Here is a 53,846-nt window from a genome sequence, read left to right as displayed (position 1 = left end):
TGTCTCTCCGGAGGTTGGAGCGAGCGCCAACTTCCACGCACGAACATATAATCTCACCATATAGGGATGTATGCCGCCTCGACGTGGACGGCCGCATATGAATCCGCCCGATGAGCTTGTGCGGCCCGTCTGGGGCACAGCGGCGGCCGGGATGCGCGTCACGTGCGATCCCGCTTCTTTCAATCACGGGCTGAATCAATCACAGGCTGAATAGGGAGCGTTGGCCCGAATACGGGCCTGCTCACCTGCCCTTTTCGAAGGGAACCGGTTCATGAATAACACGACCAAGATCGGCCTCGCCGCCGCGGTCGCGGGCGGCTACGTACTTGGACGCGCGAAGAAAGGTCGTCTTGCCTTCGCGGTGGCAACCTATCTCGCCGGCCGCCGCTTCGAGCTCAACCCTCAGCAGTTGCTGACGGAGGGTCTGCGCAAACTCGGGGATATCCCTGGGGTCGCCGAGTTGAACGAGCAGGTGCGCGGTGAACTGCTGGGTGCCGGACGCAAAGCCCTGGCCGCTACTGCCGATCGGCGCCTCGCCGATCTCGCCGAATCACTTCATGAGCGCACACTTCGCATGGGCGAGAAGGAGGAGGGCGAGTACGAGGAGGGCGAGGAGGAGCTGGAGGAGGGCGAGGAGGAGGAGCAATACCAAGACGAGGAGGAGGAAGAGCCGGAGGAGGAAGAAGAACCCGAGGAGGAGCCCCAGCAAGAGGCGGAGGAAGAGCCTTCACGGCGCCGTCGCCGCGCAGCGGGAACCGCTGCGAAGCAGCAGGCGCCCAAAACCTCCACCAGTAAGTCCGCCGCCAAGAAGGCTGCTCCCGCCAGGAAGAGGGCCCCAGCAAAGGAGACCACACTGCATAGGCCTGCAGCCAAAAAGGCTTCCGAGAGGGCGGAACCGGCAAGGAAGACTGCGGAGAAACGAGCTGCGAAGAAGGCCCCGGCAAAGAAGACGACCGCCAAGAAGACTGCCACGCGGCGGAGGTAGGCCATGGCCGGCAAAGGTCGTGACACCAACCACGGAGAAGGCTCAGGTCTGGAACTGCTGCGCGATGAGCTTGCCGACTACCTCGGTGCTCAGATGGAGCATCTGGTGGAGAGGGCCGGGGATAAGCTGGCGCGGATGTCACCGACCAACTCCTTGACGTAGCCGAGAACGGCGGACCACTTCTCGGTGTCGGCGGACGTATCCTCCGAGGAGATTCCCCCTTGAAGGCACTCGTCGGCGAGAAGGCCAAGGGCATCAAGGACAGCGTGCTGGGCAAAGTTCAGAACGTGTTCGGTGGGGGAGGCGGACACAAGGCCGGAAGCACCAAGGTGAACCTCGTTGAAGTCCTCGACGTGGGTGTGCCAGTTCGCACGGCTTGCAACCACTGGACCCAGTATCAGGAGTTCAGCAGCTTTACCAAAGGGGTGCGCAGTGTCTCGCAGCACGACGAGACCAGCAGCGACTGGAAGCTTAAGGTCGGTCCCTCGACTCGCGTCTGGAAGGCATCAGTTCAGGAACAAGTTCCGGACGACCGGATCGTATGGACCTCCCAAGGCGCGAAGGGAAGCACCCGCGGCTGTGTGAGTTTCCACGAACTCACGCCCGACCTGACTCGCATCGTGCTCGTCGTTGAGTACTACCCCTCGGGTTTCTTCGAGAAGACCGGCAACCTGTGGCGTGCCCAAGGGCGCCGCTTGCGGATGGACTTCAAGAACTTCCAGCGGTATGTCACGTTCGCGGATGAGGAAGTCGAGGGCTGGCGGGGCGAAATCCGCGACGGTGAGGTGGTCCAGAGCCACGAGGAGGCTCTGGAAGAGGAGGAAGCGGCAGATGATGAAGTGGAAGAGGAGGAAGAAGGCTACGACGACGAAGAGGAGCACGACGGGGAGGATGAGGAGGAGTACGACGAGGAAGAAGAATGACGGGGCGCAGCGGGCTTCCGCGGATGCCCGTACCCAGATGCGTCAGGAGGCCGTCTAGGTGAGTATTAGGACAGGTCGCATAAGTGACAGCGAATTCGACGGATGATGGCCGCTTGGGCAGGCGAAGGTGGGTCGGTAGAAATCCCGAGAAAGGCATGATGATGCATCACGACATGCTGGGAATCTATCTGAACGATCATTTGGCCGGAGCCACGCTCGGCGTCGGCCTTGCGCGGCACGTGGCCTACCGGCATCGCCGTTCTGTCCGTGGCTCCAGCTTGGAGCAGATCGCCGATGAGATCGCTGAGGATCGGCAGTCCCTGCTCAGGATCATGGACAAGCTCGGCGTACCCGCCCGTCGTTACAAGATGTGCGTGGGGTGGGCAGCAGAGAGGATGAGGCGGCTGAAACCCAACGGAGTAACTCACCGGAGCTCGGGCCTTGACACGGTCATGGAACTCGAAACTCTGCGGTTGGGGGTCGAGGGGAAGTCCCTGCTCTGGCTCACGCTGCTCGAACTGGCTCCAGGACGGACTGATCTGGATGAGTCACAACTGAAGGATCTACTGGACCGCGCACGCAACCAGCTCGGAGCCCTCGAGGAACTGCGCCGCACGGCGGCGGCAACCTTCTTCTCCCTTCAGGATGTGCAGGCTTCCGCTGGGCAGTGAGCCGTCCTTATGGCCGACACTGTGCTCAGGTCGTGGATCGCTCGTTCCCGTCGTCGTGATCCCGCGTCCGACCCCAGGCCACCGTTTGTATCGAGGCACCCTTGTGTGTGGCAGATTCTCAATGGGGTACAGCATTTTCGGGGTCTCATTCCCCCAGGAGGCCATCGTGATCATCCTTGGGGTTATCCTGCTCGTCGTCGGCTTCCTTACGGGAATCGCCATCCTATGGACGATCGGAATCATCCTGCTCATCATTGGGCTCATCCTCTGGATCCTCGGCACGGTGGGCCACGCCGTGGGTGGTCGCCGCCATTATTGGTGAGGCCATGCGGGATGGGCCGCGTGTTCTTTCGGCCCGAGGTTGTCGGGGTCGGGTCAGGCCGGGAAAGTCTCGGTGCTCCGGCGGAGTATGCGATGTGAGCCCCTTTTAGTGGGACTTACTTATCCCGTGGACGGCACAGGTCGACTGCCGGCGGTCGGGCGGGACGGTGTCAGGGCGTAGGCGGAGAGGTCAGTAGATCCAGCCGCGCGCCCCGCTCCTCGCGGGCGACTCAACTCGCAAGAATGTGGCGCCGAATTCCCCGGAGCAGTGCGATGCGCCGCAAAACCGCCCCGTCGTCCCGCCGCACAGGTTTAAAGATCAAGTCAGAGACGATCTGCGTTTTCGGGATCTCCGGAGCCTGTCTTGGGGCCGTTGCCCGCGGCGCTCATGCCGCGTCATACCGGTCGGCGATACGGGTCACCGTCACCGCGACGGTTACGGGCTCCGGGACACCGAGGGCGGCGAGGTGCGAGATGACGGCGGTCCGCACCCGGTCGTGGACGTTCCTGGCGGTGTCCAGCGCTCTGCGGCCCTCGGCCAGTACGCAACGCACCTCGATGTGCCATCCCGAACCGTCCGGAGCCCGGTCCGCGCGGATACCTGCCTCGGGCGACGTGTGGTTTGGCGTGGTGCCCGCCCGGGTGGGCGCGGCGGCCGCCGCGAGGCGGTGGGCAAGGCGGGGCTGCAGGCCGATCACGCCGGGAACCGCGAGGGCTTTCTCGGCCGCGATGCCGAGGAGTGTGGTCGTGCCGGTGGCGGTCATCACGTACCCCCATCTGTGGGGTGATCGGAGCCTGCGGAGCCTACGGGCGGCCACGGGTCCAGTAGGTCGACCACGGTGATGTCGACGGCCGTCAGGGCGAGACCCAGGACCTGACCGGCTGTGTGGAGGACCGATCGGCGTACCTGATGGACACGGTCGGGCAGCGGACGGTCGAGGGCAGCGGCCAGGGTCATGGTCGCCTGCACGTCGGTGCCCTCGCCTGCGGGTACGAGCCGGCAGGTCGCGGCCTTCGCACCGGGCACCGTGTCCGCGGCCTGCCGCAGTACCTTCGCTGCGGCGCTCTCGGCGATCCGCAGGTCAAGGTCCGGGTCGGCCAGGGGCAACAGCCGCCCGAGCCGGACCTCCGCCCTGACGGCGTCGATGATGCGGTCGGCGAGTGCGTGCAGTCCGGGCGGGTCCTCGGCGCGCAGCGCCCGGGTGGCCGCGTTCAGCGTGGCCAGTCCTTCGACGGCCTCGCGGCAGTGAGGACAGGACGCTGTGTGCGGGTCCGAGGCCGGCGTCGCGTCCTGCGCCTGTTCCCAGACACGGCTGAGCAGACGGCCGCAGGGCAGTACCTCATCACCCGCGAACGGGGGCACGTCGGCGGCTCGGCTGGTGGGGGGCCCGTCAACTCCGGGCGGTTCGGAGGGCCGCGCGTGCGGGTCGTCTAGCGCCATGGGCTCATCGCCTCCTGCAGGGACCGGCGTGCCCTGAACAGTCTGCCGCGTACCGTCTGCTCACTGGTCTGCGTCACGTGCGCGATCTCCTTGTAGGGCAGGCCCTGCACTTCTCTCAGGATCCAGCAGACCCGCTGCCGGGCGTCCAACTCGGCGAGCGCGCAGGCCAAGGCCACCGTGGCCGCATCCTGCTCGGCGGACCGGGCGGGCTGGCTCCACGCGTCGCCCGCCGCGGGTTCGACGACAATGTCCAGGGAGATGGGCGGGGGTCGGCGCCGGCGCATCATGGTCAGGCAACGGTTGACGGTGATCCGGTACATCCAGGTGCGGAACTCCGCACCGTGGCGGTATTCCGGCAGTCGCCGCCAAGCGCTGACGAAGGCATCCTGAACAGCCTCCTCGGCGTCCTGGGCGTTGCCGAGCAGGTAACGGGCCAGGGCCAAGAGGGACCGGCTGTGCCGTCGGACGAGAACGGCGAAGGAGTCCTCGTCACCCTCGGCCGCCCGTACGGCCAGCAGTCCGTCGGGCAGGTCGCATCCCAGCCGTGGGGAAGCAGGGCTTTCGATCATGGCAACTCCCGCGCAGGGCTCGGAACGAGCGTGTACCCCTGCGCGAACTTGTGATGCATGTCACATCTCTTATGTGTGAGAAGTGTGCTGCTCGGTATGTCCAACCTTGTGACGGGCGCCACGCCGGTGTCCGCCCGACCGATCGAGGCGACCGCCATGACGGACAACATCACCAGCGTTGGCGGGGGCAGCCGGCCCGACACAGGCGTGAGCGCGCTGAAGGGCCGTACCGGAGCCGGAACTCCGGCCGAGACACGGGGGAAGACCACTATCGCGGACGGTGTGGTGGCCAAGATCGCGGGCATGGCCGCCCGCGAGGTACCGGGCATCCACAGCCTGGGAGCAGGGATGGCCCGCGCCTTCGGCGCCATGCGGGAACGCGTCCCTGGTGGAGGCGGAGGCGTCACGCGCGGGGTGAAGGTCGAGGTCGGCGAGCGCCAGGCCGCCGTGGATCTAGACGTCGTCGTCGAGTACGGCGTCTTCATCGTCGACGTCGCCGGCGGCGTACGCACCAACGTGATCAGCGCCGTTGAGCGGATGACGGGACTGGAGGTCGTCGAGGTGAACATTGTCGTCGACGACGTCCATCTCCCCGACGAGGAGGAAGAGGCCGAACCGGACGAGGGCCGCGTGAGGTGATCGACCTCCGCGTCCTGGGCATGGGCGGGTGATCGCACGGACGGCGATATACGTTCGCCAGACGGGTGAGTGCATGATGAACACAGCGACGACGGGCCTCGCGGCCGGCATGGCCCTGGGCTTCGCCGGTTACTTCGGCGGCTTCTGGGCATTCCTGCTCGTTCTGGTCCTGGGGGCGGCGGGGCTGATCGTCGGCCTCGTCGTGCAGGGCGACCTCGACCTCCGTGCACGGAGACAGCGGTGAACAGCCGGCCCGGCTTCCCGCCCCTCGGAGAAGGCTCTGGCCCACCAGCGTCGGCCGCCGGCCTGCCGCCTCCGGCCGAGCGGGGCGCCATGGTCATCCCGGACAGGGTGGTCGCCCGTATCGCCGCCCGAGCCGCACGCACGGCCCAGTCCCGGCACGCCGCCATACCACCCGACCGGAGCGGACCGGCAGCGCCCGCCGCCTCAGCGGCCACCCGTACCGGATCGGTGCGTCTGCACCTGACCATGGACCTGCCCTATCCCGCCGACATCCCCCAGGTCTGCGAGCGGATACGGCACGACGTCGCCGAGCGGGTGGCCCAGCTGACCGGCTTGAAGGTGGGAGAAATCACCCTCACCATCCGGCGGCTGGTGACGGCCGCCGGCGTGAACCAAGGACGGGTCCGGTGAGCCGCCACGCGACCCGGGCCGCCGGGCACTCCGTGCAGGAAGGAGGATGGGAATGACACCCGACCCTGACCTTCCCGCCCGCAGCTCTGCGCCATCCGCGCGCCGTGCCACAGTGCCGCTGACGAAGGAGCCCGCCGAGGAGCCGAGGGAGCCGACAGAGCCCGGTCCGCCCGCGCGCGGCGCGCCCCCACCGAATCTGACGGCCGGTGAGCACGACAGGCACAGCAGAGGGCACCGGACGGGCCGCCCGTGGTCCGCACGCCGCCTTCCGGCCGTGCTGCTCGCCTCGGTGGTTCTCGTGGCGGCGGGCGCGGCGCTGATCGACGTCGTCGCGGTGCGGGCGGGACGCCCGGCGGCGGCCTGGCGCCGGCACCTGGCGGACGAACTGGCCACCCGCCCCGTGGACGACGTGTGGATGCTCACGGGAGCCGCCGTGGCCGCCGCCGTCGGCGTCTGGCTGATCGTCCTGGCCCTCACCCCTGGCCGACGCCACTGGCTGCCCCTGCGTTCCCCCGTGCCCCGGCTGCGAGCCTCTCTGAACCGCGACGGCGCCGCCGATCTGCTTCGTGATGCCGCCATGCGGGTACCCGGAGTCAGTACGGCCCGCGTCCGGGTGCGCCGCCACCGTGTCAAAGCCCGCGCGGATGTCCGCTTCCGCGATCCCCAACAGGTGAAGGACGACCTCACCGCCGTCCTCGGCGAGGAGCGCGACCAGCTCGCCCTCACCCGCCCTCCCCGCATCGCCGTACGGGTGCGGCAACGCACCGACTGACCGGAAACCCCCAGCACCGGAGCCCGAACCATGACGCCGCGACCTGTACTCAACCGCAGTCTGCTAGCCCTCGCCGGACTGGTGCTGCTAGGCGGCGGTCTGCTGATCCTCTTCGCCGGGCTCGACATCTACCGTCGACACGATCTGGTCCCGCCCGTCGGCTGGCCCCTGACCGTCCCGGACGACGTCCTGCTCAGCTCTGCCGACCGGGCCCGCTGGAGCAGCCAGGGCTGGTGGTGGTGGCCCGCTGTCATCGCCGCTCTCGCCCTCGTCGCCCTGCTCGCCCTCTGGTGGCTGCTCGCCCAACTGCGCCGACGCCACCCAGGAGCGCTGACCCTCGGCGGCACACCCCCGCAGGAAGGCGTCGAACTGCGCGACCGCGCGCTCAGCGACGCGATCGCCGCCGAAGCCGGTGCCCTGCCGGGGGTTGAGCATGCGGCGGTACACATCACTGGCCGGCCTGCCCACCCCCGCACCCGCGTCAGGCTTGCTCTCACCCCTCAGGGGGCACCACCCGGTGCTGTCCTCGACGCCCTGTGCGAAGGCCCGCTCCGAACCGCTCGTCGGTCCACCGGATCCCCGCACATGCCCACCGAGGTCCGCCTACAGGTCGCCCACCACAAACCGCACCGCGCGGAGTAAGCGCGTTTTGGCAAACCGAACCCCTGCTCGGTGAGAAGGAGTTTCCCCATGCTCGAAGCGTGACCGTGGTGGGCAGGCAGCGGACGGTTGTTGTCGGCCTGGAGGGTGCGGTGCCGTCGGTGATCGGTTGGAGGCGCGGGCACTGGAGGACCTGGAGTCCTTGGCACGAGGGCGTTGAGATCGATGTCGAGCGGGAAGGGCACGGAGATCTTCGGCTGGCAGTGGACAGCGGGCGCTCCGGTCTCGTCCTCGATGCGCCAGAAGCGCTGTCGTAGAGAGCATCTGACGTTTCCTGAGCATGCGGGATCATTCGGGATAATTTGCTTCAGGGAACATAAGCTGAGATCTGAGATCTGCATATCCCATGGATCTATCGGGAAGCTGGGCCGTGTCCAGTAACCCTTGATTCGTGACCGCAACGGCTGACTGGCCCGTGCTGACATTTCGGCACGGCACCCGGATCCAGGAGGATCGAGCCGGATCGAGGAGGGTGGAAACGGGAGTCTTTGGCCGGTTCTCCGGTAAAACCGTAGGTCGGGAAGATAGCGATTTCGGGTTCGACTCCCCTAGGCTCCACTCCTCCAGATCCCCTCTGACCCGCGGAAACGCAGAGCAGAGGGGATCTTGGTGTTTGTGCTGGAACCGCCCGCTCCCGGAGGCCGTGAACGCCGCCCTCGCGCTGCTCGGCGTCCTCACCAGCGACGTGTTCCCGCGGAGCAACTCACCGCATCGACACGGGAGTTGATGTGGGAAGCTGTCGTCAGCGGCGGGGCGGACGTGGGGAGGCGAGCAGGGTGAGTCAGGACGGTTCCCGGGTCGGGGAGATAGACACCAGCAGGCCGCATCCCGCGCGGATCTACGACTACCTGCTGGGCGGCCAGGACAACTACGAGGTGGACCAGCACGCCGGCGACCAACTCGCCGCCGCCGCACCCGAAGTACGGATCGGCCTGCGCGCCAACCGCGCCTTCCTGCAGCGCGCCGTGCGCCACGTCGTCGAGAGCGGCGTACGCCAGATCCTCGACATCGGCGCCGGACTGCCCACCTCCCCGAACGTGCACGAGGTCGCCCAGAAAGCCGCGCCGGACATACGGGTCGCGTACGTCGACAACGATCCGATCGTGAAGGCACACGGCGACGCCCTGCTCAGCGGCTCCGGCCCCACCAGCATCGTGCTCGCCGACCTGCGCGAACCGCAGACCGTCGTCGACCACCCCGACGTCCGCCGCATGATCGACTTCGACGAACCAGTCGCGCTGCTCCTGGTCGCCGTCGTCCACTTCCTCACCGACGCCGAGGAACCCGAACGGATCGTCGCCACCCTGCGCGACGCACTGCCCACCGACAGCTACCTGGTGCTCTCCCACGCCACAGGCGACTTCGCCGACCGCAGCGCGGCCCAGGCCGTCTACAACAAGGCCACCGCCAGCCTCAACCTGCGCTCCCGCACCGAGATCGAGCGACTCTTCGACGGCTTCGAACTGATCGAGCCCGGCCTGGCCCAGGTCCCGTTCTGGCGCCCCGACGTCCCACCACCGGCCCGCTCCGGCGAGATCGGCTTCTACGGAGGGGTGGCCCGCAAAACCGGCTGAACCGCCACCCGGGCACCGTCGCATTCCAGCGCCCTCCGGTCGATGCCGGCCCGGCCGTCACAGCACGCGGCGGGGTGGGAGACATACGACCGTCTCCCACCCCGCCACACAAACCGCCCGAACGGGCCGGGCCGCGCCTACTCTTCCTCGTCCCGCTTCGACGCCTCCTCCTCGGCCTGCTTGGCCTGCACCTCCGGGTCGAGGACCGACCTGTCGGGCCTGCCGTCCATCGAGCTCAGCCCACCCGACTCCGGCACCTCCGTCGCGGCGGGCGGCTCCACCAGCCAGTCGGGGTTGGCCTGCTTGTCCCACCACTTCCAGGCGGCGAAAGCACCGCCCGCCAGGACACCCAGCAGCGCCAGCACCTTCACAGCACGGCCGGCGCGCGCCCGCCGCTCGTGCTTGCGCACCAGCTTCTGGATCTCCTCCGGCGAGACCTGCCCACGCAACGCGGCCAGCGCCGCGACACCCCGCGCCGCGGCCTCGTCACGCACCGGCCCCGCCGCGGCCACCGCCTGCTCGATCCTCGGCCGGGAATACTCGGCGGCCTGCCGGGCCGCGACGCGCGTACGCACCGCGGCTTCGTGCGCCGCCTGGTCCACCTTCGGCGGCACATGCGACCGCGCCTGTTCGAGCCGCGGTGCGAGATGGGCGTCGTACTGGACGCGGGCCTGGGCGCGAGCCTGTTCAGCGGCCTGCGACACCATCGGCGCGAGCCGTACGCGTGCCTCCTGCGCGTAGTACGCGGCACGCTCCTTGGCCGTGTCGGCGTAGGGCGCCACCACTTCCGCGGCGTGCAGCACGCTGTCCTTCGCCGAGCCGGTCGCGGCGCGCACGCTGTCGATGCGGGTCACGGGAATCCTCCTCCTCGGTGGCGTACGGTATTTCGACTTTCCACCCATTTACGGATCATGCCTGCACGCGAGCCACGAGGCATGCGAGGGCGGGCATACGGGTGCCGAACAACCTGTTCAATCCCAAGAGCGGACGAAAGACGAATTCTGGGCAACAGGAGCTTGTCCACGACAATGCCACGGATCGTCGCCTTGCGCCCCCGTCCCGAGCGGACTCGACCGGTTTTCCGCAAGCGATTCGCGCGGATGCGCACCCGTACGCCGCCGCCGGGCGACGCACCGCCCCGACCGTGCGAGGATCGGTGAATCGCAGGAAGACAACGGAAGGCAGACCGTGGCCGAGCAGCTTTACGCCACCCTGAAGACCAATCACGGCGACATCGAGATCCGGCTGTTCCCGAACCACGCGCCCAAGACGGTCAAGAACTTCGTCGAACTCGCACAGGGCGAGCGGGAGTGGACACACCCGCAGACCGGCGTGAAGAGCACCGACAAGCTCTACGACGGCACGATCTTCCACCGGGTCATCAGCGGCTTCATGATCCAGGGCGGCGACCCGCTCGGCACCGGCATCGGCGGCCCCGGCTACGAGTTCGCGGACGAGTTCCACCCCGAGCTCGCCTTCAACAAGCCCTACCTGCTCGCCATGGCCAACGCCGGCCCGGCCACCAACGGCTCCCAGTTCTTCATCACCTTGGCCCCCACTGCCTGGCTGACCCGCAAGCACACCATCTTCGGCGAGGTCACCGACCCGGCCAGCCAAAAGGTGGTGAACGCGATCGCCGCCGTCCCCACCACGCGACCCAACGACCGGCCCGTCGACGACGTCGTCATCGAGTCCGTCGTCGTCGAGAAGCGCCAGGCCTGAGCCACCGGGTCGGGCCGGGTCCGTGCCGCCCGCACCGGAACCTCCCGCAGGGAACAAAACGCCCCGCTCGTCCGTAAGGATGAGCGGGGCATGCGTATGCCCACGACCGACCGAGGGGACCCCATGGACCAGGCCGCAAGCAGCGCACAGGGCGCCCAGAGCTCGCCCGTGTGCTACCGGCACCCGGACCGCGAGACGGGCATCCGCTGCACCCGCTGCGAGCGCCCCATCTGCCCGGAGTGCATGGTCAGCGCCTCCGTCGGCTTCCAGTGCCCCGACTGCGTCCGCGAAGGCTCCGGCACGGGACACCCCGCGACCGCCACCCAGCCCCGCACCCTCGCCGGCGGCACCGTCACGGCCGACCCGCGCCTGCTCACCAAGGTCCTGATCGGCCTCAACCTGGCCTTCTTCGTTGTCCAGCGTGCCGTCGGCGACTCCTTCACCGAACGCTTCTACCTGATCGGCCACGCGTACGTGCCGCTGTTCGGCTCGTTCGAGGGCGTCTCACAGGGCCAGTACTACCGCCTGCTGACCGCCATGTTCCTGCACGGCGGCTACATCCACATCGCGTTCAACATGCTGAGCCTGTGGTGGATCGGCGGCCCCCTCGAAGCCGCCCTCGGGCGCGCCCGCTACCTCACGCTGTACGTCGTCTCGGGCCTGGCCGGCAGCGCGCTCACCTATCTCCTCGCAGCACCCAACCAGGGGTCGCTGGGCGCCTCCGGCGCGATCTTCGGCCTCTTCGGCGCCACTGCCGTCCTGATGCGCCGGCTCAACTACGACATGCGTCCGGTCATCGCCCTGCTGGTGATCAACCTCATCATCACCTTCGGGGTCCCCGGCATCGCCTGGCAGGCCCACATCGGCGGCCTCGTCGCCGGCGTCATCACCGGGTACGCCATGGTCCACGCCCCGCGCGAGCACCGCGCACTGATCCAGTACGGCACGAGCGCCCTCGTCCTGGTCGTCGTCGTGGTCCTGACCGTGCTCAGAACCTCTCAGCTCAGCTGATACCGAACCGTTGTCCACAGTGCGTGGCGAATCTTGTGCACAGTGTGGAGGAACAACTGTGCCCCCCGTCCCTCAGGTGTGTTTTCCCAGGTGGGACGGGGGGCGAACAGGTTTACGGGTGCTGGTGGGTCAGTCGTACCGGCGTCAACGCTCTGTGGGTTATCCACAGATCGTCGTTTCTTGTCCCCAGGTAGCCTGTGGACGGCTGATCAAAGCTGTGGATAACTCAGCGGATAGCCCTGGGTAGAGCTGTGTTCACCGGGAGGACGAGCTTACTTCCACTGTGTGGAGACGCCGAATCCTGCCGCGATGAAGCCGAAACCGACCACGATGTTCCAGTTGTCCAGCGAGTCGATCGGCAGCGAACCGTCCGTCACATAGAAAACGACGATCCAGGCCAGGCCGATGAGGAACATCGCCAGCATGACCGGCGCGACCCAGGCACGGTTGGTCAGCTTGATGGTGGCCGCCTGCTTCGCCGCGGGCGGCGTGTAGTCGGCCTTCTTGCGGATACGGGACTTCGGCACGAGGGTCTCTCCTGTCGATGCGCTGCGTGGCCGCGCAGGTAACTGGGTCGGGCTCCGGGCAGCGTACAAGGCGACACTAAGTGCTCCCCCGGGCGTCCGTTAGCGTAGTGCTTCCGCGGCGCCGAAGGAGATAAGGGTACGTTGAGCAATTCTGCCGACTCCCCCGGGACGGGATCAATGGGTTCCGGCCCCGAGCGCACGCCACGTTTCCGGCCGGTGCGGATCCTCACGGTGGCCGTCTTCGCCCTCGCCGGGCTCATCTTCTTCACCAGTTTCAACACGGCCAAGGGCACCGATATCCGTACGGATGCCTCGCTGCTGAAGCTTTCCGACCTGATTCAGGAGCGCAGCCGCAAGAACAAGGAGCTCGACGAGTCCAACGCGGGGGTCCGCGACGAGATCGAGGGGCTGGCCGAGCGGGACGGTGGCAGCACCAAGGGGCAGGGCGAGAAGCTCACCGGGCTGGAGAAGAGCGCGGGCACGAGCAAGCTCACCGGCAAGGCCGTCACGGTCACGCTCAACGACGCCCCGCCCAACGCCACGGCGAAGCTCCCCGGCTATCCCGAGCCGCAGCCCGACTACCTCGTCATCCATCAGCAGGACCTGCAGGCCGTGGTGAACGCGCTCTGGAAGGGCGGCGCCCAGGGCATCAAGGTCATGGACCAGCGGCTGATCTCGACGAGCGCGGTGCGCTGCGTGGGCAACACCCTGATCCTCCAGGGCCGGGTCTACTCACCGCCGTACAAGATCACGGCCGTGGGGGACCCGGGCGCGCTGCAGAAGGCGCTCGCGGCGAGTCCCGCGATCCAGAACTACATGGTGTACGTCAACGTCTACGGCCTCGGCTGGAAAGTCACCGAGGACGGGACGGTGACTCTTCCCGGCTACTCGGGCACAGTGGATCTGCAGTACGCGAAGCCCGTGGAGTAGGCAGTCCGTTCGGGAGCCGCCGGTGCGCGTGTTCGTCAGGTCGGTCAGCGAGCTGTGCATCACCGTGGGCGCCGTGATCGTGCTGTTCGTCGTCTATGTGCTGTTCTGGACCGGTGTGCAGGCCGACGGTGTCATGAACGACCAGATCGACCAGTTGCAGCAGCAGTGGTCGAAGGGGACGGTGCACAAGCCGGCGGCGGGCGGTTCCGGATCCGGTGCCACCGCGAGCCCGCCGGCACCGGCCGCGTACCACTACGGCAAACCCTTCGCGATCATGTACATCCCCCGGCTCGGTTTCACGTGGAACAAACCCGTCCTCGAGGGCACCGGCACGGACGTGCTGAAGAAGGGCCTCGCCCACTACGCGCGTACGACGCGGCTGGGGCAGGAGGGCAACTTCGCGGTCGCCGGCCATCGGCGCACCTACGGCGACCCGCTCAAGGACTTCCCAAGGCTGCGCCCGGGGGACGCGATCGTCCTGACGGACGGGACGACCTGGTTCACGTATCGGATCGACAAAGGGCCCTACAAAACAGTGCCCACCGACGTTGAAGTGATCGACCCTGTGCCACGTAAGTCCGGGTATACGCGTCCCGGGCGGTATCTGACGCTGACCACGTGCGATCCGGAATGGGGGCACAGTCACCGGCTGATCGTCTGGGCGCACCTGGACTCCACACAGCCTGTGGAGGCAGGCGAACCGGAGGCTCTGCGCCGTTAGTCTGGTGCGGTACGGCGTGAGTCTGGTGCCGTGGACGACGGAAGGGACGGCATGTACGGCTGGATCTGGCGGCAACTGCCGGGCAACGCGTGGCTGAAGGCGTTGATCTCACTCGTGTTGGTCATGGCCGTGGTCTACGTCCTCTTCCAGTACGTCTTCCCCTGGGCCGAACCGCTGCTGCCCTTCAATGATGTGACGGTGGACAACCAGTGAGTGCGCGGATTCTCGTCGTCGACAACTACGACAGCTTCGTCTTCAACCTGGTGCAGTACCTGTACCAGCTGGGCGCGGAGTGCGAGGTGCTGCGCAACGACGAGGTGTCGACGGCGCACGCCCAGGACGGTTTCGACGGTGTGCTGCTGTCGCCGGGTCCGGGTACGCCGGAGGAGGCGGGCGTGTGCGTGGACATGGTCCGGCACTGTGCGGCTACTGGGGTGCCGGTCTTCGGGGTCTGCCTGGGCATGCAGTCGATGCAGGTGGCGTACGGCGGTGTGGTGGACCGTGCGCCGGAACTGCTGCACGGCAAGACCTCGCCGGTCGAGCACGAGGGCAAGGGCGTCTTCGCCGGGCTGCCCTCCCCGTTCACGGCGACCCGCTATCACTCCCTGGCCGCGGAGCCGGCCACGGTTCCGCCGGAGCTGGAGGTCACGGCGCGGACGTACGACGGCATCATCATGGGCCTGCGTCACCGTGAACTTCCGGTCGAGGGCGTGCAGTTCCATCCCGAGTCGGTGCTGACCGAGCACGGGCACCGGATGCTGGCCAACTGGCTGGTGGCGTGCGGGGACGAGGGCGCGGTGGCGAGGTCGGTGGGGCTCGCCCCGGTGGTGGGCAGGGCCACGGCGTGACCGCGCTGCGCCCCGAGCGCGAGACCGATGCCTCGTACGGGGATCAGTCGTACGGGGCATCCGGGGCGCTCGGGGACTGGCAGGGAGAAGGGCAGGGGCAGGGGGACGGGGCGTACGAGGTCTCGCACGAGGCGCCGTACGAGGTGGCGCGTGAGGTGCTGCAGGAGGCGCCGTACGAGGTGGCGCGTGAGGTGCCGCAGGAGGCGCCGTACCAGGAGCCGTACGTGCCGCCCGCCGACGACGAGACGGTGGCGCTGCGCATCGCGGACCTGTCACCGGAGCTCGGGAGCGTGGCCACAGCCGCCTCTGCGGCCTCGTCCGCCGCGTCTGCCACCGGAGTGGCACCGGGTGGCCGTGCGGCCCGCAGAAAGGCTGCCAAGCGGCGCGGTGGCGGGCGGCACGGCGGCGGTGCGCGCGAGTCGGAAGCGGCCGCGCAGGAGACGGCCTCGGGGGCGCCTCTGTCCCGGGTCGAGGCCCGGCGGCAGGCGCGACTGCGCAAGCCGAGCCCGGCCGTGGTGGCGAGCCGGGCGATCGGTGAGGTGTTCATCACCACGGGCGTGCTGATGCTGCTGTTCGTCACATATCAGCTGTGGTGGACGAATGTGCGGGCGCATGCGCAGGCGGACAAGGAGACGAGCAGCCTTCAGGACGACTGGGCGAGCGGCAAGCGTGCGCCGGGTGCGTTCGAGCCGGGGCAGGGCTTCGCCATCCTGCACATTCCCAAGCTGGACGTGGTCGTGCCGATCGCCGAGGGCGTCAGCAACGACAGGGTCCTCGACAAGGGCATGGTCGGCCACTACGGCGAGGGCGCGCTGAAGACGGCGATGCCGGACGCGAAGACGGGCAACTTCGGGCTGGCGGCCCACCGCAACACGCACGGCGAACCGTTCCGCTACATCAACAAGCTGAGCGCCGGTGACGCGGTCGTGGTCGAGACGCAGGACAAGTACTTCGTGTACAAGGTGGCGTCGACGCTGCCGGTGACGCCGCCGTCCAACACGAGCGTGCTCAACCCGATCCCCAAGGGCTCGGGTTTCACCGCACCGGGGCGCTACATCACGCTGACGACATGCACGCCGGAGTTCACCAGTAAGTACCGGTTGATCGTCTGGGGCAAGATGGTCGAGGAACGGCCGCGCAGCAAGGGCAAGCCGGATGCGCTCGTCGAGTAGGGGCAGAAGAACTGTGGCAGCGACCGCGGACGACACCGAAGAGCACACGGGCACGCCGGACGCGGCGTTCGGCCCGCGACGCCGGGGGACCGGCCGGATCGCCATGGCGATCAGCGTCTTCGGTGAACTCCTCATCACGGCGGGCCTGGTGCTCGGCCTGTTCGTCGTCTACTCCCTGTGGTGGACGAACGTCGTCGCCGACCGCGAGGCCCACAAACAGGGCGACAAGGTCCGCAACCACTGGGCCCAGGACACCGGTCCCGGCGCGCTGGACACCAAGGACGGCATCGGCTTCCTGCACGTGCCCTCGATGAAGAACGGCGACGTCCTGGTCGAGAAGGGCACGTCGACGGAGGTCCTGAACGACGGCGTGGCCGGCTACTACACCGACCCCGTCAAGGCCACGCTCCCCATGTCCGGCAAGACGGGCAACTTCACGCTCGCCGCCCACCGCGACGGCCACGGCGCCAAGTTCCACAACATCGACAAGATGAAGAAGGGCGACCCGATCGTCTTCGAGACGAAGGACAAGTGGTACGTCTACAAGACCTACGCCGTCCTCGCGGAAACCTCGAAGTACAACGTCCAGGTCCTCGCCCAGGTCCCGAAGGAATCCGGCAAGAAGAAGCCGGGCCACTACATCACGCTGACGACGTGCACGCCGGTGTTCACGAGCCGGTACCGGTATGTGGTGTGGGGGGAGTTGGTGCGGGTGGAGAAGGTGGACAGTAAGCGGACGTTGCCGAAGGAACTGCGGTGAACTGACTGAGGTCCTTTGAGGACCTCAGTCGCCTAGCATGGCGAGGGCCCGAAGCCGCAACTAGCCTTTGCCACTTCAGGCCCTTTGGGATGAGGGCGTTGAACATGGGGACGACCGTCTTGCCGAGGATGTGGGCGATGCGTTGGTCGATGCGGTCGTCGAGGGGCTCCGGGGCCGTGTGGACAGAGTTATCCACAGGCTGTGTGCGGGCCAGGTACTCCATGTCGAGCAAGTACACACGCGCCTGACGTGCGACTTCGCTGTCCCGGAGGAGCATGGCGACGTTGAGGACGGCTCGGCGGGGGTACAGCGCGAGGGCTCGTGAGTGGGACTGGATCCCACTGACCTCCTTAAAGGAGGTCAGTTCTGCACCTGACAATACGCGGTAGCCGCTCGCTTCCAGTTCCTGCCGGTGGTCGAGAACCAGAGACTCGATGGCCTTGATACCGACCTCGAAGTACGCCGCCACCATCGCCGTAGTCACATGCATCCCGTCCGGCAGCAGCGACAGTGCCTTGACCCGGTCGAGTACGTCCGTGCGGTCCAGCACGCTGTTACGCAGGCTCTTGGACTCCAGCAGTGCTGATTCGTTGATCATGTTCTGCCCTTCCGTTCGCGGTGTGGCCGTACGGCCGGGGCAGAGCGTTCTGAGTCCCCACCCGATCCGATCAACGAGTTGTCGCATAGGAAGACACGATCGATGGGAGAACGGGTGTTTAGTGAGAGCCCGATTTGTCACGGACCGGGAAAAGGAAACCGCGTGAGGGGAACTTCCCTCACGCGGCTTCCGTGTCCGGCGGTGGTGGATCAGCCGCCGAAGAGGCCTCCGTTGCCGTTTCCGCCCTGGTCCATGGTGAACAGGTTGACCGCCTGGTTCTTGTTCACGGTGCTACCTGGTGCGGGGTCCGAGTTGAGCACGAGGGCGTTGGGGTCCTGGGAGCCCTGGATGTTGCCGACCGTGAGGCCCACGTCGGAGAGCATCTTCTGGGCGTCCTTGAGCGTGCGGTTCTGGATCTGCGGAACCTGCACCTGTTGATCCGCCAGCTTGCCGACGTTGATCGTCACCGGGGTGTTCTTGTCGACCTGACTGCCCGGCCCCGGTGACGTCGAGATGACCTTGTCGGCCTGGTTGGGGTCGTTGACGGGCTGGTCGACACACGTACCGACCAGGTCGTTCTGCTGCATCAGGGCCTTGGCCTCGTCGCAGGTCTTGCCGGTGACGTCGGGGACCGTCGACTTGGCCGCGGCCTTGGCGACGGTCAGCGTGACCGTGGAGCCCTTCTCGCGGTCCGTGTCGCCCGTCGGGTCCTGGCTGATGACGACGTCCGGCGTCTGGTCGGACTCCTGGGTCTTCTTCTGGACCTTGAAGCCCTTCGCCTGGAGCTGCGCCTCCGCCTTGTCGAAGGTGAGGCCCTGCACGTCCGGCACTGTGACCTTCGGCGCTCCCGTGGACACCACCAGGTTGATCGTGTCGTTCTTCTTCACGTCCGTGCCGGATGTGGGGTCCTGGGAGCAGACCTTGCCCTTGGGCTGCTTGTCGCACGTCTTGCTGGAGAAGGAGAGCTGAAGGCCGACGTTGTCGGCCATCTTCGTGGCCGTCGCCTTGGTGTTTCCGACGAAGTTCGGCGCGGGGAACGTGTCGTTGTTCGCGCCGTTTCCGCTGAACGCCCACTTCCCGATCAGGATCGCGCCGATCAGGACGAGGATGCCGGCGACGACGAGGAGGATCGTCGAGGTGTTGTTCTTCTTCGGTTGGCGGCGCCGGTCGGGGCGTTCGTCGTAGCCGAAGCCGCCGTCGTCCGGGTTCATCGGCGGGAGCATGCTCGTGGCGCCGGCGCCCGGGTCGGTGCGCAGGGCGGTGGTGGGCTGGTCGTTGGGGTAGCCGCCGTAGCCGACCGCGCCGAGTGCTGCCGTGGCGGCGACGGGCTGGCCGTCGAGGCAGGCCTCGATGTCGGCGCGCATCTCGTCGGCGGACTGGTAGCGGTAGTTCGGATCCTTGACCAGCGCCTTCAACACGATCGCGTCCATCTCGGGCGTGATCTCGGGGTCGAAGACGGACGGCGGCTGCGGTTCTTCCCGTACGTGCTGGTAGGCCACCGCGACCGGGGAGTCGCCCACGAAGGGGGGCCGTACCGTCAGCAGCTCGTAGAGGAGGCAGCCCGTCGAGTAGAGGTCCGAGCGGGCGTCGACCTGCTCGCCCTTGGCCTGCTCCGGCGAGAGGTACTGCGCCGTGCCGATGACCGCCGCGGTCTGCGTCATCGTCATTCCGGAGTCGCCCATGGCGCGGGCGATGCCGAAGTCCATCACCTTGACCTGGCCGTTGCGCGTCAGCATGACGTTCGCGGGCTTGATGTCGCGGTGGACGATGCCGTTGCGGTGGGCGTACTCCAGGCCCTGGAGGATGCCGATGGTCATTTCCATCGCGCGCTCGGGGAGGAGTTTTCGGCCGCTGTGAAGAAGCTCACGGAGCGTGGAGCCGTCGACATACTCCATGACGATGTACGGGATCGAGACCCCGTCGATGTAATCCTCGCCCGTGTCGTAGACCGCGACGATCGCGGGATGGTTGAGCGAGGCGGCCGACTGGGCCTCCCGGCGGAACCGGGCCTGGAAGGACGGATCGCGTGCGAGGTCTACGCGCAGCGTCTTCACCGCCACGGTGCGGCCGAGCCGGGTGTCATGCGCGAGGTAGACCTCCGCCATGCCACCACGGCCGAGCACCTGGCCCAGCTCGTACCGGCCGCCGAGGCGACGCGGCTCTTCCATAGCTACCTACCAGCCCTCTCCGTGGGTCCCGGCCGGCACATGGTGTGCGGCCGGAGGCTGCCGTCCGGGCCTACCGTACCCGGATCGCATTGTGTGACCTGGCCGAGCCCGTCACCCGATACAGGACTGGTATCGCAACGTGCACCGATGTGAAGGGGACGTGAGCGGGGTCACTTCTTGGAGTTGATGACGGCCTCCATCACGCTCTTCGCGATCGGAGCGGCCAGGCCGCCACCGGAGATGTCGCCGCGGTTGGCCTGGTCGTCCTCGATCACCACGGCCACGGCTACCGGTGCGCTGCCGTCGCTCATTTTGGCGTAGGAGATGAACCAGGCGTAAGGGTTCTTGCTGTTCTCGATGCCGTGCTGGGCGGTACCGGTCTTGCCGCCCACGGTGACACCCGGGATCTGGGCCCGGGTACCCGTGCCCTGCTTGACGACCGTCTCCATCATCGACTGCAGGATCTGCGCGTTGTCCGAGGACAGCGGCCGGCTGAGTTCCTGCGGATCGGTCTGGGCGACGGTGTCGAGGGTGGACGACTGGAGCTTGTCGACCATGTACGGCTTCATCAGCTTGCCGTCGTTGGCGACGGCCGAGGCGACCATGGCCATCTGCAGCGGGGTCGTGGCGGTGTTGTACTGGCCGATCGAGGACAGCGCGGTCTGCGACTGGTTCATGTTGTCGGAGAAGACCGAGGAGCTGGAGCGGACGGGCACGAACTGCTCGGCGTCGAAGCCGAACTTCTTGGCCTCTTCCAGCATCTTGTCGTTGCCGAGGTCGGCGCCGATCTTGCCGAAGACGGTGTTGCAGGAGTACTGCAGGGCGATCCGCATCGTCGCGTTCTTGCAGGGGATGTTGCCCTCGTTCTTCAGCTCGGTGGTGGTGCCGGGCATGGTCCAGGGCAGCGGGGAGTCGGTCTTCTCGTCCGCCGAGTTGTACTTGCCGTTCTCCAGCGCGGCCGCGGCGGTGACCACCTTGAAGGTGGAGCCCGGCGGGTAGGTCTCGCGCAGCGCCCGGTTCAGCATCGGGTCGTTGGGGTTGTATTTCTTCTGCAGGTTCTTCCAGGCCTTGGCGTCGCTGTCCGAGTAGCCGGCGAACGACGAGGGGTCGTACGACGGGTAGGAGGCCAGTGCCAGGATCTTGCCGGTGGCCGGTTCGAGGGCGACGACCGCGCCCTTGCCGCCCTGGGCCTTCAGTCCGTCGTACGCGGCCTTCTGCGCGGCGCCGTTGAGCGTGGTGACGACGTTGCCGCCCTGCTTCGGCTTGCCGGTGATCATGTCGAGGGTCTGGCGGAAGAAGAGCCGGTCGTCGTTGCCGGTGAGGATGCCGTCCTCGATGGACTCCAGCTGGTTGGCGCCGAAGGCCTGTGAGGTGTACCCGGTGACCGGGGCCCACATGGGTCCGCTCTTGTAGGTGCGCTTGTACTTGAAGTCACCGCTGGTGGCTTCGACCGAGCCGGTTATGGGGTCGCCGTTGACGATGATGTCGCCGCGCGGGGACGCGTACCGCTCGATGGCCACCCGTCGGTTGCTCGTGTCCGTGCGCAGTTCGTCGGCCTTCACGTACTGCAGCCAGTTGTCGCGGATCAGCAGCGTGAGGACGAGGAGTCCGCAGAAGATCGCGATGCGACGCAGTGGCTTGTTCACGTCCGGCCTTTCCAACAAGCAAGCGGGTGCGCCTGTTGCTTCAGTCTCTCGGTGTCGCTGGTACTGGCGCTCGTCCTTGGCCGCCCACAGTCTAGGGGCAGCCGCTGTGCGCGCCGACGGGCCGGCGGCGACAGCTGATCAGTAGACGCAGTGGGGGCGCGGAGGGTTCCGGGGGTCACGATCACCCGGTGCCGGGTCCGGGACCTCCCGGGCGTACGACCTGGGTCATTTCGGCGTCGGGGTTGGCGGCGGGTGCGGGTGCCGGGCGGCGTGCGGTGTCGCTGATGCGGATCAGGACGCCGATGAGTGCCCAGTTGGCGATGACGGAGGAACCACCGTAGGCCAGGAACGGCATCGTCATACCGGTGAGCGGGATGAGTCCCATCACACCGCCGGCGACGACGAAGACCTGGAGGGCGAAGGCTCCGGAGAGGCCGATGGCGAGGAGCTTGCCGAAGGGGTCGCGGGCGGCGAGGGCGGTGCGCACGCCGCGTTCCACGATCAGGCCGTACAGCAGCAGGATCGCCATGACGCCGGCCAGGCCGAGTTCCTCGCCGAAGGTGGCGAGGATGAAGTCGGAGTTGGCGGCGAAGCGGATGAGTTCGGAGTGGCCCTGGCCGAGGCCGGTGCCGAGGGTGCCGCCGGAGCCGAACGCCCACAGGGCCTGCATGGCCTGCTCGGAGTGGCCGCCGACGCCCTGGCGGGAGAGCGTGTACTCCTTCATCGGGTCGAGCCAGGCCTGGACGCGCTGCTGGACGTGCGGTTCGAAGCTCGCGACGCCGACGGCGCCGGCGGCGGACATCAGCAGACCGAAGAAGATCCAGCTGGTCCGCTCGGTGGCGACGTACAGCATGATGACGAACATTCCGAAGAACAGCAGCGACGTTCCGAGGTCCGTCTCGAAGACCAGGATGAGGATCGAGATGAACCAGACGACGAGGATCGGGCCGAGGTCGCGGCCGCGCGGCAGGTACAGGCCCATGAATCGGCGGCTGGCGAGGGCGAGCGCGTCTCGCTTGACCATCAGATAGCCGGCGAAGAACACGGCCAGGACGATCTTCGCGAACTCACCGGGCTGGATGGTGAAGCCGCCGACGGAGATCCAGATCTTGGCGCCGTAGACGTTGAGTCCGAGGCCGGGGACCAGCGGGAGGAGCAGCAGGATCAGCGCGGCCATCATGGAGATGTAGGTGTAGCGCTGCAGGGTGCGGTGGTCCTTGAGGAAGATCAGGACGACGACGAACAGGGCGATGCCCATCGCCGTGTACAGCAACTGGTTGGTCGCCTTGCCGCCGGACACGTGGATCTGCTGCAGCAGCTTGGACTGGTCGAGGCGCCAGATGACGACCAGGCCGAGTCCGTTGAGGAGGGTGGCGAGCGGCAGCAGCAGGGGGTCCGCGTACGGCGCGAATTTCCGTACGACGAGATGGGCGACGCCGGCCAGGAGGCCGAGGCCCAGGCCGTAGGCCAGCAGGCCGGCGGGCACCTGGTCGTTGATGGCCAGGCCCACGTTGGCGTAGGCGAACACCGGGATGGCGACGGCGAACACCAGCAGTGCGAGCTCGGTGTTGCGCCGGCTCGGGGTGCCGATGGCGCCGATCGTGGACGTGTGGTGCGTCGACGGGTTGGTAGTACTGCTCATCGTGTGTCGGGGCCTCTCACGGCTTGCCTACTGCTTACCGCACAGCGAGACGACCTTCTGCTCATCCTCCGAGAGGGTGGGGCCGGGGCTGGGGGTCGCGGACGGGGTCGTGGACGGAGACTTCGAAGGTGCCGAAGCGGACGGATTGGGCGACGGGGACGCCTTGGTGGTGAGGGACGTCTTGGTGGTTCCGGTGGTTCCGCCGGCCTCGCCCTGGCCCGTCTTGGCGTTGGTCTCGCTCTCGGCGGCCTGACGCTGGGCTTCCTTCTTGCAGGCGGAGGCCTGCACGGCCAGTTCCTGGACCTTCGACTGGGCGTCGTTGAGACCGCCTTCGGCGATGGTCGCCTTGACCTGCTTCTGCTGGTAGGGCGGCAGGTACTTGAGTTCGATCTCGGGGTGGTCCTTCTCGACCTTCGAGAGCGAGACCCAGGCCAGGTCCTGGCTGATGCCCTGGTAGAGGGCGACGTGCTCGCCCTGGGTGCCGACGTAGTACTGCGTCTGCGTCCAGCGCCAGCCGCCGTACAGTCCGCCGCCGATCACGCCGAGGGCGAGGATGCTGTAGAAGCTTCTCTTCAGCCACCTGCGGCCGCCGCGGGGTTTGACGAAGTCCTCGTCGGTGTAGTCGCCGAAGCTGCCCTCCGGGACGTACCCGGTGGTGTCGCCGCTGCCGGGTGGGCCGAACTCGCCGCCGCCGCCCTGGCCGGGCACCTGGCGGCCGAGGTGCGAGGCGCGGCCGGCCGGGGTCTGCATGATGCCGTTGTCGTGCAGGTGGTTCTGGTTCTCGGCGACCGCGCCGACGACAACGGGGGTGTCGGACAGCTGGCCGGCGAGGGTGTCTCCGGTGTCCAGGTCGAGGACGTCGGCGATGATGACGGTGATGTTGTCGGGGCCGCCGCCGCGCAGTGCGAGCTGGATGAGCTCCTGCACGGTCTCCTGGGGGCCCTGGTAGCTGGCGAGGGTCTCCTCCATCGTCTGGTGGGAGACGACGCCGGACAGTCCGTCGGAGCAGATCAGATAGCGGTCGCCGGCGCGGACCTCGCGGATGGAGAGGTCGGGTTCGACGTGGTCGCCGCTGCCGAGCGCGCGCATGAGGAGCGAGCGCTGCGGGTGCGTGGTCGCTTCTTCCTCGGTGATGCGGCCCTCGTCGACGAGGCGCTGCACCCAGGTGTGGTCCTGGGTGATCTGCGTGAGGACGCCGTCGCGAAGCAGATAGGCGCGGGAGTCGCCGACGTGGACGAGGCCGAGGCGCTGCCCGGTCCACAGCAGGGCGGTGAGCGTGGTGCCCATGCCCTCGAGCTGGGGGTCCTCCTCGACCATGGCGCGCAGCTGGTCGTTGGCGCGCTGCACGGCGTGGCCGAGGGAGGTGAGGATGTCGGATCCGGGCACGTCGTCGTCGAGCGTGACCAGCGTGGAGATCACCTCGGAGGAGGCGACCTCACCGGCCGCCTGGCCGCCCATGCCGTCGGCGATGGCGAGCAGCCGGGGACCGGCGTAGCCGGAGTCCTCGTTGCCCTCCCGGATCATGCCTTTGTGCGATCCGGCGGCGAAGCGCAGTGACAGACTCATGCGCACCTCGCCTGTCGGCTCCGGGTACATCCGCACGGTGCCCACCCTCCGGTCGGGAGCGCGCGGACGGTCGCCAGGCGGTCCGCCGCTGCGTGCTCGCTCCGCTCGCTCATTGTCGTACTACTTCCGCAGCTCGATGACGGTCTTGCCGATGCGGATCGGTGCGCCCAGCGGGATCGGTGTGGGGGTCGTCAGCCGGGACCGGTCCAGGTATGTGCCGTTGGTGGATCCGAGATCCTCGACGATCCACTGGCCGTCGCGGTCGGGGTAGATCCTGGCATGGCGGCTGGAGGCGTAGTCGTCGTCCAGCACGATCGTGGAGTCGTGCGCGCGGCCCAGGGTGATGGTCTGGCCCTGGAGCGCGACGGTGGTGCCGGTCAGGGTGCCCTCGGAGACGACCAGCTTGCTGGGGGCGTTGCGCCGCTGGCGGCCGCCGGCCTGCTGGCCGCGCTGCTGCGGGGGCGTGGCCTGCTGGCGGGCAGGCTGCTGCTGGCGCCCGGCCTCCCTACGGGACCCGCGCTGGGTGACGCGCGTACCGAACAGGTCGCTGCGGATGACCTGCACGGCCACGATCACGAACAGCCACAGTACGGCCAGGAAACCCAGCCGCATGACCGTGAGGGTCAGCTCTGACATTGCCCCCGCTTCACCCTTCGGCTTGCCGGTAAATGATGGTGGTGCTGCCCACGACGATCCGCGAGCCGTCGCGGAGCGTAGCGCGGGTGGTGTGCTGTCCGTCCACCACGATGCCGTTGGTGGACCCGAGATCCTGGATCGTCGAGGGCGTTCCGGTCCGGATCTCGCAGTGCCGGCGGGAGACGCCGGGGTCGTCGATCCGCACGTCGGCCTCGGTGCTGCGGCCCAGCACCAGGGTCTGGCGGGAGATCTGGTGGCGGGTGCCGTTGACCTCGATCCAGTAGCGCATACGTCCGCCGCCTGCGGGCGCGGCCGGGGGCCGCGGGGCGGAGGGCTGCGGATAGCCGTAGCCACCGGGCCGGGCGCCGGGCGGCGGCGCGGACGGCATCGGGGGCGCTCCAGCGGGCGTGGTGGGCTGTGGGTAGCCGTAGCCGCCTTGGGCGCCGGGGCCGGGCCGTCCGGGTGCGGCGGCGGGCGGGGCCTGCTGGCCGCTGGTGGAGGCGAGCGTACGGCTGCGGACCCGGTACAGGCCGGTGTCGAGGTCGTCCGCCTTCTCCAGGTTGACCTTTATCGGCCCCATGAAGGTGTAGCGCTGCTGCTTGGCGTAGTCGCGGACCATGCCGGCGAGCTCGTCGCCGAGCTGGCCCGAGTAGGGGCTGAGGCGCTCGAAGTCGGGTGCGCTCAGCTCCACGATGAAGTCGTTGGGTACGACGGTCCGGTCGCGGTTCCAGATCGTCGCGTTGTTGTCGCACTCGCGCTGGAGCGCGCCGGCGATCTCGACGGGCTGGACCTCGGACTTGAACACCTTGGCGAAGGTGCCGTTGACCAGACCTTCGAGACGTTGCTCGAACTTCTTCAGGACTCCCATGGGGCACCTCCTCCATCGTTGCGGTACTGCCTGCGGTGCTGCTCTGCCTGGTACTGCTTACTGATCGTATCCACGCGTCCGGCAATGAGCCGGTTCCCCCAGCCGGTCCCCTTCGAACTCCTCCTGTCAAGGATCGTAGAGGCGGGCCAAGACCAGTGTCCCGCACCTGACCGTCCGCTCGGTCCGCTCCTGGGGAGATGACAAGGACCGGTACGAGGTTGATACGTGAACCGTTCCACCTTGATACGTGGCCGAGGGGACGGGGGTCCGGGCGGCCGGCCTGGTCGGCCCGGTCGGGGATCTGGCCTGGGATCCGGCGGCAAATAAGGGATGTGAACCCACCCTCCACGCCGTGCTAATCTTCTGCATGTCGGAAGGCGCCGCGCCCCAAGGGGCAGACGCCGAAGACGCACCCAATGCGCGGGTGGCGGAATAGGCAGACGCGCTGGATTCAGGTTCCAGTGCCCGCAAGGGCGTGGGGGTTCAACTCCCCCCTCGCGCACAGAGGCTACGGGCCCATCGCTTCGGCGGTGGGCCCGTTGACGTGTGTCCGGGGCGCGCTGCGAGCGGGGCTCGCGGTCCTTCCTTGTTCTTCCCTACTTCTCACCTGACGCGTGAGGTATCTCACGGCAGACCGGAGGGGCTTCGGTCAGGCGGAGGGGCCGGCGGTTTCGGGGGACGGCGGCAGCGTGTCGACCACGAAGGTACCTAGCCCGACCTCGCCCCGCGTCCAGCCCTGGTCCTGTAGATGCCGCATGGCCTTCGCTGCTGTCGCGTTCACCACGCCGAACTCCTGAGCGATCTCCAGGGTGGACGGCACGCGGCTGCCGGGCGGATACGTGCCGTCCTTGATACGCCGGATGATCTCTGCGGCGATCTGCCGCCACAGGGGGCGGGTGCGGTCGTGGTCCATGGTTTCAGCGTGGATGACCATGGCATTCCATGCATCCGTGGTTATCTACGGTCATCCACGCTATGTTGGACTCCGAACACAGAGCGGCCCCGATGGGAAGCGGCTACTTCCTCAACGGGGCCTGAGCCGACTAAGTAGGAGTCGACCTATGCGCAGCCTAGTGGTGGCGATCCTGAGCCTCTTCCTGCCTTCGCGCGGAGCGCCCCGCTCCGACGCACCGCTGTTCCTCACTTCCTGTCCGCCCCTTCCAGCGCGTCGGCCGCGGCCGTACCCGACAGACGTCATCGCCGTCGACGGGCAGCCCCTGGTCCGGCCGTACGTCGTCGTGTGGGAACGCGAGCGGGACGAACGTGAGCGGCGCCGGTGCCGGGCTGCGGGCCTCACGCCCCTGGGGCAGGAGCACTTCCTGTGGGAGGCCGCCGTATGAGTGCCCGGCGTCCCCGCAGCGTCGGGGTCGATCCCGCCACCGGCAAGGAGGCGTTCGTCGTCGCGCGTCCCGGCGGTTTCCTCGAGGCGCTGGCCGACGCGCATGCCCTCGAGGCCGCTGCCGTCCTGGTGGCGGTCGTCGGGGCCGTACTGGAGGCGGGCGAGGTGTCGGACACCGAACTCGCCGCCTTCGTACGGCCGTTGCACGCGGCGCTCGACGAGTGCGTGGGAATGATGGCGGGGGGCGGTGAGGGGTGACGTAGAAGGGCGCTTGAAGGCGCCGTGCATCCCCACCACGACGCCTCCCGAGCGCACGGAAGTTGACGGTTAACGCGGCTTGACCGGTTGCCGATGGAGAGCGTGCCTGATGGTCATCTGCGTCACCCTGAGCGGAAACCTGCGGTCCGCCGGACAGGTGTGCGGTGGCTGTGCGCGCCGGTGGCCCACCGGCGCGCACCTGGAAGGTCACCCCGGACAACCTGGGCACCGTCGACGCGCACGGCCTGTTCACCGCCGACGCCGACAACGGCGGCCTCGCCGACGTGAGCGCGACGGTCGCCGGCGCCACCGGGACCACGTCGATCGCGGTCGGCAGCGTCAGCAAGGTCATCGATCCGATGACCAGCCTCGACAACTGGCGGCTCAGCAACAACACCACCGGCAAGCCCGCCACGCTGTCCGCCGACGCCGGCGTGGTGCCGCCCGGTTCCACCGAGTCCGGTTCGCTGCGGCTCGACTACTCGATGCCGACCGGCTCCGGCGTCAAGCAGTTGGTGCTCACGCCGCGCGTCACGCTGAAGACGACCACCAACAACGGCCAGGTCCCCACCGGGATCGGGGTGTGGATCAAGGGTGACGGCAACGGCATCGAGCTCGCCGAGAAGTACATCGGCGTCAACGGCACGTCGACCACCCTCTATCCGACCTACGTGACCTGGAAGGACTGGCACCTGGCGGTCGCCCAGCTGCCCGCCGGCATGCAGTTCCCGCTGACCATCAGCTTCCTCGACTTCTTGGCGATCAGCCCGAGCACGGCGTACAGCGGTTCGCTCAACGTCGCGGGCCTGCAGGCGCTGTACTCGCCGAGACCGGTGACGGTGCCCGAGTACCACGCGATTCCGAAGAACCCGAAGTGGCTGTCGCACGAGGAGGACTCCGCGGACTTCGCGGGGCGCGGCACCACCCTCCTCACCGGCGACGACGCGCACCTGCTCGCCAGTGACCCCGGTTCGGTCAGCAGCAACGTGATGGACTCCATCGCGAAGCGGCTGCCCACCCTGGCGCCGCAGGCGCAGCCGGACGCGGCTCAGTTCCTCGGTGACATGGCCGACGACGGCAAGCTTGCGGACCTGCAGTTCGCCAAGTCGAAGATGGACGCCCTGGGCATCCCTGAGCGCGACATCGTCGGCAACCACGAGATCACGCAGGGCGCCGACTCCGAGAACGGCAACTACAGCGACACCTTCGGCGACACGCACTACGCCTACGACCAGGGCGGGGCGCGGCTGATCGTCACCGACAACGCGCACGGCAGCCTGCAGTCCTCCGACCCGTTCCAGGACCCGGCGGGCGAGCAGTACCCGTGGCTGGTGCAGCAGTTGACGGACGCCACCGCCAAGGACGTACTGGTCGTCACGCACATGCCGGCCTACGACCCGCACCCGGCCGCGAACAGCCAGTTCACGGACCGCTGGGAGGCGCGGATGTATCTGCGGCTGGTCCAGCGCTACCAGGAGACGCACCCGAAGCAGCACGTGATCATGATGTACGGCCACGCGCGCGGGTTCTCCGAGCAGATCCTCAACCCCGAGGGTGAGAGCGTGACCACCGAGGAGGGCGGCATCCCGCAGCTCACCTTCGCCGACCTCGGCATGCCGGCCTACGCCCCGGCCGACCAGGGTGGCATCTACCACTTCGGTCTGATCCGGATCGGCGACGACGGTGACCTGCAGTACACCGTCGAGCCGGCGCTCGCGTCGATCACCGTCCAGGAGCCCAAGGACCCGATCGCAGCGGGCGACCACGTCACCCTGACCGCGACCGGCGACCAGATCGCGGACGACAACATCGCTCCGCTCACCATTCCGGTCGCGGACCCGGCGTCCCATGTGTGGACGTCCAGCGACCCCAGGGTCGCCTCGGTGGATCGCTCCACCGGCGCCCTGACTGCCCACCGCTCCGGCACCGTGACCGTTTCGGTGACCTCTGGCGGGGTCACGGGGACGGCTCAGGTTGTCGTGCAGTGAGCTGAGTTCGGTGACTTGAGTCCCGTGACGTGAGTCCGGGGACTTGATCCATGACTGGGTGCCCGAGTGGTCTCGGGCACCCCGTCGGCTGTCTGGCGGGGGTGTGGGGTTGTCCACAAGCGGGGAGTTGTCCACAGGGTCTGACGCGTTTTGGCAGGCGGCTGTACGGTCGACACGAGTTGATGTTCGTGCGTGCGTGTGTTCGGGGGAGGCGGTCGCTGTGACCGAGACCGGTGTGGAAACGGCAAGTACGGCGACCGGGGCGGTTCCGCGGCTGCCCAGGGTGCGGGGCTTCGCCCAGTGGCCGCATCCGGGGTCGCCCAAGGACGAGGGCAAGGCGCTGCGGGCGAGCGTTCCGCGTGGCACGCACAGCTCGCTCGACCTGGACGGCTTCCGCCCGGACGCGGTGAGCGCGGTCGAGGAGTCCAACCAGGGCCGTATACCCGGGCTCACGCCGATACGGGTGGGCAGGATGGCCGCGACACCCTTCGCGTTCCTGCGCGGCTCGGCCGGCCTCATGGCGTACGACCTGGCGCGCACCCCCATGACCAGGATCGCTGCGCAGATATGCGGCGACGCGCATGCGGCCAACTTCGGTCTGTACGGCGACGCCCGGGGCGACCTGGTGATCGATCTGAACGACTTCGACGAGACGGTGCGGGGCCCCTGGGAGTGGGACCTCAAGCGGCTGGCCGCCTCGCTGGTGCTGGCCGGCCGGGAGGCGGGCGCCGACGAGGACACCTGCCGGAAGGGGGCCTACGACGCGGTCGGCGCGTACCGGCGCACCATGCGTCTGCTCGCCAAGTTGCCGGTCCTGGACGCCTGGAACGCCATCGCGGACGAGGAACTCGTCTCGCACACCGATGCCCACGACTTGCTCGGCACTCTGGAGCGGGTCTCGGAGAAGGCGCGCGCCAATACGAGCGGGCGGTTCGCGGCGAAGTCGACCGAGGCCGCCGAGGAGGGCGGGCGGCGGTTCGTCGACGCGCCGCCGGTGCTGCGGCGCGTGGGGGACGCGGAGGCGGCGGCGGTCGCGGCGTCGCTGGAGCAGTATGTGACGACCGTCTCCGAGGACCGCCTTCCGCTGCTCGCCCGGCACGCGGTGCACGACGTGGCGTTCCGGGTGGTCGGCACGGGCAGCGTGGGCACGCGCTCGTACGTTGTCCTGCTCCTGGACCACCGTGGTCAGCCGCTGGTCCTCCAGGTGAAGGAGGCCCGTCCCTCGGCGCTGGTCCCGCATCTGGCGACGGCCGGGTTCGACACCCCGCCGATCGACCACGAGGGGCGTCGGGTGGTCCTGGGCCAGAAGCGGATGCAGGTCGTCAGCGACATCCTGCTCGGCTGGACGACGGTCGACGGCCGGCCCTTCCAGGTCCGGCAGTTCCGCAACCGCAAGGGCAGCGTCGACCCGGCCGCGCTCGCCGCCGACCAGGTCGACGACTACGGCCGGATGACCGGTGCCCTCCTGGCCCGCGCCCACTCCCACAGCGCCGACCCGCGCCTGATCGCCGGGTACTGCGGCAAGAACGAGGAATTGGACGAGGCGATAGCCACGTTCGCGGTCGCCTACGCGGACCGCACGGAGGCGGACCACGCGGAGCTGGTTGCGGCGGTGCGGGCGGGGTGGGTCGCCGCGGAGCTGGGGGTGTGACGGGACTGGGCGGACGGTCCGGAGGCCGGGGAACCCGGCTGATCCCGGCGGTCGCGGGCGATGGGTTTCGGCTGTGGCCTAGGCTGGTCGGGTGACGACCCCGGAAGCTGAGCAGTCCCAGGCGCCGCGGCCCGAGGAACGGCTGGAACGGGCCGTGCGGGCCGCCGAGCAGGCGCTGATCGAGTTCGAGATCGCGGTGGAGACCTTCCGCGTCGAGGTCGAGAATTTCTCCCGTCTGCACGAGCAGAAACTCGGCCCCATGTACTCCCGGCTGGAAGAGCTGGACGCGCGCATCGCCGAGGTGAAGGCCGCCCGCAGCGGTGATCCGGAGGACATCCGGCTCGCCGAGGAGCTGCGGGAGCGGGTCGTGCCCATCCCCGGCGTGGAGGAACTGCTGCACGGCTGGATGGACGGGCACGGTCTGTTCCCTGAGGCCACCGCGATGCTCACGGAGCAGGAGGTGCGGCCCCCGCAGCGGGTGCGCCCCAGCGAGGAGGCCCGCCGCCTCTACCGCGACCTGGCCCGCAAGGCCCACCCGGACCTGGCGCAGGAGGAGAAGGAGCAGAAGCGGCGTGAGGAGTTCCTCACCCGGGTCAACGCCGCCTACGCCCGGGGCGACGAGGCCCTGCTGCGGGAGCTGGCCGAGGAGTGGGCCGCGGGTCCGGCCCTCGCCGAGCGGCCCCCGAGCCGCAGCGCGGAGCTGTATGCCCGCCTCGAGTGGCTGTCCGAGCGCAAGGAACTTCTCTCCCTGGTCGCCCGCGAGCTGGAGGACAGCGCGATCGCCTCGATGCTGCGGCTGGCGCCCGACGACCCCGACGCCCTCCTGGACGAGATCGCCGACAAGCTGCGGGCCGACGTGCTGGAGCGCGAGGCGCAGCTGGCGGAGCTGCTGGCGCAGGAGTAGCCGCAGCGAGGGCTGGGCACCGGGTGGGCTTCGCGGCCCGGTCGGGTAGCGTCGTAGGCATGAGTTTCGGATCCGGTGTGCCCAGGGTCGAGGTCGTGGACCTCAAGGACGGCGACTTCCTGCTGGACGTCCGCGAGGACGACGAGTGGCAGGCGGGCCACGCCGAAGGGGCCCTGCACATCCCCATCAGCGAGTTCGTCGCCCGCTACGGCGAGCTGACCGAGGCGGCCCCGCAGGACGGCCGGATCCATGTGATCTGCCGCTCCGGCGGACGCTCGGCCCAGGTCACGATGTATCTGGCCCAGCAGGGCATCGACGCGGTGAACGTCGACGGCGGTATGCAGGTCTGGCAGGCGGCCGGCCGGCCCGTCGTCACCGACGAGGGCCAGCCGGGGTTCGTCCTGTAGCGGGCTGCTCCCAGGGGCCCTGGTCAGCCCAGGGGATGGGCCGCCAGCAGGTCCCCGAGCGCCTCCTCGTACGCCGCTGCCGGGCCCAGCGACAGCTCCAGCTGCTTGGCCCAGGCGTGGTAGCGGTGCAGGGCGTAGTCGGTGTCGGCGCCGAACCCGCCGTGCAGATGCTGCGCGGTCTGCACGATGCGCCGTACGCCGTCACTCGCCCAGATCTTCGCGACGGCGACGTCCCCGGCGAGGGGCAGCGCGCCCGGTGCGCCGGAGGCGATCCGCCACGCGGCCTGCCACAGGGTGGCCTCCATGGCGCGCAGGTCGATGTAGCGGTCGGCGGTCTGGACGGCGACGGCCTGGAAGGTCGCGATCGGATGCCCGAACTGCTCGCGCTTTCCGGTGTATTCGCTCGTCATCCGCAGCACCTGCTCACCCAGTCCGAGGGCCAGCGCGCACGTCCCGGTGGCCAGCAGCTCGCGCAGCCACTCCCAGGCGCCCTCGGCCTCGATGACGTCCCTCGCAGGGATCCGCGCGGACTCCAGGCGCAGTTCGCCCAGGCGCTCCCCGCTGGTCGAGATCTGCTCGGCGAGTACGGCGCCCTCGTGGTCGCGTGGCACCAGCGCGAGGACGGTGCGGCCGGCGCCGGTGTGCGCGGGGACGACGACGAGTTCGGCGCCGTACGCCCACGGCACCGCCGTCTGCACCCCGTCCAGCACCCACAGGTCGCCGTCCTGCCGTGCGGTCACGGCGAGTTCGGCCGGGTCGTGGCCGGTGCGGCCGTTCGCGGCGACGGTCAGCACGAGCTCGCCGCGTCCGGCCCGCGTGAGCAGGTCGGCCGCCAACTCCTTTGATCCGTAGGCCTGCACGGCCGCGGCGGCGGCGGTGCTCTCCAGCAGCGGTACCCGCGCCAGTACTTTCGCGGACTCCCGCAGCACCAGGCACAGTGTGATGGCGTCCAGGCCGGCCCCGCCGTGTTCCGGGGCGAGCAGGAGGCTGAGCAGGTCCGCGTCGGCGAGCTTCGTCCACAGCGCCCGGTCGAAGTCGTCGGCCACGGCACCGGTGGTGAGCGCGGGGCTCGGCACCGAGTCCGGCGCCACCCCCGCGAACACCCCCCGGGCCGCCTCGGCCGCCGCCAGCTGCTCCTCGGTGAAGGTGAAGTCCACGGTCCTGTCCTCCCGGCGGATCGGCCAACGTCAGCAATCTGACGGTCCGTCAAGATAGAACAGGTTCTAGGAGAAGGGAACGGTGCTGCGGCGCCGGGCCGCTGTCAGCGGTCGAAGTCCAGCTCCACTTTCTCGGTCACAGGGTGGGACTGGCAGGCCAGTACATAGCCCGCCTCCGTCTCCTCCGCCTCCAACGCGAAGTTGCGGTCCATGCGCACCTCGCCCGAGACCAGGAAGGCCCGGCAGGTGCCGCACACCCCGCCCTTGCAGGCGTAGGGGGCGTCGGGGCGGTTGCGCAGCACGGTCTCCAGGAGCGATTCGCCGTCCTGCACCGGCCAGGTGCCGCCGCGTCCGTCGAGCCGCGCGGTCACCGAGCTGTGCGCGGGGGCCGTGGCGCCCGTCACCGGCGCCGCACCCGCGTCCACGTGGAAGATCTCCTCGTGGATCCGGGCCCGCTGCACACCGAGCTCCCGCAGCGCACGCTCCGCACCCTGCACCAGCCCGTACGGCCCGCACAGGAACCATCCCGCCACGTCCGCCACCGGCAGCAGCGCGAGCAGCAGCTCCGTCAGCCGCTCCTGGTCGAGCCGTCCGGATGGCAGTCCCGCCTGCTGCTCCTCCCTGGAGAGCGCGGTCACCAGCTGAAGCCGCTCGGGGTAGCGGTCCTTCAGGTCGGCGACCTCCTCCAGGAACATCGTCGAGGCCGCCGTGCGGTCGCTGCGTATCAGACAGAACCGCGCCGCCGGCTCGCGCTCCAGCAGCGTCGAGACGATGGACAGCACCGGGGTGATGCCGCTGCCGCCGACGATCGCCGCGTACAGACCCGGCGCCGGCTCGAGGGTGAAGCGCCCGGCCGGGGTCATCACCTCCAGCTCGTCACCGACATTGACCTCCTTGAGCGCGTACGTCGAAAAGGCCCCGCCCTCCACCAGGCGCACCCCGACCCGCAGGGTGGCCGGACCCGCGCCGCCGGGCTCGGGCGCCGGGGAGCAGATCGAGTACGTCCGCCGTATCTCGGTCCCGTCGGCACGGCGCCGCAGGGCCAGGTGCTGGCCGGGTGCGTGCCGGTACTCCTCGCGCAGTTCCGGGGGGACGGTGAGGGTGAGGGCCACGGCGTCGTCGGTGATCCGGTCGACCGCGGCCACCGGGAGCGGGTGGAAGCGGGCCATCACAACTCCTTGAAGTGGTCGAACGGTTCACGGCAGGCCAGGCAGCGCCGCAGTGCCTTGCACGCGGTCGAGGAGAACCGGCTGAGCAGCTCGGTGTCGGCCGATCCGCAGTGCGGGCAGTGGACCGGGTCGAGGGTGTCGGTGACGGTGACGGTCCGGGTCGGGCCGAGGGCGAGGGGCACGGGCTCGGAGCCGGAGCGCACGCGCGGGGGAGCGATCCCGAACTCCCGCAGCTTGCGCCGCCCTTCGTCCGTGATGTCGTCGGTCGACCAGGCGGGCGTGAGCACCGTGCGCACGGTGACCTTGCGCAGGCCGTGCTCGCGCAGCACCCGCTCTATGTCCAGGGACATCGCCTCGACGGCCGGGCAGCCGGTGTACGTCGGGGTCAGCTCGACCTCGGCCGAGTCGGCGTCGCTCATGTGCACCGCACGCACCACGCCCAGCTCGGCGAGCGTGAGCACGGGCAGTTCGGGGTCGGGCACCGAACCGGCGAGTGCGAGGAGTTCCGCCTCCAGTGGGGTCTCCAGCGGGGTGGTCGTGGTCACCATGTCGCCCCCGGGTGGCTGCGGTGCAGATGCTGCATCTCGGCGAGCATCCGCCCGAACGACTCGGTGTGCACTCCCTGCCGGCCGGCGCCCGCCGACCACGCCCCGATCCGCGGCCCCTCCGGGACCGTCAGGGTGGCACGGCCGAGCACCTCGCCCATGGACTCCAGCCAGGCCGTCTCCATACCGGACCAGTCGGCGTCCACGCCCTCCACCGGCTGGAACAGCTCCCCGGTGAACTTCCACAGCGCGCCGCATGCCCGCTGCATCCGCTCATGGCTGAGGTCCGTGCCGTCGCCGAGCCGCAGCGTCCACTGCTCGGCGTGGTCGCGGTGGTAGGCGACCTCCTTGACGGCCTTCGCGGCGAGCGGCGCGAACGGGCCGTCCCCTGCGGCCAGTTCGGCGTAGAGCAGGTGCTGGTAGGTGGAGAAGTACAGCTGGCGGGCGATCGTGTCCGCGAAGTCGCCGTTCGGCTGCTCGACCAACTGGACGTTGCGGAAGGCACGTTCCTCGCGCAGATACGCCAGCTCGTCCTCGTCGCCCGCCATGGACAGCAGCACCCGGGCCTGGCCGAGCAGGTCCAGGGCGATGTTGGCGAGGGCGACCTCCTCCTCGAGGACGGGGGCGTGGCCCGCCCACTCCCCCAGGCGGTGGGAGAGCACCAGGGCGTCGTCGCCGAGGGCGAGCGCGGCGGTCGTGGGCACGGTGGCAGTCACAGGTGCTTCACCCCCTCCGGGATCTCGTAGAAGGTCGGGTGCCGGTAGGGCTTGTCGGCGGCCGGTTCGAAGAACGGGTCCTTCTCGTCGGGCGAGGACGCGGTGATCGCGGCGGCCGGGACGACCCAGATCGAGACACCCTCGCCGCGCCGGGTGTACAGGTCGCGGGCGTTGCGCAGGGCGAACTCCGCGTCCGGCGCGTGCAGGCTGCCGGCGTGGGTGTGGGAGAGGCCGCGACGGGAGCGCACGAAGACCTCCCACAGGGGCCAGTCGGTGTTCGTCATGCGCGGGCTCCTTCTGTGCCGCCGGTGTGCTTGGCCGCGTACGCCGCGGCCGCCTCCCGTACCCACGCGCCCTCGTCATGTGCCCTGCGGCGCTGGGTGATCCGCTGTTCGTTGCACGGGCCGTTGCCCTTGAGGACCTCCCAGAACTCCGTCCAGTCGATCTCCCCGAAGTCGTGCTGCCCCCGCTCCTCGTTCCACCGCAGGTCCGGGTCGGGGAGCGTGAGACCGAGGGACTCGGCCTGGGGGACACAGATGTCCACGAAGCGCTGGCGCAGCTCGTCGTTCGAGTGGCGCTTGATCTTCCAGGCCATCGACTGCGCCGAGTGCTGCGACTCGTCGTCGGGCGGGCCGAACATCATCAGGGACGGCCACCACCAGCGGTCCACGGCGTCCTGCGCCATGGCGTGCTGCTCCGGGGTTCCGTTGCTCAGAGCCAGCAGCAGCTCGTACCCCTGGCGCTGGTGGAAGGACTCCTCCTTGCAGACGCGGACCATCGCGCGTGCGTACGGACCGTACGAGCAGCGGCACAGGGGCACCTGGTTGGTGATCGCGGCGCCGTCCACGAGCCAGCCGATGGCGCCGACGTCCGCCCAGGTCAGGGTGGGGTAGTTGAAGATCGAGGAGTACTTCTGACGGCCGCTGTGCAGCTTGTCGAGGAGCTCGTCGCGGCCCGTGCCGAGGGTCTCGGCGGCGCTGTAGAGATAAAGACCGTGCCCCGCCTCGTCCTGGACCTTGGCCATGAGGATCGCCTTGCGGCGCAGCGAGGGCGCGCGCGTGATCCAGTTGGCCTCCGGCTGCATGCCGATGATCTCGGAGTGGGCGTGCTGGGCGATCTGGCGGACCAGCGTCGCGCGGTAGGCGTCGGGCATCCAGTCGCGAGGCTCGATGCGCTCGTCCGCGGCCACGGCGGCGTCGAAGGCGCGCTCGTACGCCCCGGCCGTCGCGTCGGCGGCCTGGGTGCCGTACGCCTGCGTAGGTCCGCCCGCGCGATGCGCGGCTGCTGTGGTCATGCGGTCCCCCTGACCTCGGGCTCTGCCTGAACAGTCTCCCGACCGATCGTTCGGTCGCTGCGATTCCATGGTGAGCGAGCGGTCGCAAGGTGTCAACCGCTGTGGACAACCGTGGGCGGTGACCTGTGGACAACTCGTGGAGCCCGGCCGTGGGCCGCCGCCGTACGGCATCCGCCGCGAGCCTCCCACCTGCGGTGACCGTGGGATCCGGGTCCTGGAGTGGTGACGGCCACGTGTGCTCTTGGTATCCCGGGGCTGCGCCCGGCGGCCGGGGCTGAGTACCGTTCCGTGCGAGCGCCGCGGACCGGTGTTCGTGGGCCGGACCAGGCGGCGCCCTGCGGCGGGGTGGCCGGAAGACGGAGCGGGATCGGGAACGGGGCGGAATGAACGCGTACGACGGAGACTCGAACGCCCCGAACGGGCAGGCCGGGTCGGGGGAGGCGCGTCGGCCGGAGAGCGTGCCAGGCCCTGCAGAGGTGTCCGCTCCCGCTCCCGCCCTTGCCCGGACTGCGCAGCAGGACCCGACCGACGCCCCCTACAACCCCTCCGCCACCCCCGACACCCCGCCTCCCTCCAGCGACCGCCCCGCACCCCCGCGCACCGGTGTCGCCGCGCTCTCCCCCCGCTATCAGGTCGGCGCGGCCCTGGCCCTCGCGTTCGTCGCGGTCGCCGCCTGTGTGCACCTCGGGATGGTGTTCCTGAGCGTGGCGCCGGCGAACACCGTGACGAAGCAGCACGGCAAGGCGATCGAGGAGTGGGTGTACCCGGAGTTCGAGCAGAACTGGCGGCTGTTCGCGCCGAACCCCTTGCAGCAGGACATCGCGATACAGGTGCGCGCCGAGGTCCGGATGAAGGACGGCGGCATCGAGACGACCGGCTGGAACGACCTGTCCGCCCGCGACGGCGAGGCCATCGACGGCAGCCTCCTGCCCAGCCACACCCGGCAGAACGAACTGCGCCGGGCCTGGGAGTTCTTCGTTGCCACGCACGGCGCCGACAACCGCCCGGTCGGCCTGCGCGGCGCGCTCTCCGAGCAGTACGTGCGCCGGATCGCGGTGATGCGCCTGTACCGGGAGGACCCGACGAGCCGGGAGGGCACCATCCAGAGCGTCCAGGTCCGCTCGGAGACCACCAATGTGCCGCCGCCCACATGGAGCGACGAACAGGTGTCCGACAAGCCGGTCTACCGCCAGCTTCCCTGGTGGACGGTCACCGAGGACGAGGCCGCGAGGGGGGTCCGGTGAACCGTCTCGCCCTGTCGCTCTCGCGCGGCATCGCCCGCGTCACCGAGGCGGCCCTCGGCCCCTACCAGGCCGCCGTGATCCGCGTAGGCTTCGCCGGGACCTGGCTGCTGTTCCTGCTGCGCGAGTTCCCGCACCGCCAGGAGCTGTACGGCCCCGACGGCCCCTGGAGCTGGGACCAGGCTCAGCAGCTGGCCGCGGACAACCACGCCTTCACTGCGCTGCTCTGGTCCGACGGGCAGCTCTGGTTCGAGTCCTTCTATCTGCTGGCCGTGGTCTCCAGCCTGCTGTTGCTGCTGGGCTGGCGCAGTCGCACGTCCGCGGTGCTGTTCATGGTCGGCGTGCTCTCCCTGCAGAACCGCAGTGTCTTCATGGGCGACGGCGGCGACAACGTCCTGCACCTGATGTCCATCTACCTGGTGTTCACGCGCTGCGGCCAGGTCTGGTCCCTGGACGCGCGGCGGGCGGCGCGTGCGGAGGCGGCACACGCGCGTGGGGAGCGAGCCGTCGACCGGGTCGGTCCGGTCCTGTGGGTCGTGTTCGGGGCGGTTCTCGCCGCGGTGAGTCTGGCGGGCCGGTTCGGCCAGGCCGCCTGGGAGGTGCCCGCGCTGCTGTGGACGGTGTGGGCGGGGCTCGCCCTGTGGTGGGCGGTCTGGCGCTGGGCGCGGTCCGGCGAACCGCGGATCCTGCTGGACGTCGTCGCCAACATCCTGCACAACGGCGCCCTGTTCGTGATCATGGCCGAGGCGTGCCTGATCTACGCGACGGCCGGCTGGTACAAGATCCAGGGCTCGCGCTGGCAGGACGGCACCGCCGTCTACTACCCGCTGCACCTGGACTCCTTCTCGCCCTGGCCCGGACTCGCCGACCTGATGTCCTCCAACGGCACGCTGGTCATGCTCGTGACGTACGGGACGGTCATCGTGCAGGTCGCCTTCCCGTTCACTCTGTTCAACCGGCGGGTCAAGAACGTCCTGCTGGCCGCGATGATCACCGAGCACGCGGTGATCGCGGTCGTCCTGGGGCTGCCGTTCTTCTCGCTGGCGATGATCGCGGCGGACTCCGTCTTCCTGCCGACCCCGTTCCTGCGCCGGCTCGGCGGCTGGGCGGTACGCGCGCGTGAGCGGCTGCGCCGGCGCGGGGGCCGTGCGCTGCCGGCGCCCCGCTCACCGGAGGGCAGCGAGCCTGCCCGCGTAGGCTTCACGGCATGACCGACCCCGTGATCCGCTGGGCCGAGGGCGCCGGCACCGCCGTACTGCTCGACGGATTCCACGCCCTCAAGCACGCCCTGCGCTTTGGCGCCGGGGTGCCGGTGGCGGTCACCACGAACCGGCGGGCCACCCTCGCGCTTGCCGAGGAGCTGGCCCCGGACCTGCGGAAGACTCTGGACGCGCTGCTGACCGAGGTGAGCGAGGAGACGTACGCGTCCCTGGTTCCGCGCCCGCATCCGACGGGCGTCGCCGCCCTGGCCGTACGGTCGTCCCGCGAGGCCAATCTGCGCGCGCTGGCCCGCACGCCCCGCACCGCTCCCATCGTGGTGCTCGACAACCCGCGCAACCTCGGCAACGCGGGGGCCGTGATCCGGCTGGCCGCAGGTTTCGGGGCGACCGGGGTCGTCACCACCGGCACGCTCGACCCCTGGCACCCCACCGTCGTGCGCGGCGGGGCGGGCCTGCACTTCGCGACCGCCGTGGAGCGCCTGGCCGTCGAGGAACTGCCCGCCGGGCCCGTGTTCGCCCTCGATCCCGAGGGCGAGGACATCCGGGGCACGAAGCTCCCCGACGACGCCGTGCTGGCCTTCGGCTCGGAGCGCAGCGGGCTGTCCGCCGAACTACGCGCGCGTGCCGACCACTTGCTGGCACTGCCGATGCGCCCCCAGGTCTCCAGCTACAACCTCGCCACCAGCGTGGCGATGACGCTGTACCACTGGAGCGTCACCGGGGGCGCGTCCTTCGGTGCCTAGACGTCCCTGCGGACCTCGACCACCCGGAAGCGGTTCGCGACGAACGCGCCATCCGTGAGGGCCGCGTTGGCTGCCGGGTTGCCGCCCGAGCCGTGGAAGTCGGAGAAGGCGGCCGTCTGGTTGACGTACACCCCGCCGGTGAGGTTGAACGACAGCTGGGCGGCCTCTTCCAGGCAGACCTCCCGCACCGCGTCCTCGACCTCCGGGTCGGTCGTGTACGCGCCGACCGTCATCGCGCCCTTGTCGCGGACGGTCCGGCGCAGCAGCTCCATCGCGTCGGAGGCCGAGTCGACCGCGACCGCGAAGGAGACGGGGCCGAAGCACTCGCTCATGTAGGCCGCCTCGTCGTCCGGCTTGGCGCCGTCCAGCTTGACGATCACGGGCGTACGGACGACCGCTCCCGGGAAGTCCGGGTTGGTGATCTCGCGGGAGGCGAGGGCGACTTCGCCCAGGCCGGCCGCGGCCTCCAGGCGGGCCTTGACGTCGGGGTTGACGATCGCGCCGAGCAGGGCGTTCGCACGCGTGTCGTCGCCGAGGAGACCGTCGACCGCGCGGGCGAGGTCTGCGACCACCTCGTCGAAGGACTTGGGGCCCTCGTCGGTGCGGATGCCGTCGCGCGGGATCACCAGGTTCTGCGGGGTGGTGCACATCTGGCCGCTGTACAGGGACAGCGAGAAGGCCAGGTTGGCGAGCATGCCCTTGTAGTTGCCGGTCGACTCCACGATCACCGTGTTGACGCCGGCCTTCTCCGTGTAGACCTGCGCCTGGCGGGCGTTGGACTCCAGCCAGTCGCCGAACGCCGTGGAGCCCGTGTAGTCGATGATCCGGATCTCGGGCCGGGTGGCCAGGGTCTTCGCGATGCCCTCGCCGGGCCGCTCGGCCGCCAGCGTGACCAGGTTCGGGTCGAAGCCCGCCTCCGTGAGCACCTCGCGCGCGACCTGCACGGTGAGCGCGAGCGGCAGCACCGCGCGCGGGTGCGGCTTGACCAGGACGGCGTTGCCGGTGGCGAGGGAGGCGAACAGGCCCGGGTAGCCGTTCCACGTCGGGAAGGTGTTGCAGCCGACGAGCAGCGCGATCCCGCGCGGGACCGGCGTGAACTGCTTGGTCATCGTGAGCGGGTCGCGCTTGCCCTGCGGCTTGACCCACTCCGCGGTGTCGGGCGTGCGGACCTGCTCCACGTACGCGTACGCCACCGCCTCCAGGCCGCGGTCCTGCGCGTGCGGGCCGCCCGCCTGGAACGCCATCATGAACGCCTGGCCACTGGTGTGCATGACCGCGTGCGCGAACTCCATGGTCCGGTCGCTGATCCGCTTGAGGATCTCCAGACAGACCACGGCCCGGGTCTCAGCGCCCGCGTCCCGCCACGCGCGCTGCCCGGCCTTCATGGCGGGCAGCAGCGTCTCGACGTCCGCGTGCGGGTACGTCACGCCCAGGTCGACGCCGTACGGCGACACCTCGCCGCCCACCCAGTCGTCCGTGCCGGGCTGGTCCAGGTCGAGGCGGGTGCCCTGGACGGCGTCGAAGGCCGCCTTGCCCTCCGCCAGGCTCAGGCTGCCGTTCTCGCCGTACGCCTTCGGGTGCTCCGGGTGCGGGGACCAGTACGCGCGTGTGCGGATGGCTTCCAGGGCCTGGTCGAGAGTGGGCCGGTGCTTGGCGATCAGCTCGTGCGCGGTCAGTTCGGCCATGCGGGACCAACTCCTCGTCTCTAGAGCTCCTCGTCGAGCTCATGACCTGGGCAGAAACATGGGCAGCAACAGCCAGTCAGAGTTAGAGTAACCGAACGATCGGTCGGGACAAGGGGGTCCGCCGCATCTGTGGACAACGCCGTGCGGGAGGATCGCGCACATGACAGCACTCGACCTCAGCAGCCCCGTGGCCGTTGTCGGCACCGGCACCATGGGACAGGGCATCGCCCAGGTCGCGCTGGTCGCGGGCCACCCGGTGCGACTGTACGACGCCGCGCCCGGGCGCGCCCGGGAAGCGGCCGCGGCGATCGGCGCCCGCCTCGACCGGCTCGTCGAGAAGGACCGGATGGGCGCCGCCGACCGGGACGCGGCCCGCGCGCGTCTGACACCCGCCGAGAGCCTGGCGGAACTCGCCGACTGCGGCCTGGTCGTCGAGGCCGTGCTGGAGCGGCTCGAGGTCAAGCAGGAGCTCTTCCGCGAACTGGAGGACCTCGTCGACGGCGACTGTCTGCTCGCCACCAACACCTCGTCCCTGTCGGTGACGGCGATCGGCGGCGCCCTGCGCAATCCGGGACGCTTCGTGGGCCTGCACTTCTTCAACCCGGCCCCGCTGCTGCCGCTCGTCGAGGTCGTCTCCGGGTTCGCCACCGACGTCAGCTCGGCCACGCGCGCGTACGAAACCGCCCGCGCCTGGGGCAAGACGCCGGTCGCCTGCGCGGACACCCCCGGTTTCATCGTCAACCGCATCGCCCGGCCCTTCTACGCCGAGGCCTTCGCGGTCTACGAGGCCCAGGCCGCCGAGCCGGCCACCATCGACGCCGTCCTGCGCGAGTGCGGCGGCTTCCGCATGGGCGCCTTCGAACTGACCGACCTCATCGGCCAGGACGTCAACGAGTCCGTGACGCACTCCGTGTGGGAGTCCTTCTTCCGGGACGTCCGCTTCACGCCCTCCCTCGCCCAGCGCCGGCTCGTCGAGTCGGGCCGCCTCGGCCGCAAGTCCGGACACGGCTGGTACGACTACGCCGAGGACGCCGAGCCGGCCGAGCCGCACACCGCGGAGAAGGAGCACCCGCCCGCGTACGTCGTCGCCGAGGGCGACTTGGGCCCGGCGTCCGAACTGCTCGCGCTGATCCGCGAGGCGGGCATCCAGGTCCGCCCCGAGGAGGAGGACCACGGCACGCGGCTGGTGCTGCCCAGCGGCGGCCAGCTGGTGCTCGCCGACGGCCAGACCTCCGTGGAGTTCCGCGACGTCGTCTACTTCGACCTGGCGCTCGACTACCGCAGGGCCACCCGCATCGCCCTGTCCGCCTCCCAGGACACCTCGCCGCTCACCCTCGCCGAGGCCACCGGCCTCTTCCAGGCGCTCGGCAAGAACGTCAGCCTCATCGGCGACGCCCCCGGCATGATCGTCGCCCGCACGGTCGCCCGGATCGTCGACCTGGCGCACGACGCCGTCGCCAAGGGCGTCGCCACCGAGGAGGACATCGACACCGCGATGCGCCTGGGCGTCAACTACCCGCTCGGCCCCTTCGAGTGGAGCCGCAGGCTCGGCCGCGGCTGGGCCTACGACCTCCTCGACGACCTGCATCTGCGCGACCCCTCGGGCCGTTACGCGCCGTCCCTCGCCCTGTACCGCCACGCGTACGCCTCCGACAAGAGGGAGGGCAGCACCTCATGACCACCGCCAAGCGCGACACGTACACCCCCGAGACGCTGCTCTCGGTCGCCGTCCAGGTTTTCAACGAGCGTGGCTACGACGGCACCTCCATGGAGCACCTCTCCAAGGCGGCCGGCATCTCCAAGTCGTCGATCTACCACCACGTCGCCGGCAAGGAGGAACTGCTGCGGCGTGCCGTCAGCCGGGCCCTCGACGGGCTCTTCGGGATCCTCGACGAGGAGCACGCGCGCGTGGGGCGGGCCGCCGACCGGCTGGAATACGTCGTACGGCGCATGGTCGAGGTGCTCATATCCGAGCTGCCGTACGTGACGCTGCTGCTGCGCGTGCGCGGCAACACCGGCACCGAGCGCTGGGCGCTGGAGCGGCGCCGGGACTTCGACCACCGGGTGGCCGACCTGCTGAGGGCGGCCGCCGCCGAGGGGGACGTCCGCAGCGACGTGGAGGTCCGCCTCGCGACCCGGCTGGTCTTCGGGATGATCAACTCGCTCGTGGAGTGGTACCGGCCCGACGGGCGGGGCGTGAGCGAGCGCGAGGTGGCCGACGCCGTGGTGCGGCTGGCGTTCTCCGGGCTGCTGCGCAACTGACCTCAGCCCTCCGGTTCCAGGTCCTCCTCCTCGAACACCAGCAGTGTGCGCGTGCTCTGCACCTCCGGGATCGCCTGGAGCCGGGTGAGCACCAGCTCGCGCAGCGCCCTGTTGTCGGGCGTGTGCACCAGGAGCAGGACGTCGAAGTCGCCGCCCACCAGGGCGATGTGGGAGGCGCCGGGCAGCTGTCTGAGCTGCTCGCGCACTGTGCGCCAGGTGTTCTGCACGATCTTCAGCGTGATGTACGCCGATGTGCCCTGGCCCGCGCGTTCGTGGTCGACGCGGGCCCCGAAGCCCCGGATCACCCCGTCCTCGATGAGACGGTTGATGCGCGCGTAGGCGTTGGCGCGGGAAACGTGGACACGCTCGGCGACGGACCGTATCGACGCGCGGCCGTCCGCCTGGAGGATCTGCAGGATGTCCTGATCAATGGCGTCCAGCGGGCGCGGGGGCGGCAGCAGGGCGGCTTCCTCCGGGCCCTCGGCCATTTGTTCAGGTGCCATGTCCTCCTGCCTTCCTACCATGGACGTAGTGCGTTCATTTCAAGTTGTGGAGAACCGTTTGTCCACAGCCTGAAGGTGCCTGTAGCCAAAATGTGCCGACGACCGAACAATCGGTAGGTGAGGCGCCTCACATCCGACGCGCCTCCCGTAGCCACTCCCACGAGGAGGTGCCGTCATGACGGTCATGGAGCAGCGGGGCGCGTACCGGCCATCGCCGCCGCCCGCCTGGCAGCCCCGGATGGACCCCGCGCCGCTGCTGCCCGACGCCGAGCCCTACCGCGTCCTCGGCACGGAGGCCGCCGAGAAGGCGGACCCCGACCTGCTGCGCCGGCTGTACGCGCAGCTGGTGCGCGGCCGCCGGTACAACGCGCAGGCCACCGCCCTCACCAAGCAGGGCCGGCTCGCCGTCTACCCCTCCAGCACCGGCCAGGAGGCCTGCGAGGTCGCCGCCGCGCTGGCCCTTCAGGAGCACGACTGGCTCTTCCCCAGCTACCGCGACACCCTCGCCGTCGTCGCCCGCGGCGTCGACCCGGTCGAGGCGCTCACCCTGCTGCGCGGCGACTGGCACACCGGCTACGACCCGTACGCGCACCGCGTGGCGCCCCTGAGCACCCCGCTCGCCACCCAGCTCCCGCACGCCGTCGGCCTCGCGCACGCCGCCCGTCTCAAGGGCGACGACGTGGTCGCGCTCGCCATGGTCGGCGACGGCGGCACCAGCGAGGGCGACTTCCACGAGGCGCTGAACTTCGCCGCCGTCTGGCAGGCCCCGGTCGTCTTCCTGGTCCAGAACAACGGCTTCGCCATCTCCGTCCCGCTCGCCAAGCAGACCGCCGCCCCCTCCCTGGCCCACAAGGCCGTCGGGTACGGCATGCCGGGCCGGCTGGTCGACGGCAACGACGCCGCCGCCGTGCACGAGGTCCTCGCCGACGCCGTACAGCACGCGCGCGCGGGCGGCGGTCCCACGCTCGTCGAAGCGGTGACGTACCGCATCGACGCCCACACCAACGCCGACGACGCGACCCGCTACCGCGGCGACGCCGAGGTCGAGGCCTGGCGCGACCACGACCCGATCCTGCTGCTGGAACGGGAACTGACCGGCCGCGGCCTGATCGACGAGGACGGCATCGGCGCCGCCCGCGAGGACGCCGAGGCCATGGCCGCCGACCTGCGCGAGCGCATGAACCGCGACCCGGAGCTCGACCCCATGGACCTGTTCGCCCACGTGTACGCCGAGCCCACCCCGCAACTGCGGGAGCAGCGCGCCCTGTTGCGCGCCGAGCTGGAGGCCGAGCAGGAAGGCGGTCGTCGATGACCACCGTGGCCGTCAAACCCGCCTCCATGGCGCAGGCCCTCACGCGCGCGCTCCGCGACGCCATGGCCGACGACCCGGCCGTGCACGTCATGGGCGAGGACGTCGGCACCCTCGGCGGCGTCTTCCGGGTCACCGACGGACTCGCCAAGGAGTTCGGCGAGGACCGCTGCATGGACACCCCGCTGGCCGAGGCGGGCATCCTCGGCACGGCCGTCGGCATGGCGATGTACGGATTGCGCCCGGTCGTGGAGATGCAGTTCGACGCCTTCGCCTACCCGGCGTTCGAGCAACTGCTCAGTCACGTCGCCAAGATGCGCAACCGCACACGCGGCGCGATGCCCCTGCCGATCACCATCCGCATCCCCTATGGCGGCGGCATCGGCGGTGTCGAGCACCACAGCGACTCCTCCGAGGCGTACTACATGGCGACTCCGGGGCTCCATGTCGTCACGCCCGCGACCGTCGCCGACGCCTACGGCCTGCTGCGCGCAGCGATCGCCTCCGACGACCCGGTCGTCTTCCTGGAGCCGAAGCGGCTGTACTGGTCGAAGGACTCCTGGAACCCTGAGCACCCGACGGCCGTTGAACCGATCGGCCGCGCGGTGGTGCGGCGCTCGGGCCGGAGCGCCACGCTCATCACGTACGGGCCGTCCGTACCCGTCTGCCTCGAAGCCGCCGAGGCGGCACAGGCGGAGGGCTGGGACCTCGAAGTCGTCGACCTGCGCTCCCTGGTGCCGTTCGACGACGAGACGGTCGCTGCCTCGGTACGGCGGACCGGGCGCGCGGTCGTCGTACACGAGTCGGGCGGGTTCGGCGGCCCGGGCGGAGAGATCGCGGCCCGCGTCACGGAGCGCTGCTTCCACCACCTGGAGGCACCAGTGCTGCGCGTGGCCGGGTTCGACCTCCCCTACCCGCCGCCGATGCTGGAGCGGCACCACCTGCCCGGCGTCGACCGGATCCTGGACGCGGTGGCACGTCTGCAGTGGGAGGCCGAAGGCTGATGGCACAGGTGCTGGAGTTCAAGCTCCCCGACCTCGGGGAGGGGCTCACCGAAGCGGAGATCGTCCGCTGGCTGGTCGAGGTCGGCGACGTGGTCGCCGTCGACCAGCCGGTCGTCGAGGTCGAGACGGCCAAGGCGATGGTCGAGGTCCCCTGCCCGTACGGCGGTGTGGTCACCGCCCGCTTCGGCGAGGAGGGCACGGAACTGCCCGTCGGGGCGCCGCTGATCACCGTGGCGGTGGGCCCGGCCGACGCTGCCTCCGAGGAGAGCGAGGGCTCGGGGAACGTGCTGGTCGGCTACGGCACGGGCGCTCCGGCGGCGCGCCGGCGCAGGGTACGGCCCACGGCGGTCGGCACGGCCGGGGTTCCCGCGGCGGCTGAGCCCGTCGCGGGCAACGGGGCCGCCTCCGATGGGACCCACGCGCGCGTGAGCACGCCCGCACCGCACGCCGAGGGCCCCGTCCCCGTGATCTCGCCCCTCGTGCGGCGGCTCGCCCGCGACAACGGCCTGAACCTGCGGCAGTTGACGGGCTCGGGCCCCGACGGGCTGATCCTGCGCGTGGACGTCGAGGACGCCCTGCGGGCGGGTGCCGCCCACGCGGGCCCGGCTTGGACGGCGACGACCGCGGCGAACGGGCTCGGCACCACTGCCCCTGCCGCCGCACCCACTGCACCCGCCCCGTCTCCCGAACCCGCCGCCGCAGGCACCCGTATCCCCCTCAAGGGCATCCGCGGTGCCGTCGCCGACAAGCTCTCCCGCAGTCGTCGGGAGATCCCGGACGCGACCTGCTGGGTGGACGCCGACGCGACGGAACTCATGCGCGCGCGGGCGGCGATGAACGCCACCGGTGGCCCGAAGATCTCTGTCCTCGCGTTCCTCGCCCGGATCTGCACCGCCGCCCTGGCCCGGTTCCCCGAGCTCAACTCGACCGTCGACACACAGGCCCGCGAGATCGTGCGGTTCGACCATGTCCACCTCGGGTTCGCCGCGCAGACCGAGCGCGGGCTCGTCGTGCCCGTCGTGCGGGACGCGCACACGCGGGACGCCGAGGGCCTGACGGTGGAGTTCGCGCGCCTGACCGAGGCAGCGCGCGCCGGGACCCTGACACCCGGGGAACTCACCGGTGGGACCTTCACGTTGAACAACTACGGCGTGTTCGGCGTCGACGGCTCCACGCCGATCATCAACCACCCCGAGGCGGCCATGCTCGGCGTCGGCCGCATCGGCCCCAAGCCCTGGGTGCACGAGGGCGAGCTGGCCGTGCGGCAGGTCGTGCAGCTGTCGCTCACCTTCGACCACCGGGTGTGCGACGGCGGCACGGCGGGCGGCTTCCTGCGGTACGTGGCGGACTGCGTGGAGCAGCCGGCAGTGCTGCTGCGCACTCTGTGACACCCGGCATGCGGACGGCGGCCCCGTCCACATGCCGTACAGGGGGATGGCAATGATCCATCCGGCGCCCATACTCGGAGGGTGACCGCCCACGACGAGCCCGCCGCACCGAAGGTCGACGTGTCGCACACCACCGATCCGGAGACCGACGTGCCGTACGACGCCGTCGTCCTGGCCGGTGGTGCCGCTCGGCGCCTGGGCGGGGCCGACAAACCCGGCGTACGGGTCGGCGGGCGCCCGCTGCTCGACCGGGTGCTCGCGGCTTGTGCCGGCGCGCGCACCACCGTCGTCGTGGCCGATCCCCGGCCGACCGCCCGCCCGGTTCGCTGGGCGCGCGAGGAGCCGCCCGGCGGCGGACCGGTCGCCGCCCTCGACGCCGGGCTGCGGCACACCACGGCGGAGCACGCGGTCGTGCTCTCCGCCGATCTGCCGTTCCTCGAAGAGGCAACGGTACGGCGGCTGTTGACCGTCCTGGGCACCACCGGCGCCGACGGTGCGCTGCTCACCGACGCGAACGGCCGCGACCAGCCGCTCGTGGCCGCGTACCGCACGGCCGCGCTGCGCCACGCGCTGACGGCACTCGCCGACGCCGTGTCCGCGACCACCGGCGGCTCCGCGGGGCCCGGTGCCCTCACCGGGCTGCCGCTGCGCCGGCTGACCGGCGCGCTCGACCTCACCCGCGTCCCGGACCCGCTCGCGTCCTTCGACTGCGACACCTGGGACGACATCGCAACCGCCAGGGCACGCATCAGGGAGCATGGGCACGTGTTGGATGAATGGATCTCCGCAGTCAAGAACGAACTGGGCATCGACCTGGACGTCGACACCGGCGTCCTGCTCGACCTCGCACGCGACGCCGCCCACGGCGTGGCCCGGCCGGCAGCCCCGCTGACCACCTTCCTCGTCGGCTACGCGGCCGCGCAGGGTGAGGGAGGCCCCGAGGCCGTCGCCGAGGCCGCCCGCAAGGCCGCCGCACTGGCGCTGCGCTGGGAGGAAGAGAACGACGCCCCCCAGGCGGCCGGAAAGCCCGGACCGGAACCAGATGCGGGATGACCGCCCGTGGTATCCGTGCCGGTGGGCCGGTCGCGAACACCGAGGCCGCCGATGACCTCGACGTCGAGGAGGCGCTCGCCCTCGTGAGGGAGCACAGAGAGTACGGAGAGAACAGGGAGCCGGGACGCCGCAGCGCGGACCCCGGACCCGGCCCCGGCGCAGGCAGCCAACTGCCCGCCTCGCAGGACGGCCCGGAGCAGCACAGCTCCGAGCGCCACAAGGCCACCCCCTGGCCTCAGGCCCGCGACATCGCCGCCCGCGCTGCCCGTTCCGGGGCCCGTCGCCCTCCCGTCTCCGTGTCTCTCGGCGACGCCCTCGGCCTGGCCCTGGCCGCCCCGCTGGACGCGCTCACCGACCTCCCCTCCTTCGACACGTCCGCGATGGACGGCTGGGCGGTCTCCGGACCCGGCCCCTGGGATGTGCGCGACGAGGGCGTCCTCGCCGGGCGCGCGCAGCCCGAGCCGCTGACGGACGGTGAGGCGGTACGCATCGCGACCGGCGCCCGTGTCCCGGCCGACACCATCGCCGTGCTGCGCAGCGAGCACGGCAGCGTCGACGGCAAGGGCCGGCTGCATGCCACCCGCGAGGTAAAACAGGGCCAGGACATCCGCCCGCGCGGTCAGGAGTGCCGGGTCGGCGACCAGTTGCTGTCTGTCGGCACCCTGGTCACCCCCGCCGTCCTGGGCCTCGCCGCGGCCGCCGGATACGACAGCGTCACCACCGTTCCCCGCCCCCGCGCCGAAGTCCTCGTTCTCGGCGACGAGTTGCTCACCGAGGGGCTTCCGCACGACGGGTTGATCCGCGACGCGCTCGGTCCGATGCTGCCGCCCTGGCTGCGCGCCCTCGGCGCCGAGGTCATCGTGGTGCGCCCGCTCGGCGACGATGCCGAGGCCCTGCACAAGGCCGTCACCACCTCCGACGCCGACCTCATCGTCACCACGGGCGGCACCGCGGCGGGCCCGGTCGACCATGTGCACCCCACCCTGCGACGCATCGGCGCCGAACTCCTCGTCGACGGCGTCAAGGTGCGCCCCGGCCACCCCATGCTGCTGGCCCGCACCAAGGAGAACCAGTACCTCGTGGGCCTGCCCGGCAACCCCCTCGCCGCGGTCTCCGGTCTGCTCACCCTCGCCGAGCCGCTGCTGCGCACCCTGGCCGCCCACCCGGCGCCGGAACCGTATGCGCTGCCGTTGCTGGACGCGGTGCACGGGCATCCGTACGACACCCGGCTGGTCCCCGTCGTGTTGCGCGATGACGGTGCCGTGCCACTGCACTACCACGGTCCGGCGATGCTGCGCGGTGTCGCCGCCGCCGACGCGCTCGCCGTCGTACCGCCGGGCGGCGCGCGGCCGGGGCAGGAGACGGAGCTGCTTGATCTGCCCTGGGCGGCCGCCGGTATCGGGGTGTGTTTCACGTGAAACTTCCCGGTCATGACGCCATTGCCCGCCAGGCGGACGACCATCTGGTGACCCATCGGGTGAAATTCCCGAGGAAAGTGGTCGAGCGCCCGATCCGTCAGGTCGTCAAACGGCTGGTGATAGCCCTGCTGGTCCTCGTCGTGACGGCGCTGATCGTCTATGCCGAGCGCGACGGCCACACCGACAACTCCGACGGCCCCGTCGATCCGCTCGACGCCTTCTCCTACGCGACGGTCTCCCTCTCCACCACCGGATACGGCGACATCACCCCGGTCAGCGACGGTGCCCGGCTGACCAACATCCTCGTCATCACACCCCTGTGCGTGCTGTTCCTGATCATCCTGGTCGGCACCACGCTCGAGGTCCTCACCGAACGCACCCTTAAGGAATGGCGCCTCAACCGTTGGAGTCCATGCTTCGCTCGATGTACCACAAGCACCCAAGTACGTTCTGCCTGATCAACTGCTCGGTACAGCCTGCCTGATGGTGACTACTCGGTCCCCGAGCTGGAGGGATGCGGCCTCGGGGTCGGTCTAATCCAAGACCTTCTTCCTCCGTATGACGGCCACGACGAGATCAGAGCACTCCCGAGGAGACCGCCCCACCTCGGCGTTGGTCACGGGACGCTCGACGAGATCGAGCCCGCTGCCGGAGGTCATCAGGCCTTCCAGGGTGTCGGCAGCGTGCGGGCTAACTACGGAGATGCCAAGGAGACGCCCGGCAGAGCTGGAACTCGTGATCACCGTGTCTGCACCACTGTGTCTCAGCAGAGGCACGTTCTCGTCCTCTCGGACCGCGACAACGACGGCCGCACGCTTGTTGAGCCGGCGAGCAGTGAGCGTGACAAGGGTGGCAGTGTCGTCGCGCTGCGGGGCAACAATCACTTGGGCTGCGTTCTGCACCGGAAAGAGGGTGGAGGCCGGCTCGGAACGAGTGACCGACGGTATCCACACCGAGCCTGCCCTGAGCGAGGGCAAAACTTACAAGCTCAACCTGGTGTGCTTCGGTAGCGGCAGTGCACAGGTGAAGTTCACTCCAGCCAGCGCCGGCCCCAAGGTCTCGGTGCCGTCGGTCGATCGTGCAGCAACGGATCACAGGGAGCAAGTCGACGGTTCACATCGACGTCGACGGTTCACATCGACGTCGACGGTGCCAAGGGTGCGACGGCGTAATCGCCTGGCAGATCGACACAGTCTGAGTCAGACACAGAGCTGAGCGTCCTCCGGCATGGTCATGGAGGACCTCATCCAGCAGGGCAGCGGACTCGATCTCATCGAACGCCCCGTGGTCAAGGCCGAGGTGGGCAAGGGGCCGCGCGAGGTGGGCGACCTGGTGGTGAGCGTCGTACGCGGCCATCGTGTGCTCGGCTACGGCGACCCGGCCATCGGCACCCTCCAGTCGGCGGACCGGCTGATCACCATCGTGCGGGCGACACCGGGCACGCAGGTCACGCCGGACATCCGGCGCATACCCCGGGGGTAGCGACCCGCGGAGACGGACGACCCGGTGGGGAGTAGCGTCGCCATCATGCATGCGATCACGATTCCCGAACCTGGTGGGCCCGAGGCGCTGGTGTGGGACGAGGTTCCCGATCCGGTGCCGGGCGAGGGTGAGGTGCTGGTCGACGTCGTGGCCAGCGCCGTCAATCGCGCCGACCTGCTGCAACGGCAGGGCTTCTACAACCCGCCGCCGGGCGCGTCCCCCTACCCCGGCCTGGAGTGCTCCGGCAGGATCGCCGCGCTCGGCACGGGCGTCTCCGGCTGGGCCGTCGGCGAAGAGGTGTGCGCGCTGCTCGCGGGCGGTGGATACGCCGAGAAGGTCGTCGTTCCGGCCGGCCAGCTGCTGCCCGTGCCCGAGGGCGTCGACGTCAAGCAGGCCGCGGCGCTGCCCGAGGTGGTGTGCACGGTCTGGTCGAACGTCTTCATGATCTCCCATCTGCGCCCCGGCGAGACCCTGCTCGTGCACGGCGGCTCCAGCGGCATCGGCACGATGGCGATCCAGCTCGCCAAGGCCGTCGGCGCCAACGTCGCCGTCACCGCCGGCACCAAGGAGAAGCTCGACCACTGCGCCGAGCTGGGCGCGGACATCCTCGTCAACTACCGCGACCAGGACTTCGTCGCCGAGGTCAAGCAGGCCACGGACGGCGCGGGTGCCGACGTCATCCTCGACAACATGGGCGCCAAGTACCTGGACCGCAACGTCCAGACCCTCGCCGTCAACGGCAGGCTCGCGGTCATCGGCCTCCAGGGCGGCGTCAAGGGCGAGCTGAACCTCGGCGCACTCCTCAACAAGCGGGCCGCCATCAGCGCGACCTCGCTGCGCGCCCGCCCGCTCGCAGAGAAGACGGCCATCGTCGCCGCCGTACGAGAGCATGTGTGGCCGCTGCTCGCGGCGGGTCACGTCCGCCCGGTCGTCGACCGCGAGCTGCCCATGCCGGAGGCCGCCGAGGCGCACCGGGTGGTGGAGGAGAGCGGCCACATCGGCAAGGTGCTGCTGGTGGCGCCGTAGCCGATGCGCGGCTGCGGCTTGTCCGGCGGATCTTGCGGCGATCGCGGGGTCTGGCACGCA

Annotated in this window: 55 protein-coding genes, 1 tRNA gene and 4 pseudogenes; 38 read left to right on the top strand and 22 right to left on the bottom strand. The window is 69.7% G+C overall.

Annotated elements, in window-relative coordinates; translation table 11 throughout:
• Positions 1 to 271: 271 nt before the first annotated feature.
• The 4 genes and pseudogenes from ACFYXB_RS06230 (at position 272) to ACFYXB_RS06215 (ending at position 2,901) form a co-directional block, all read left to right on the top strand.
• Positions 272 to 985: a histone protein gene (locus ACFYXB_RS06230; RefSeq protein WP_389578279.1), complete on the top strand. Its 714-nt coding sequence runs from the start codon at positions 272 to 274 to the stop codon at positions 983 to 985.
• A 3-nt stretch (positions 986 to 988) separates the two neighbouring features.
• Positions 989 to 1,908, top strand: a pseudogene (locus ACFYXB_RS06225) (SRPBCC family protein).
• A gap of 155 nt (positions 1,909 to 2,063) precedes the next feature.
• Positions 2,064 to 2,579 (top strand): hypothetical protein, encoded by a 516-nt coding sequence (locus ACFYXB_RS06220; RefSeq protein WP_389578276.1) that lies wholly within the window; start codon positions 2,064 to 2,066, stop codon positions 2,577 to 2,579.
• 166 nt (positions 2,580 to 2,745) lie between these two features.
• On the top strand, positions 2,746 to 2,901 hold the full coding sequence (locus ACFYXB_RS06215; protein WP_351365249.1) for a DUF6131 family protein: 156 nt from the start codon (positions 2,746 to 2,748) through the stop codon (positions 2,899 to 2,901).
• Between the two features lie 385 nt (positions 2,902 to 3,286).
• Here the strand turns inward: ACFYXB_RS06215 and ACFYXB_RS06210 are convergent, their stop codons facing one another.
• Genes ACFYXB_RS06210 through ACFYXB_RS06200 form a run of 3 tightly spaced genes read right to left on the bottom strand, consistent with a single transcriptional unit; the run spans position 3,287 to position 4,910 of the window.
• Positions 3,287 to 3,664: a hypothetical protein gene (locus tag ACFYXB_RS06210; RefSeq protein WP_389578274.1), complete on the bottom strand. Its 378-nt coding sequence runs from the start codon at positions 3,662 to 3,664 to the stop codon at positions 3,287 to 3,289.
• Positions 3,664 to 4,341, bottom strand: a complete 678-nt coding sequence (locus tag ACFYXB_RS06205; protein WP_389578272.1) for a hypothetical protein — start codon at positions 4,339 to 4,341, stop codon at positions 3,664 to 3,666. Before ACFYXB_RS06205 ends, ACFYXB_RS06210 begins: the two co-directional genes overlap by 1 nt.
• Positions 4,332 to 4,910 (bottom strand): RNA polymerase sigma factor, encoded by a 579-nt coding sequence (locus tag ACFYXB_RS06200; RefSeq protein WP_389578269.1) that lies wholly within the window; start codon positions 4,908 to 4,910, stop codon positions 4,332 to 4,334. Before ACFYXB_RS06200 ends, ACFYXB_RS06205 begins: the two co-directional genes overlap by 10 nt.
• A gap of 156 nt (positions 4,911 to 5,066) precedes the next feature.
• Between ACFYXB_RS06200 and ACFYXB_RS06195 the strand changes: the two genes are divergently transcribed.
• The 6 genes from ACFYXB_RS06195 (at position 5,067) to ACFYXB_RS06170 (ending at position 9,209) form a co-directional block, all read left to right on the top strand.
• Complete coding sequence (locus ACFYXB_RS06195) at positions 5,067 to 5,549, top strand: Asp23/Gls24 family envelope stress response protein (RefSeq protein ID WP_389578658.1); 483 nt, start codon at positions 5,067 to 5,069, stop codon at positions 5,547 to 5,549.
• 73 nt (positions 5,550 to 5,622) lie between these two features.
• On the top strand, positions 5,623 to 5,793 hold the full coding sequence (locus ACFYXB_RS06190) for a hypothetical protein (RefSeq protein ID WP_389578680.1): 171 nt from the start codon (positions 5,623 to 5,625) through the stop codon (positions 5,791 to 5,793).
• Positions 5,790 to 6,203, top strand: a complete 414-nt coding sequence (locus tag ACFYXB_RS06185) for an Asp23/Gls24 family envelope stress response protein (protein ID WP_389578266.1) — start codon at positions 5,790 to 5,792, stop codon at positions 6,201 to 6,203. The genes ACFYXB_RS06190 and ACFYXB_RS06185 overlap by 4 nt, the downstream gene beginning before the upstream one ends.
• A 52-nt stretch (positions 6,204 to 6,255) precedes the next feature.
• Complete coding sequence (locus ACFYXB_RS06180) at positions 6,256 to 6,975, top strand: DUF6286 domain-containing protein (protein WP_389578263.1); 720 nt, start codon at positions 6,256 to 6,258, stop codon at positions 6,973 to 6,975.
• A 30-nt stretch (positions 6,976 to 7,005) separates the two neighbouring features.
• Positions 7,006 to 7,617 carry an alkaline shock response membrane anchor protein AmaP gene (locus ACFYXB_RS06175; protein WP_389578260.1) on the top strand — a complete coding sequence of 204 codons (612 nt, stop codon included), beginning with the start codon at positions 7,006 to 7,008 and terminating at the stop codon, positions 7,615 to 7,617.
• Between the two features lie 794 nt (positions 7,618 to 8,411).
• The gene (locus ACFYXB_RS06170; RefSeq protein WP_389578257.1) at positions 8,412 to 9,209 is read left to right on the top strand and encodes an SAM-dependent methyltransferase; all 798 of its coding nucleotides are present in this window, start codon (positions 8,412 to 8,414) and stop codon (positions 9,207 to 9,209) included.
• A 137-nt stretch (positions 9,210 to 9,346) separates the two neighbouring features.
• On the opposite strand, the gene ACFYXB_RS06165 is transcribed toward ACFYXB_RS06170, so the two are convergent.
• Positions 9,347 to 10,063, bottom strand: coding sequence for a DUF5324 family protein (locus ACFYXB_RS06165; protein WP_351346152.1), 717 nt, complete (start codon positions 10,061 to 10,063; stop codon positions 9,347 to 9,349).
• Between the two features lie 334 nt (positions 10,064 to 10,397).
• On the opposite strand from ACFYXB_RS06165, the gene ACFYXB_RS06160 reads away from it, so the two are divergent.
• A complete protein-coding gene (locus ACFYXB_RS06160; RefSeq protein WP_389578254.1) occupies positions 10,398 to 10,931 on the top strand; it encodes a peptidylprolyl isomerase in 534 nt (177 codons plus the stop codon).
• 123 nt (positions 10,932 to 11,054) lie between these two features.
• Complete coding sequence (locus ACFYXB_RS06155; RefSeq protein ID WP_389578655.1) at positions 11,055 to 11,942, top strand: rhomboid family intramembrane serine protease; 888 nt, start codon at positions 11,055 to 11,057, stop codon at positions 11,940 to 11,942.
• A gap of 272 nt (positions 11,943 to 12,214) precedes the next feature.
• On the opposite strand, the gene crgA is transcribed toward ACFYXB_RS06155, so the two are convergent.
• On the bottom strand, positions 12,215 to 12,469 hold the full coding sequence (crgA, locus tag ACFYXB_RS06150) for a cell division protein CrgA (RefSeq protein WP_351346157.1): 255 nt from the start codon (positions 12,467 to 12,469) through the stop codon (positions 12,215 to 12,217).
• Between the two features lie 141 nt (positions 12,470 to 12,610).
• On the opposite strand from crgA, the gene ACFYXB_RS06145 reads away from it, so the two are divergent.
• The 6 genes and pseudogenes from ACFYXB_RS06145 (at position 12,611) to ACFYXB_RS06120 (ending at position 16,900) form a co-directional block, all read left to right on the top strand.
• A complete protein-coding gene (locus tag ACFYXB_RS06145; protein ID WP_389578252.1) occupies positions 12,611 to 13,399 on the top strand; it encodes a DUF881 domain-containing protein in 789 nt (262 codons plus the stop codon).
• Positions 13,400 to 13,421: 22 nt separating this feature from the next.
• Complete coding sequence (locus ACFYXB_RS06140; protein WP_389578250.1) at positions 13,422 to 14,120, top strand: class E sortase; 699 nt, start codon at positions 13,422 to 13,424, stop codon at positions 14,118 to 14,120.
• Between the two features lie 4 nt (positions 14,121 to 14,124).
• Positions 14,125 to 14,333 (top strand): annotated as a pseudogene (locus tag ACFYXB_RS06135) (hypothetical protein).
• On the top strand, positions 14,330 to 14,968 hold the full coding sequence (locus ACFYXB_RS06130) for an aminodeoxychorismate/anthranilate synthase component II (RefSeq protein WP_389578248.1): 639 nt from the start codon (positions 14,330 to 14,332) through the stop codon (positions 14,966 to 14,968). Before ACFYXB_RS06135 ends, ACFYXB_RS06130 begins: the two are co-directional and overlap by 4 nt.
• On the top strand, positions 14,965 to 16,140 hold the full coding sequence (locus tag ACFYXB_RS06125; RefSeq protein WP_389578246.1) for a class E sortase: 1,176 nt from the start codon (positions 14,965 to 14,967) through the stop codon (positions 16,138 to 16,140). The genes ACFYXB_RS06130 and ACFYXB_RS06125 overlap by 4 nt, the downstream gene beginning before the upstream one ends.
• A gap of 13 nt (positions 16,141 to 16,153) precedes the next feature.
• Positions 16,154 to 16,900, top strand: coding sequence for a class E sortase (locus tag ACFYXB_RS06120; protein WP_389578243.1), 747 nt, complete (start codon positions 16,154 to 16,156; stop codon positions 16,898 to 16,900).
• On the opposite strand, the gene ACFYXB_RS06115 is transcribed toward ACFYXB_RS06120, so the two are convergent.
• The 7 genes from ACFYXB_RS06115 to ACFYXB_RS06085 form a co-directional block, all read right to left on the bottom strand.
• Entirely contained in the window at positions 16,809 to 17,498 is a 690-nt protein-coding gene (locus ACFYXB_RS06115; protein ID WP_389578240.1) for a restriction endonuclease, read from the bottom strand. The two genes, ACFYXB_RS06120 and ACFYXB_RS06115, sit on opposite strands and share 92 nt — an antisense overlap.
• 209 nt (positions 17,499 to 17,707) lie before the next feature.
• A complete protein-coding gene (gene pknB / locus ACFYXB_RS06110; protein ID WP_389578237.1) occupies positions 17,708 to 19,666 on the bottom strand; it encodes a Stk1 family PASTA domain-containing Ser/Thr kinase in 1,959 nt (652 codons plus the stop codon).
• Between the two features lie 170 nt (positions 19,667 to 19,836).
• On the bottom strand, positions 19,837 to 21,312 hold the full coding sequence (locus tag ACFYXB_RS06105) for a peptidoglycan D,D-transpeptidase FtsI family protein (RefSeq protein ID WP_389578234.1): 1,476 nt from the start codon (positions 21,310 to 21,312) through the stop codon (positions 19,837 to 19,839).
• Between the two features lie 181 nt (positions 21,313 to 21,493).
• A complete protein-coding gene (locus tag ACFYXB_RS06100) occupies positions 21,494 to 22,954 on the bottom strand; it encodes an FtsW/RodA/SpoVE family cell cycle protein (RefSeq protein WP_389578231.1) in 1,461 nt (486 codons plus the stop codon).
• Between the two features lie 27 nt (positions 22,955 to 22,981).
• A complete protein-coding gene (locus tag ACFYXB_RS06095) occupies positions 22,982 to 24,520 on the bottom strand; it encodes a Stp1/IreP family PP2C-type Ser/Thr phosphatase (RefSeq protein WP_389578229.1) in 1,539 nt (512 codons plus the stop codon).
• A 120-nt stretch (positions 24,521 to 24,640) separates the two neighbouring features.
• Positions 24,641 to 25,156, bottom strand: coding sequence for an FHA domain-containing protein (locus ACFYXB_RS06090; RefSeq protein ID WP_388503613.1), 516 nt, complete (start codon positions 25,154 to 25,156; stop codon positions 24,641 to 24,643).
• Between the two features lie 10 nt (positions 25,157 to 25,166).
• Positions 25,167 to 26,024 carry an FhaA domain-containing protein gene (locus ACFYXB_RS06085; RefSeq protein WP_389578228.1) on the bottom strand — a complete coding sequence of 286 codons (858 nt, stop codon included), beginning with the start codon at positions 26,022 to 26,024 and terminating at the stop codon, positions 25,167 to 25,169.
• Positions 26,025 to 26,442: 418 nt separating this feature from the next.
• Here ACFYXB_RS06085 and ACFYXB_RS06080 point away from each other — a divergent pair.
• Positions 26,443 to 26,526: transfer RNA gene (locus tag ACFYXB_RS06080), tRNA-Leu, on the top strand.
• A gap of 147 nt (positions 26,527 to 26,673) precedes the next feature.
• Here the strand turns inward: ACFYXB_RS06080 and ACFYXB_RS06075 are convergent.
• Positions 26,674 to 26,937 (bottom strand): GntR family transcriptional regulator, encoded by a 264-nt coding sequence (locus ACFYXB_RS06075; protein WP_389578226.1) that lies wholly within the window; start codon positions 26,935 to 26,937, stop codon positions 26,674 to 26,676.
• Positions 26,938 to 27,085: 148 nt separating this feature from the next.
• Between ACFYXB_RS06075 and ACFYXB_RS06070 the strand changes: the two genes are divergently transcribed.
• The 6 genes from ACFYXB_RS06070 to ACFYXB_RS06045 all read left to right on the top strand — a co-directional run bounded on the left by ACFYXB_RS06070 (position 27,086) and on the right by ACFYXB_RS06045 (position 32,571).
• Complete coding sequence (locus ACFYXB_RS06070; RefSeq protein WP_389578224.1) at positions 27,086 to 27,364, top strand: hypothetical protein; 279 nt, start codon at positions 27,086 to 27,088, stop codon at positions 27,362 to 27,364.
• Complete coding sequence (locus tag ACFYXB_RS06065; protein ID WP_351350499.1) at positions 27,361 to 27,621, top strand: hypothetical protein; 261 nt, start codon at positions 27,361 to 27,363, stop codon at positions 27,619 to 27,621. The genes ACFYXB_RS06070 and ACFYXB_RS06065 overlap by 4 nt, the downstream gene beginning before the upstream one ends.
• 164 nt (positions 27,622 to 27,785) lie before the next feature.
• Positions 27,786 to 29,609 carry an Ig-like domain-containing protein gene (locus tag ACFYXB_RS06060; protein WP_389578221.1) on the top strand — a complete coding sequence of 608 codons (1,824 nt, stop codon included), beginning with the start codon at positions 27,786 to 27,788 and terminating at the stop codon, positions 29,607 to 29,609.
• 220 nt (positions 29,610 to 29,829) lie between these two features.
• Positions 29,830 to 31,260: a DUF2252 domain-containing protein gene (locus ACFYXB_RS06055; protein ID WP_389578218.1), complete on the top strand. Its 1,431-nt coding sequence runs from the start codon at positions 29,830 to 29,832 to the stop codon at positions 31,258 to 31,260.
• A gap of 91 nt (positions 31,261 to 31,351) precedes the next feature.
• Positions 31,352 to 32,164, top strand: coding sequence for a hypothetical protein (locus ACFYXB_RS06050; protein WP_351350533.1), 813 nt, complete (start codon positions 31,352 to 31,354; stop codon positions 32,162 to 32,164).
• A 77-nt stretch (positions 32,165 to 32,241) separates the two neighbouring features.
• Positions 32,242 to 32,571, top strand: a complete 330-nt coding sequence (locus ACFYXB_RS06045) for a rhodanese-like domain-containing protein (protein ID WP_389578653.1) — start codon at positions 32,242 to 32,244, stop codon at positions 32,569 to 32,571.
• Between the two features lie 23 nt (positions 32,572 to 32,594).
• Here the strand turns inward: ACFYXB_RS06045 and ACFYXB_RS06040 are convergent, their stop codons facing one another.
• From ACFYXB_RS06040 to paaA, 6 genes are all read right to left on the bottom strand, one after another.
• The gene (locus tag ACFYXB_RS06040; RefSeq protein WP_389578215.1) at positions 32,595 to 33,728 is read right to left on the bottom strand and encodes an acyl-CoA dehydrogenase family protein; all 1,134 of its coding nucleotides are present in this window, start codon (positions 33,726 to 33,728) and stop codon (positions 32,595 to 32,597) included.
• Positions 33,729 to 33,832: 104 nt separating this feature from the next.
• Complete coding sequence (locus ACFYXB_RS06035; RefSeq protein WP_389578212.1) at positions 33,833 to 34,897, bottom strand: 2Fe-2S iron-sulfur cluster-binding protein; 1,065 nt, start codon at positions 34,895 to 34,897, stop codon at positions 33,833 to 33,835.
• Positions 34,897 to 35,445, bottom strand: coding sequence for a 1,2-phenylacetyl-CoA epoxidase subunit PaaD (gene paaD, locus ACFYXB_RS06030; protein WP_389578210.1), 549 nt, complete (start codon positions 35,443 to 35,445; stop codon positions 34,897 to 34,899). Before paaD ends, ACFYXB_RS06035 begins: the two co-directional genes overlap by 1 nt.
• Positions 35,439 to 36,158, bottom strand: coding sequence for a 1,2-phenylacetyl-CoA epoxidase subunit PaaC (gene paaC / locus ACFYXB_RS06025; RefSeq protein ID WP_351350540.1), 720 nt, complete (start codon positions 36,156 to 36,158; stop codon positions 35,439 to 35,441). Before paaC ends, paaD begins: the two co-directional genes overlap by 7 nt.
• On the bottom strand, positions 36,155 to 36,442 hold the full coding sequence (gene paaB / locus ACFYXB_RS06020; protein ID WP_189311452.1) for a 1,2-phenylacetyl-CoA epoxidase subunit PaaB: 288 nt from the start codon (positions 36,440 to 36,442) through the stop codon (positions 36,155 to 36,157). The genes paaC and paaB overlap by 4 nt, the downstream gene beginning before the upstream one ends.
• Positions 36,439 to 37,452 carry a 1,2-phenylacetyl-CoA epoxidase subunit PaaA gene (gene paaA / locus ACFYXB_RS06015; protein ID WP_351350543.1) on the bottom strand — a complete coding sequence of 338 codons (1,014 nt, stop codon included), beginning with the start codon at positions 37,450 to 37,452 and terminating at the stop codon, positions 36,439 to 36,441. Before paaA ends, paaB begins: the two co-directional genes overlap by 4 nt.
• 383 nt (positions 37,453 to 37,835) lie before the next feature.
• Between paaA and ACFYXB_RS06010 the strand changes: the two genes are divergently transcribed.
• The 3 genes from ACFYXB_RS06010 to ACFYXB_RS06000 are packed head-to-tail and all read left to right on the top strand — an operon-like array spanning position 37,836 to position 40,656.
• The gene (locus ACFYXB_RS06010) at positions 37,836 to 38,696 is read left to right on the top strand and encodes a DUF5819 family protein (protein ID WP_389578207.1); all 861 of its coding nucleotides are present in this window, start codon (positions 37,836 to 37,838) and stop codon (positions 38,694 to 38,696) included.
• Entirely contained in the window at positions 38,693 to 39,904 is a 1,212-nt protein-coding gene (locus ACFYXB_RS06005) for an HTTM domain-containing protein (protein ID WP_389578204.1), read from the top strand. The genes ACFYXB_RS06010 and ACFYXB_RS06005 overlap by 4 nt, the downstream gene beginning before the upstream one ends.
• Positions 39,901 to 40,656 carry a TrmH family RNA methyltransferase gene (locus tag ACFYXB_RS06000; RefSeq protein WP_389578201.1) on the top strand — a complete coding sequence of 252 codons (756 nt, stop codon included), beginning with the start codon at positions 39,901 to 39,903 and terminating at the stop codon, positions 40,654 to 40,656. The genes ACFYXB_RS06005 and ACFYXB_RS06000 overlap by 4 nt, the downstream gene beginning before the upstream one ends.
• Here ACFYXB_RS06000 and paaN read toward each other — a convergent pair.
• A complete protein-coding gene (gene paaN / locus ACFYXB_RS05995; protein WP_389578199.1) occupies positions 40,653 to 42,341 on the bottom strand; it encodes a phenylacetic acid degradation protein PaaN in 1,689 nt (562 codons plus the stop codon). The two genes, ACFYXB_RS06000 and paaN, sit on opposite strands and share 4 nt — an antisense overlap.
• A gap of 160 nt (positions 42,342 to 42,501) precedes the next feature.
• On the opposite strand from paaN, the gene ACFYXB_RS05990 reads away from it, so the two are divergent.
• Complete coding sequence (locus ACFYXB_RS05990) at positions 42,502 to 44,019, top strand: 3-hydroxyacyl-CoA dehydrogenase (RefSeq protein WP_389578196.1); 1,518 nt, start codon at positions 42,502 to 42,504, stop codon at positions 44,017 to 44,019.
• On the top strand, positions 44,016 to 44,603 hold the full coding sequence (locus tag ACFYXB_RS05985) for a TetR/AcrR family transcriptional regulator (protein ID WP_351350555.1): 588 nt from the start codon (positions 44,016 to 44,018) through the stop codon (positions 44,601 to 44,603). The genes ACFYXB_RS05990 and ACFYXB_RS05985 overlap by 4 nt, the downstream gene beginning before the upstream one ends.
• Before the next feature lie 2 nt (positions 44,604 to 44,605).
• On the opposite strand, the gene ACFYXB_RS05980 is transcribed toward ACFYXB_RS05985, so the two are convergent.
• Positions 44,606 to 45,106, bottom strand: a complete 501-nt coding sequence (locus tag ACFYXB_RS05980) for an Lrp/AsnC family transcriptional regulator (protein ID WP_388503652.1) — start codon at positions 45,104 to 45,106, stop codon at positions 44,606 to 44,608.
• 175 nt (positions 45,107 to 45,281) lie between these two features.
• Here ACFYXB_RS05980 and pdhA point away from each other — a divergent pair, with 175 nt between their 5' ends.
• From pdhA to ACFYXB_RS05950, 6 genes and pseudogenes are all read left to right on the top strand, one after another.
• A complete protein-coding gene (gene pdhA, locus ACFYXB_RS05975; protein ID WP_389578192.1) occupies positions 45,282 to 46,418 on the top strand; it encodes a pyruvate dehydrogenase (acetyl-transferring) E1 component subunit alpha in 1,137 nt (378 codons plus the stop codon).
• Positions 46,415 to 47,419: an alpha-ketoacid dehydrogenase subunit beta gene (locus tag ACFYXB_RS05970; protein ID WP_351350559.1), complete on the top strand. Its 1,005-nt coding sequence runs from the start codon at positions 46,415 to 46,417 to the stop codon at positions 47,417 to 47,419. Before pdhA ends, ACFYXB_RS05970 begins: the two co-directional genes overlap by 4 nt.
• Entirely contained in the window at positions 47,419 to 48,807 is a 1,389-nt protein-coding gene (locus ACFYXB_RS05965; RefSeq protein ID WP_389578189.1) for a dihydrolipoamide acetyltransferase family protein, read from the top strand. The genes ACFYXB_RS05970 and ACFYXB_RS05965 overlap by 1 nt, the downstream gene beginning before the upstream one ends.
• A gap of 81 nt (positions 48,808 to 48,888) precedes the next feature.
• Positions 48,889 to 49,860 carry an NTP transferase domain-containing protein gene (locus tag ACFYXB_RS05960; protein ID WP_389578186.1) on the top strand — a complete coding sequence of 324 codons (972 nt, stop codon included), beginning with the start codon at positions 48,889 to 48,891 and terminating at the stop codon, positions 49,858 to 49,860.
• Positions 49,857 to 51,278 (top strand): molybdopterin molybdotransferase MoeA, encoded by a 1,422-nt coding sequence (locus ACFYXB_RS05955; RefSeq protein WP_389578185.1) that lies wholly within the window; start codon positions 49,857 to 49,859, stop codon positions 51,276 to 51,278. Before ACFYXB_RS05960 ends, ACFYXB_RS05955 begins: the two co-directional genes overlap by 4 nt.
• A pseudogene (locus ACFYXB_RS05950) lies at positions 51,275 to 51,685 on the top strand (potassium channel family protein); the annotation flags it as partial. The gene ACFYXB_RS05955 and the pseudogene ACFYXB_RS05950, both read left to right, overlap by 4 nt.
• Before the next feature lie 51 nt (positions 51,686 to 51,736).
• Here ACFYXB_RS05950 and ACFYXB_RS05945 read toward each other — a convergent pair.
• A pseudogene (locus ACFYXB_RS05945) lies at positions 51,737 to 52,180 on the bottom strand (NAD-binding protein); the annotation flags it as partial.
• 325 nt (positions 52,181 to 52,505) lie between these two features.
• Between ACFYXB_RS05945 and ACFYXB_RS05940 the strand changes: the two are divergent.
• Together ACFYXB_RS05940 and ACFYXB_RS05935 are read left to right on the top strand one after the other, a co-directional pair.
• Complete coding sequence (locus ACFYXB_RS05940; protein ID WP_389578182.1) at positions 52,506 to 52,760, top strand: hypothetical protein; 255 nt, start codon at positions 52,506 to 52,508, stop codon at positions 52,758 to 52,760.
• Between the two features lie 45 nt (positions 52,761 to 52,805).
• Positions 52,806 to 53,786 carry an NAD(P)H-quinone oxidoreductase gene (locus tag ACFYXB_RS05935; RefSeq protein ID WP_389578180.1) on the top strand — a complete coding sequence of 327 codons (981 nt, stop codon included), beginning with the start codon at positions 52,806 to 52,808 and terminating at the stop codon, positions 53,784 to 53,786.
• Positions 53,787 to 53,846 lie beyond the last annotated feature (60 nt).

The organism is Streptomyces sp. NPDC002619 (genome assembly GCF_042889305.1).
In the GTDB taxonomy this organism is placed as follows: Bacteria; Actinomycetota; Actinomycetes; order Streptomycetales; family Streptomycetaceae; genus Streptomyces.
This window is presented reverse-complemented; position numbering and strand designations above follow the sequence as displayed.

What these genes read in the sequence shown, in the direction of transcription:
- ACFYXB_RS05965 (WP_389578189.1), top strand. Translation starts at nt 47,419, where the DNA reads ATGGCACAGGTGCTGGAGTTCAAGCTCCCCGACCTCGGGGAGGGGCTC.
- ACFYXB_RS05970 (WP_351350559.1), top strand. Translation starts at nt 46,415, where the DNA reads ATGACCACCGTGGCCGTCAAACCCGCCTCCATGGCGCAGGCCCTCACG.
- ACFYXB_RS06075 (WP_389578226.1), bottom strand. Translation starts at nt 26,937, where the DNA reads ATGGACCACGACCGCACCCGCCCCCTGTGGCGGCAGATCGCCGCAGAG.
- ACFYXB_RS06205 (WP_389578272.1), bottom strand. Translation starts at nt 4,341, where the DNA reads ATGGCGCTAGACGACCCGCACGCGCGGCCCTCCGAACCGCCCGGAGTT.
- ACFYXB_RS05940 (WP_389578182.1), top strand. Translation starts at nt 52,506, where the DNA reads ATGGTCATGGAGGACCTCATCCAGCAGGGCAGCGGACTCGATCTCATC.
- pdhA (WP_389578192.1), top strand. Translation starts at nt 45,282, where the DNA reads ATGACGGTCATGGAGCAGCGGGGCGCGTACCGGCCATCGCCGCCGCCC.
- ACFYXB_RS06230 (WP_389578279.1), top strand. Translation starts at nt 272, where the DNA reads ATGAATAACACGACCAAGATCGGCCTCGCCGCCGCGGTCGCGGGCGGC.
- ACFYXB_RS06085 (WP_389578228.1), bottom strand. Translation starts at nt 26,024, where the DNA reads ATGGGAGTCCTGAAGAAGTTCGAGCAACGTCTCGAAGGTCTGGTCAAC.
- ACFYXB_RS05955 (WP_389578185.1), top strand. Translation starts at nt 49,857, where the DNA reads ATGACCGCCCGTGGTATCCGTGCCGGTGGGCCGGTCGCGAACACCGAG.
- ACFYXB_RS06095 (WP_389578229.1), bottom strand. Translation starts at nt 24,520, where the DNA reads ATGAGTCTGTCACTGCGCTTCGCCGCCGGATCGCACAAAGGCATGATC.
- ACFYXB_RS05985 (WP_351350555.1), top strand. Translation starts at nt 44,016, where the DNA reads ATGACCACCGCCAAGCGCGACACGTACACCCCCGAGACGCTGCTCTCG.
- ACFYXB_RS06115 (WP_389578240.1), bottom strand. Translation starts at nt 17,498, where the DNA reads ATGATCAACGAATCAGCACTGCTGGAGTCCAAGAGCCTGCGTAACAGC.
- ACFYXB_RS06220 (WP_389578276.1), top strand. Translation starts at nt 2,064, where the DNA reads ATGATGATGCATCACGACATGCTGGGAATCTATCTGAACGATCATTTG.
- ACFYXB_RS06065 (WP_351350499.1), top strand. Translation starts at nt 27,361, where the DNA reads ATGAGTGCCCGGCGTCCCCGCAGCGTCGGGGTCGATCCCGCCACCGGC.
- ACFYXB_RS06210 (WP_389578274.1), bottom strand. Translation starts at nt 3,664, where the DNA reads ATGACCGCCACCGGCACGACCACACTCCTCGGCATCGCGGCCGAGAAA.
- ACFYXB_RS06010 (WP_389578207.1), top strand. Translation starts at nt 37,836, where the DNA reads ATGAACGCGTACGACGGAGACTCGAACGCCCCGAACGGGCAGGCCGGG.
- ACFYXB_RS05935 (WP_389578180.1), top strand. Translation starts at nt 52,806, where the DNA reads ATGCATGCGATCACGATTCCCGAACCTGGTGGGCCCGAGGCGCTGGTG.
- ACFYXB_RS06035 (WP_389578212.1), bottom strand. Translation starts at nt 34,897, where the DNA reads ATGGCCCGCTTCCACCCGCTCCCGGTGGCCGCGGTCGACCGGATCACC.
- ACFYXB_RS06000 (WP_389578201.1), top strand. Translation starts at nt 39,901, where the DNA reads ATGACCGACCCCGTGATCCGCTGGGCCGAGGGCGCCGGCACCGCCGTA.
- ACFYXB_RS06195 (WP_389578658.1), top strand. Translation starts at nt 5,067, where the DNA reads ATGACGGACAACATCACCAGCGTTGGCGGGGGCAGCCGGCCCGACACA.
- ACFYXB_RS06200 (WP_389578269.1), bottom strand. Translation starts at nt 4,910, where the DNA reads ATGATCGAAAGCCCTGCTTCCCCACGGCTGGGATGCGACCTGCCCGAC.
- ACFYXB_RS06090 (WP_388503613.1), bottom strand. Translation starts at nt 25,156, where the DNA reads ATGTCAGAGCTGACCCTCACGGTCATGCGGCTGGGTTTCCTGGCCGTA.
- ACFYXB_RS05980 (WP_388503652.1), bottom strand. Translation starts at nt 45,106, where the DNA reads ATGGCACCTGAACAAATGGCCGAGGGCCCGGAGGAAGCCGCCCTGCTG.
- ACFYXB_RS06100 (WP_389578231.1), bottom strand. Translation starts at nt 22,954, where the DNA reads ATGAGCAGTACTACCAACCCGTCGACGCACCACACGTCCACGATCGGC.
- ACFYXB_RS06155 (WP_389578655.1), top strand. Translation starts at nt 11,055, where the DNA reads ATGGACCAGGCCGCAAGCAGCGCACAGGGCGCCCAGAGCTCGCCCGTG.
- paaD (WP_389578210.1), bottom strand. Translation starts at nt 35,445, where the DNA reads ATGGTGACCACGACCACCCCGCTGGAGACCCCACTGGAGGCGGAACTC.
- ACFYXB_RS06190 (WP_389578680.1), top strand. Translation starts at nt 5,623, where the DNA reads ATGATGAACACAGCGACGACGGGCCTCGCGGCCGGCATGGCCCTGGGC.
- pknB (WP_389578237.1), bottom strand. Translation starts at nt 19,666, where the DNA reads ATGGAAGAGCCGCGTCGCCTCGGCGGCCGGTACGAGCTGGGCCAGGTG.
- paaA (WP_351350543.1), bottom strand. Translation starts at nt 37,452, where the DNA reads ATGACCACAGCAGCCGCGCATCGCGCGGGCGGACCTACGCAGGCGTAC.
- paaB (WP_189311452.1), bottom strand. Translation starts at nt 36,442, where the DNA reads ATGACGAACACCGACTGGCCCCTGTGGGAGGTCTTCGTGCGCTCCCGT.
- ACFYXB_RS05990 (WP_389578196.1), top strand. Translation starts at nt 42,502, where the DNA reads ATGACAGCACTCGACCTCAGCAGCCCCGTGGCCGTTGTCGGCACCGGC.
- ACFYXB_RS06180 (WP_389578263.1), top strand. Translation starts at nt 6,256, where the DNA reads ATGACACCCGACCCTGACCTTCCCGCCCGCAGCTCTGCGCCATCCGCG.
- paaN (WP_389578199.1), bottom strand. Translation starts at nt 42,341, where the DNA reads ATGGCCGAACTGACCGCGCACGAGCTGATCGCCAAGCACCGGCCCACT.
- ACFYXB_RS06175 (WP_389578260.1), top strand. Translation starts at nt 7,006, where the DNA reads ATGACGCCGCGACCTGTACTCAACCGCAGTCTGCTAGCCCTCGCCGGA.
- ACFYXB_RS06070 (WP_389578224.1), top strand. Translation starts at nt 27,086, where the DNA reads ATGCGCAGCCTAGTGGTGGCGATCCTGAGCCTCTTCCTGCCTTCGCGC.